The organism is Candidatus Streptomyces philanthi, from assembly GCF_059553635.1.
On the sequence record NZ_JCANQV010000004.1, the window covers coordinates 1 to 57,671 of the forward strand.

General features: G+C 72.9%; 49 protein-coding genes, 2 tRNA genes and 1 pseudogene (1 of these 52 running past the window's edge). 42 read left to right on the forward strand and 10 right to left on the reverse strand.

Annotated elements, in window-relative coordinates; genetic code table 11:
• The 4 genes from AC51EU_RS01350 to obgE form a co-directional block, all read left to right on the forward strand.
• Positions 1–332 (forward strand): histone H1-like repetitive region-containing protein (locus tag AC51EU_RS01350; RefSeq protein WP_496264717.1); only part of this gene is annotated, 332 nt, incomplete at its 5' end.
• A gap of 245 nt (positions 333–577) precedes the next feature.
• Positions 578–898, forward strand: a complete 321-nt coding sequence (gene rplU / locus AC51EU_RS01355) for a 50S ribosomal protein L21 (protein WP_490853581.1) — start codon at positions 578–580, stop codon at positions 896–898.
• Positions 899–912: 14 nt separating this feature from the next.
• Positions 913–1,167: a 50S ribosomal protein L27 gene (gene rpmA / locus AC51EU_RS01360; protein WP_496264718.1), complete on the forward strand. Its 255-nt coding sequence runs from the start codon at positions 913–915 to the stop codon at positions 1,165–1,167.
• A 164-nt stretch (positions 1,168–1,331) separates the two neighbouring features.
• Positions 1,332–2,768: a GTPase ObgE gene (gene obgE, locus AC51EU_RS01365; RefSeq protein ID WP_496264719.1), complete on the forward strand. Its 1,437-nt coding sequence runs from the start codon at positions 1,332–1,334 to the stop codon at positions 2,766–2,768.
• Positions 2,769–2,846: 78 nt separating this feature from the next.
• Here the strand turns inward: obgE and AC51EU_RS01370 are convergent, their stop codons facing one another.
• Positions 2,847–4,931: a hypothetical protein gene (locus AC51EU_RS01370; protein WP_496264720.1), complete on the reverse strand. Its 2,085-nt coding sequence runs from the start codon at positions 4,929–4,931 to the stop codon at positions 2,847–2,849.
• A 405-nt stretch (positions 4,932–5,336) separates the two neighbouring features.
• Between AC51EU_RS01370 and proB the strand changes: the two genes are divergently transcribed.
• From proB to AC51EU_RS01395, 5 genes are all read left to right on the forward strand, one after another.
• Positions 5,337–6,443 carry a glutamate 5-kinase gene (gene proB, locus AC51EU_RS01375; protein WP_496264766.1) on the forward strand — a complete coding sequence of 369 codons (1,107 nt, stop codon included), beginning with the start codon at positions 5,337–5,339 and terminating at the stop codon, positions 6,441–6,443.
• A gap of 243 nt (positions 6,444–6,686) precedes the next feature.
• Positions 6,687–7,184, forward strand: coding sequence for a DUF8830 family protein (locus AC51EU_RS01380; RefSeq protein WP_496264721.1), 498 nt, complete (start codon positions 6,687–6,689; stop codon positions 7,182–7,184).
• Positions 7,185–7,270: 86 nt separating this feature from the next.
• Positions 7,271–8,539, forward strand: coding sequence for a glutamate-5-semialdehyde dehydrogenase (locus AC51EU_RS01385; protein WP_496264722.1), 1,269 nt, complete (start codon positions 7,271–7,273; stop codon positions 8,537–8,539).
• Positions 8,540–8,600: 61 nt separating this feature from the next.
• On the forward strand, positions 8,601–9,179 hold the full coding sequence (locus AC51EU_RS01390; protein WP_496264723.1) for an SCO2584 family spore wall biosynthesis protein: 579 nt from the start codon (positions 8,601–8,603) through the stop codon (positions 9,177–9,179).
• A gap of 81 nt (positions 9,180–9,260) precedes the next feature.
• Positions 9,261–10,382 carry an SCO2583 family membrane protein gene (locus AC51EU_RS01395; protein ID WP_496264724.1) on the forward strand — a complete coding sequence of 374 codons (1,122 nt, stop codon included), beginning with the start codon at positions 9,261–9,263 and terminating at the stop codon, positions 10,380–10,382.
• On the opposite strand, the gene AC51EU_RS01400 is transcribed toward AC51EU_RS01395, so the two are convergent.
• The gene (locus AC51EU_RS01400) at positions 10,345–11,418 is read right to left on the reverse strand and encodes a M48 family metallopeptidase (RefSeq protein WP_496264725.1); all 1,074 of its coding nucleotides are present in this window, start codon (positions 11,416–11,418) and stop codon (positions 10,345–10,347) included. The genes AC51EU_RS01395 and AC51EU_RS01400 overlap by 38 nt on opposite strands.
• A 126-nt stretch (positions 11,419–11,544) precedes the next feature.
• Between AC51EU_RS01400 and AC51EU_RS01405 the strand changes: the two genes are divergently transcribed.
• The 8 genes from AC51EU_RS01405 (at position 11,545) to AC51EU_RS01440 (ending at position 16,610) form a co-directional block, all read left to right on the forward strand.
• Positions 11,545–11,685, forward strand: a complete 141-nt coding sequence (locus tag AC51EU_RS01405) for a hypothetical protein (protein WP_496264726.1) — start codon at positions 11,545–11,547, stop codon at positions 11,683–11,685.
• A gap of 105 nt (positions 11,686–11,790) precedes the next feature.
• Positions 11,791–11,949: a hypothetical protein gene (locus AC51EU_RS01410; RefSeq protein ID WP_496264727.1), complete on the forward strand. Its 159-nt coding sequence runs from the start codon at positions 11,791–11,793 to the stop codon at positions 11,947–11,949.
• Positions 11,950–11,999: 50 nt separating this feature from the next.
• Positions 12,000–12,611 (forward strand): nicotinate-nucleotide adenylyltransferase, encoded by a 612-nt coding sequence (nadD, locus tag AC51EU_RS01415; RefSeq protein ID WP_496264728.1) that lies wholly within the window; start codon positions 12,000–12,002, stop codon positions 12,609–12,611.
• A 24-nt stretch (positions 12,612–12,635) separates the two neighbouring features.
• A complete protein-coding gene (locus AC51EU_RS01420) occupies positions 12,636–14,516 on the forward strand; it encodes an LCP family protein (RefSeq protein ID WP_496264729.1) in 1,881 nt (626 codons plus the stop codon).
• 182 nt (positions 14,517–14,698) lie between these two features.
• A complete protein-coding gene (gene rsfS / locus AC51EU_RS01425) occupies positions 14,699–15,133 on the forward strand; it encodes a ribosome silencing factor (protein WP_496264730.1) in 435 nt (144 codons plus the stop codon).
• Entirely contained in the window at positions 15,130–15,783 is a 654-nt protein-coding gene (locus tag AC51EU_RS01430) for a histidine phosphatase family protein (protein WP_496264767.1), read from the forward strand. Before rsfS ends, AC51EU_RS01430 begins: the two co-directional genes overlap by 4 nt.
• A gap of 116 nt (positions 15,784–15,899) precedes the next feature.
• Positions 15,900–15,972 (forward strand) — tRNA-Ala (locus tag AC51EU_RS01435).
• Positions 15,973–16,376: 404 nt separating this feature from the next.
• Positions 16,377–16,610, forward strand: a complete 234-nt coding sequence (locus tag AC51EU_RS01440; RefSeq protein ID WP_496264731.1) for a hypothetical protein — start codon at positions 16,377–16,379, stop codon at positions 16,608–16,610.
• Positions 16,611–16,655: 45 nt separating this feature from the next.
• Here the strand turns inward: AC51EU_RS01440 and AC51EU_RS01445 are convergent, their stop codons facing one another.
• Positions 16,656–18,002 carry a glycosyltransferase 87 family protein gene (locus AC51EU_RS01445; protein ID WP_496264732.1) on the reverse strand — a complete coding sequence of 449 codons (1,347 nt, stop codon included), beginning with the start codon at positions 18,000–18,002 and terminating at the stop codon, positions 16,656–16,658.
• A gap of 152 nt (positions 18,003–18,154) precedes the next feature.
• Between AC51EU_RS01445 and AC51EU_RS01450 the strand changes: the two genes are divergently transcribed.
• The 7 genes and pseudogenes from AC51EU_RS01450 to AC51EU_RS01480 form a co-directional block, all read left to right on the forward strand.
• Positions 18,155–18,227 (forward strand) — tRNA-Ala (locus AC51EU_RS01450).
• A gap of 342 nt (positions 18,228–18,569) precedes the next feature.
• Positions 18,570–20,528 (forward strand): S53 family peptidase, encoded by a 1,959-nt coding sequence (locus tag AC51EU_RS01455; protein WP_496264733.1) that lies wholly within the window; start codon positions 18,570–18,572, stop codon positions 20,526–20,528.
• A 320-nt stretch (positions 20,529–20,848) separates the two neighbouring features.
• Positions 20,849–23,728, forward strand: a complete 2,880-nt coding sequence (gene leuS / locus AC51EU_RS01460) for a leucine--tRNA ligase (RefSeq protein WP_496264734.1) — start codon at positions 20,849–20,851, stop codon at positions 23,726–23,728.
• Positions 23,729–24,040: 312 nt separating this feature from the next.
• Positions 24,041–24,748: a hypothetical protein gene (locus tag AC51EU_RS01465; protein WP_496264735.1), complete on the forward strand. Its 708-nt coding sequence runs from the start codon at positions 24,041–24,043 to the stop codon at positions 24,746–24,748.
• Positions 24,749–24,862: 114 nt separating this feature from the next.
• Positions 24,863–25,711, forward strand: coding sequence for a DegV family protein (locus AC51EU_RS01470; RefSeq protein ID WP_496264736.1), 849 nt, complete (start codon positions 24,863–24,865; stop codon positions 25,709–25,711).
• A gap of 751 nt (positions 25,712–26,462) precedes the next feature.
• Entirely contained in the window at positions 26,463–27,182 is a 720-nt protein-coding gene (locus tag AC51EU_RS01475; protein WP_496264737.1) for a ComEA family DNA-binding protein, read from the forward strand.
• A pseudogene (locus AC51EU_RS01480) lies at positions 27,179–29,839 on the forward strand (ComEC/Rec2 family competence protein); the annotation flags it as partial. The gene AC51EU_RS01475 and the pseudogene AC51EU_RS01480, both read left to right, overlap by 4 nt.
• A gap of 304 nt (positions 29,840–30,143) precedes the next feature.
• Here the strand turns inward: AC51EU_RS01480 and AC51EU_RS01485 are convergent.
• A complete protein-coding gene (locus AC51EU_RS01485) occupies positions 30,144–30,377 on the reverse strand; it encodes a hypothetical protein (protein WP_496264768.1) in 234 nt (77 codons plus the stop codon).
• A gap of 350 nt (positions 30,378–30,727) precedes the next feature.
• On the opposite strand from AC51EU_RS01485, the gene AC51EU_RS01490 reads away from it, so the two are divergent.
• Complete coding sequence (locus AC51EU_RS01490; protein ID WP_496264738.1) at positions 30,728–31,231, forward strand: DUF3515 family protein; 504 nt, start codon at positions 30,728–30,730, stop codon at positions 31,229–31,231.
• A 173-nt stretch (positions 31,232–31,404) separates the two neighbouring features.
• Positions 31,405–32,388, forward strand: coding sequence for a DNA polymerase III subunit delta (holA, locus tag AC51EU_RS01495; RefSeq protein WP_496264739.1), 984 nt, complete (start codon positions 31,405–31,407; stop codon positions 32,386–32,388).
• 508 nt (positions 32,389–32,896) lie between these two features.
• Here holA and rpsT read toward each other — a convergent pair.
• On the reverse strand, positions 32,897–33,163 hold the full coding sequence (gene rpsT, locus AC51EU_RS01500) for a 30S ribosomal protein S20 (RefSeq protein WP_496264740.1): 267 nt from the start codon (positions 33,161–33,163) through the stop codon (positions 32,897–32,899).
• A 275-nt stretch (positions 33,164–33,438) separates the two neighbouring features.
• On the opposite strand from rpsT, the gene lepA reads away from it, so the two are divergent.
• The 5 genes from lepA (at position 33,439) to AC51EU_RS01525 (ending at position 41,764) form a co-directional block, all read left to right on the forward strand.
• The gene (gene lepA / locus AC51EU_RS01505) at positions 33,439–35,286 is read left to right on the forward strand and encodes a translation elongation factor 4 (RefSeq protein ID WP_496264769.1); all 1,848 of its coding nucleotides are present in this window, start codon (positions 33,439–33,441) and stop codon (positions 35,284–35,286) included.
• Between the two features lie 251 nt (positions 35,287–35,537).
• Entirely contained in the window at positions 35,538–37,427 is a 1,890-nt protein-coding gene (locus AC51EU_RS01510; RefSeq protein ID WP_496264741.1) for an AMP-dependent synthetase/ligase, read from the forward strand.
• 277 nt (positions 37,428–37,704) lie between these two features.
• On the forward strand, positions 37,705–39,708 hold the full coding sequence (locus tag AC51EU_RS01515; protein ID WP_496264742.1) for a SpoIIE family protein phosphatase: 2,004 nt from the start codon (positions 37,705–37,707) through the stop codon (positions 39,706–39,708).
• 79 nt (positions 39,709–39,787) lie between these two features.
• Positions 39,788–41,020: a radical SAM family heme chaperone HemW gene (gene hemW, locus AC51EU_RS01520; RefSeq protein ID WP_496264743.1), complete on the forward strand. Its 1,233-nt coding sequence runs from the start codon at positions 39,788–39,790 to the stop codon at positions 41,018–41,020.
• Between the two features lie 156 nt (positions 41,021–41,176).
• Entirely contained in the window at positions 41,177–41,764 is a 588-nt protein-coding gene (locus AC51EU_RS01525) for a Uma2 family endonuclease (RefSeq protein WP_496264744.1), read from the forward strand.
• On the opposite strand, the gene AC51EU_RS01530 is transcribed toward AC51EU_RS01525, so the two are convergent.
• Together AC51EU_RS01530 and AC51EU_RS01535 are read right to left on the reverse strand one after the other, a co-directional pair.
• The gene (locus tag AC51EU_RS01530; protein ID WP_496264745.1) at positions 41,742–42,575 is read right to left on the reverse strand and encodes a DUF3097 domain-containing protein; all 834 of its coding nucleotides are present in this window, start codon (positions 42,573–42,575) and stop codon (positions 41,742–41,744) included. The genes AC51EU_RS01525 and AC51EU_RS01530 overlap by 23 nt on opposite strands.
• Before the next feature lie 85 nt (positions 42,576–42,660).
• Positions 42,661–43,395: an MBL fold metallo-hydrolase gene (locus AC51EU_RS01535; RefSeq protein ID WP_496264746.1), complete on the reverse strand. Its 735-nt coding sequence runs from the start codon at positions 43,393–43,395 to the stop codon at positions 42,661–42,663.
• Between the two features lie 214 nt (positions 43,396–43,609).
• Here AC51EU_RS01535 and hrcA point away from each other — a divergent pair, with 214 nt between their 5' ends.
• From hrcA to AC51EU_RS01555, 4 genes are all read left to right on the forward strand, one after another.
• The gene (gene hrcA / locus AC51EU_RS01540) at positions 43,610–44,626 is read left to right on the forward strand and encodes a heat-inducible transcriptional repressor HrcA (protein ID WP_496264770.1); all 1,017 of its coding nucleotides are present in this window, start codon (positions 43,610–43,612) and stop codon (positions 44,624–44,626) included.
• Complete coding sequence (gene dnaJ / locus AC51EU_RS01545; RefSeq protein WP_496264747.1) at positions 44,627–45,763, forward strand: molecular chaperone DnaJ; 1,137 nt, start codon at positions 44,627–44,629, stop codon at positions 45,761–45,763. It begins immediately after the preceding gene.
• 106 nt (positions 45,764–45,869) lie between these two features.
• Positions 45,870–46,961, forward strand: a complete 1,092-nt coding sequence (locus AC51EU_RS01550; RefSeq protein ID WP_496264748.1) for a nitronate monooxygenase — start codon at positions 45,870–45,872, stop codon at positions 46,959–46,961.
• Complete coding sequence (locus tag AC51EU_RS01555; RefSeq protein WP_496264749.1) at positions 46,958–47,701, forward strand: 16S rRNA (uracil(1498)-N(3))-methyltransferase; 744 nt, start codon at positions 46,958–46,960, stop codon at positions 47,699–47,701. The genes AC51EU_RS01550 and AC51EU_RS01555 overlap by 4 nt, the downstream gene beginning before the upstream one ends.
• A 63-nt stretch (positions 47,702–47,764) precedes the next feature.
• Here AC51EU_RS01555 and AC51EU_RS01560 read toward each other — a convergent pair whose 3' ends face one another.
• Positions 47,765–48,193: an OsmC family protein gene (locus AC51EU_RS01560; RefSeq protein ID WP_496264750.1), complete on the reverse strand. Its 429-nt coding sequence runs from the start codon at positions 48,191–48,193 to the stop codon at positions 47,765–47,767.
• A 270-nt stretch (positions 48,194–48,463) separates the two neighbouring features.
• Between AC51EU_RS01560 and AC51EU_RS01565 the strand changes: the two genes are divergently transcribed.
• The 4 genes from AC51EU_RS01565 to AC51EU_RS01580 all read left to right on the forward strand — a co-directional run bounded on the left by AC51EU_RS01565 (position 48,464) and on the right by AC51EU_RS01580 (position 52,726).
• On the forward strand, positions 48,464–48,820 hold the full coding sequence (locus AC51EU_RS01565) for a histidine triad nucleotide-binding protein (protein WP_496264751.1): 357 nt from the start codon (positions 48,464–48,466) through the stop codon (positions 48,818–48,820).
• A gap of 4 nt (positions 48,821–48,824) precedes the next feature.
• Positions 48,825–49,730, forward strand: a complete 906-nt coding sequence (locus tag AC51EU_RS01570) for a ribonuclease Z (RefSeq protein ID WP_496264752.1) — start codon at positions 48,825–48,827, stop codon at positions 49,728–49,730.
• A gap of 85 nt (positions 49,731–49,815) precedes the next feature.
• Entirely contained in the window at positions 49,816–51,534 is a 1,719-nt protein-coding gene (locus AC51EU_RS01575; protein ID WP_496264753.1) for a serine/threonine-protein kinase, read from the forward strand.
• Positions 51,535–51,562: 28 nt separating this feature from the next.
• Entirely contained in the window at positions 51,563–52,726 is a 1,164-nt protein-coding gene (locus tag AC51EU_RS01580; RefSeq protein ID WP_496264754.1) for an FHA domain-containing protein, read from the forward strand.
• Between the two features lie 30 nt (positions 52,727–52,756).
• Here AC51EU_RS01580 and AC51EU_RS01585 read toward each other — a convergent pair whose 3' ends face one another.
• Positions 52,757–53,575 (reverse strand): HAD family acid phosphatase, encoded by an 819-nt coding sequence (locus tag AC51EU_RS01585; RefSeq protein ID WP_496264755.1) that lies wholly within the window; start codon positions 53,573–53,575, stop codon positions 52,757–52,759.
• Positions 53,576–53,820: 245 nt separating this feature from the next.
• Here AC51EU_RS01585 and AC51EU_RS01590 point away from each other — a divergent pair, with 245 nt between their 5' ends.
• From AC51EU_RS01590 to AC51EU_RS01600, 3 genes are all read left to right on the forward strand, one after another.
• Complete coding sequence (locus AC51EU_RS01590; protein WP_496264756.1) at positions 53,821–55,143, forward strand: glucarate dehydratase family protein; 1,323 nt, start codon at positions 53,821–53,823, stop codon at positions 55,141–55,143.
• Between the two features lie 105 nt (positions 55,144–55,248).
• Positions 55,249–56,334, forward strand: coding sequence for an S-(hydroxymethyl)mycothiol dehydrogenase (locus tag AC51EU_RS01595; protein WP_496264757.1), 1,086 nt, complete (start codon positions 55,249–55,251; stop codon positions 56,332–56,334).
• Entirely contained in the window at positions 56,334–56,963 is a 630-nt protein-coding gene (locus tag AC51EU_RS01600) for an MBL fold metallo-hydrolase (RefSeq protein ID WP_496264758.1), read from the forward strand. Before AC51EU_RS01595 ends, AC51EU_RS01600 begins: the two co-directional genes overlap by 1 nt.
• An 11-nt stretch (positions 56,964–56,974) precedes the next feature.
• Here the strand turns inward: AC51EU_RS01600 and AC51EU_RS01605 are convergent, their stop codons facing one another.
• A protein-coding gene (locus tag AC51EU_RS01605; protein WP_496264759.1) for a 6-phospho-beta-glucosidase crosses the window boundary here: on the reverse strand, positions 56,975–57,671 show its 3' portion. 644 nt of this gene lie beyond the right edge of the window; the window shows 697 of its 1,341 coding nt (coding positions 645–1,341); the start codon falls outside the window, past its right edge; it ends in the stop codon at positions 56,975–56,977.

Genomic DNA, 57,671 nt, shown 5'->3' on the forward strand with positions numbered 1-57,671 from the left:
CGTCCGAGGAGGTCACCGCCCCCGAGAGCACCGAGGCCGCCCCCGAGGCGGAGCAGGCGCCCGAGGAGGCGGCGGCACCCGCCAAGAAGACGGTGAAGAAGGCGGCCGCGAAGAAGACCACGGCCAAGAAGACCGCCGCCAAGAAGACGACGGCGAAGAAGACCGCCGCGAAGAAGACGGCGGCCAAGACGGCCACGGCCAAGAAGACGGCGGCGAAGAAGACCACCGCCAAGAAGACCGTGGCCAAGAAGACCACCGCGAAGAAGACGACGGCGAAGAAGGCGGCGGCCAAGAAGACCGCGGCCGCCGCGCCCGCCCCCGCGGAGGACTGAGCACCGGCCGTGCCCCGGACCGCCGCAGGTCCGGGGCACGGCCCCGCTTTTCGGTCGGTTTGACCCTCCGGTCAAGGCCCCGTAACCTTGACCGTCGGTGTCTGTGATGACGCCGAACCTCCTGAGCACACACCTCTCGGTACGCCGAGGGAGGCCGCTCGTCCCCCGGGATTCCACGGACCGCCTCACGGCCCGTGTGGGCGGCTGGCATCGGAGGATCCGTTTCCAGAGAAAGAGAGTTCCGCGTGTACGCGATCGTGCGCACCGGCGGCCGCCAGCAGAAGGTTGCTGTCGGCGACGTCATCGAGGTTGACCGCATTTCCACCAGCAAGGTCGGCGACACCGTCGAACTCTCCACGCTGCTGGTCGTCGACGGTGACTCGGTCACCAGCGACCCGTGGGTCCTGGCCGGGGTCAAGGTGCAGGCCGAGGTCGTCGACCACCACAAGGGCGACAAGATCCGGATCCAGAAGTACAAGAACAAGACCGGTTACAAGAAGCGGATCGGCCACCGCCAGCTCCACACGGCGCTGAAGATCACCGGCATCGACGCTCCGGCGAAGTAAGGGACTGAGGAGACATGGCACACAAGAAGGGCGCATCGTCCACTCGGAACGGTCGCGATTCCAACGCTCAGCGGCTCGGTGTGAAGCGCTTCGGCGGTCAGACCGTCAACGCCGGTGAGATCCTGGTCCGCCAGCGCGGCACCCACTTCCACCCGGGCACGGGCGTCGGCCGCGGCGGCGACGACACCCTGTTCGCCCTGGAGGCCGGCGCGGTGCAGTTCGGCACCTTCCGCGGCCGCAAGGTCGTGAACATCGTTCCGGTCGCCTGACCTTTCGGGCAGCCGGAGAACGGTTCTTCGCAGGGGCGGACCTTCTTCCTTCACGGGAAGCGGGTCCGCCCTTCGCGTGTTACCGAAGAGACATCCCCGTACGCGGCCACCGAGGCCCGTACCCCACGTAGTACCTCGTCGTACAGCTTTCTGGAGGCACACCCATGACCACCTTCGTGGACCGCGTCGAACTGCACGTCGCCGCGGGTAACGGAGGCCACGGCTGCGCCTCCGTCCTCCGGGAGAAGTTCAAGCCGCTCGGCGGGCCCGACGGCGGCAACGGCGGCCGGGGCGGCGATGTGATCCTCGTCGTCGACCAGGACGTCACCACCCTCCTGGACTACCACCACCACCCCCACCGCAAGGCCACCAACGGCCAGCCGGGCGCGGGCGACAACCGCGAGGGCAAGAACGGCAAGGACCTCGTCCTGCCCGTCCCGGACGGCACCGTCGTCCTTGACCGCGACGGCGAGGTGCTGGCCGACATGGTGGGCCAGGGCACCACCTTCGTCGCCGGGCAGGGCGGCCGCGGCGGCCTCGGCAACGCCGCGCTGGCCTCCGCCCGCCGCAAGGCCCCCGGCTTCGCCCTCCTGGGCGAGCCCGGCGAGGCCCGCGACATCGTCCTGGAGCTGAAGACCGTCGCGGACGTGGCGCTGGTCGGCTACCCGAGCGCCGGCAAGTCGTCGCTGATCTCGGTGCTGTCGGCGGCCAAGCCGAAGATCGCGGACTACCCCTTCACCACGCTGGTCCCCAACCTCGGCGTGGTCACGGCCGGCTCGACCGTCTACACCATCGCCGACGTCCCGGGTCTGATCCCCGGCGCCAGCAAGGGCAAGGGCCTGGGCCTGGAGTTCCTGCGGCACGTCGAGCGCTGCGAGGTGCTCGTCCACGTCCTGGACACCGCGACGCTGGAGTCCCACCGCGACCCGGTCTCCGACCTCGACGTCATCGAGGCCGAGCTGGCCGAGTACGGCGGCCTGGAGGACCGGCCCCGCGTGGTCGTCCTGAACAAGGTCGACATCCCGGACGGCAAGGACCTCGCCGACATGATCCGGCCCGACCTGGAGGCGCGCGGCTACCGCGTCTTCGAGGTCTCCGCCGTCGCGCACCAGGGCCTCAAGGAGCTGTCCTACGCGCTCGCCGGCATCGTCGCCGAGGCACGCGCCGCCAAGCCGGTCCAGGAGGCCACCCGCATCGTCATCCGTCCCAAGGCGGTGGACGAGGCGGGCTTCACGGTCACGGAGGAGGGCGAGAACTTCTTCCGGGTCCGCGGCGACAAGCCCGAGCGCTGGGTGCGCCAGACCGACTTCAACAACGACGAGGCCGTCGGCTACCTCGCCGACCGGCTCAACCGCCTCGGCGTCGAGGACGCGCTGCTCAAGGCGGGCGCGCGGGCCGGCGACGGCGTCGCGATCGGCTCCGACGACAACGCCGTGGTCTTCGACTGGGAGCCCACCATGGCGGCCGGCGCGGAGATGCTCGGCCGCCGCGGCGAGGACCACCGCATGGACCAGCTGCGTCCGGCCGTCCAGCGCCGCCGCGAGCGCGAGGCGATCCGGGACGAGGCTGACCAGGAGTACGAGGGCTTCCGCCCGTTCTAGGCTCCGCCGCACGGCGTCGCCCGACGGGAAGGGCCGGGGAGGAAAACGTTCCTCCCCGGCCCTTCCCCGTGCCGTGGCTCACACGGTCGTCGCCGTGCCGGGCGCTCCGCCCGGCGCCCGTCCCGCCTCCCGGGCGTCCGCGTCCGCCTGCGACCGCTGCCCGGGGATGCCGGCCAGCCGGCGCTCCATCCGGGCGCGGCGGGCGTCCGCCTCGGCGCACAGCGCCTGGGCCGCCTCGTTGAAGCGGACCGAGGACGGCGGGTCGGAGGGGCCCAGCAGATGCTCCTTGAGCTGCGTGCGTGCGGCGGCGAGGGTGTCGCGCGCGGGGTCGCGGACCGCGGCGAGCAGCTCCGCCACGCCGTCGGCGTCAGGGGTGAGGACGGTCGCCGCCCGTACCGTCGGGAAGGCGTCGCGGAACTCCGCCTCGCTCATCCCGGAGGTGTTGGCGACCGCGTACGGCTTCTCGCTGGTGAGGTAGTCGGAGACGACGCTGGAGACATCGCTGATCAGCACGTCGGCCTGGTTGAAGCAGGAGAAGACACCGGGGCGCGCGGTGGTGACGACGCGGTGCTCGCCCTCCGGGGCGGCCGCCCAGTACGCCTCCTCCCAGGCGGCCAGCGCGGCGTCCACGGCGGCGGCGCGGCCCTCGGCCGGGGCGCCCTGCAACCGCATCCGCTCCAGCTCGTCCGCGCTCGCGCGGAAGGAGGTGGTGGTGAGGCGGTCCAGTTCCGCGGCGCGCCGTTCCAGCTCGGCGGCGGCGCCGGGGGCCGGGCAGGTGTCGCCGCGCCGCCCGTTGGCCTCGGTGATCATCGCCCGGATGCGGGCGTCGGCCGCGCCGGCCGCCGGGTCGACGGAGCCGGTCATCGGGTGCGGCTTGTACAGCACGCGGACGTCCGGGTCGGCGAGCAGCGCCCGGACGATGTTCTCTCCGGCGAGGACCACGGAGGTGTTGCCCGGGTTGCCGTCCCAGCCCTCCCAGGTCGGGGCGTAGAGCACGGTCGTCGGACGGCCGGAGGGCGGCCCCGCGTACGGCTGGATCGGGGCGAGCTGGGGGCGGCCGACCTCGACGACGTCCTTGTCGTCGACGCCGATGTCGGCGAGCTGGTAGCGGTCGCGGGCGGCCGGGCCCGCCACCCACACCTCGTCGTACGCCTTCGCGTACGGGTTGCAGGACGACAGCTTGTCGCTCTCGCCGTGGTTGATGAAGGCGTGCTTGAGGGAGGGGATGCGCAGGATCTGGGAGGTCTTCCCGGAGTTCGCGGGGTGCAGCAGCATCTTGAGGGTGCTGTGTTCCAGGCGCATCAGATGGGCGACCTTGGGGATGCAGAGGATCGGGATGTCCGTCGCGTCGATCTTCTGCACCATGAAGCGCTCGCGGAGCACGATGAGGGGCCTGCCGTCCAGGCCGGCGAGCGTGCCCAGCCACATGTTGGCCTGGTACGCGGAGGTGGCGCCGCCGGAGAAGTACATGCCGAGCGTCGGCCGGTACTCCGCGAGCCAGCCGTCCAGCCACGCGAGGGCCTCCTGCTCACCGGGCACCCGCTTGCGGGGCAGCAGCCAGGTGCCCAGGTGGACGGTGCCGCCGACGGACAGGAGGAGGGAGGCGGCCATCCCGATACCGGCCCACAGGGCGTCCGCGGTGAGCGCGGTGACCATCATGCCGACGGTGGAGGGCACCGAGAAACGCAGCAGCCGCCGGCCCGTCTGACGGGAGAGCAGCCGGGGCGGGGCGTCGCACAGACCGAGCGCGGAGGCGTCGATGTTGCGGGTGACGAACGGCAGCGACCGCTTCCTGCGGACGAGGACGGCGACGGCCTGGCACGCGAAGTGCGTGCTGTAGAAGAACAGCAGAATGATGGTCAGCGGGGCCTGCTCGACGAGCGGGTTGATGCCGTCGATGTGCAGCAGGCCGACCAGTATCAGCATGTCACGCAGCAGCTGACGCACCGTCACGTCGAAGCGTACCCGGCCCAGCACGGACAGCAGACCGGGCTGCCGGTGCTGGAGGACGAGGTCGAGGCCGAGATTGGCCAGGGACGCGACGATGAACAGCGGGATGACGGGCAGCAACGCGCCGACGAGCTGGGCGGCGAACGCCAGCAGCAGCGCGGCAAGCGCCGCGAGTTGCACGGCTCGGCGTGGGGCGGTTCCGGCAGAAAGCACGGGGGAGGGCTCCTGGCAGCAACGAAAGGGAGGGGGAGGCCGAGGGGGCGGCCGGGTCCCGCGCTGCGACGCCGCCGGAGCGACCGAACGGGACCGATCGACTCCCGACCGTATGACCATGGCGGCCCTGGTGACAATCCGCTGTGGCTCTCATCACCGTGAATACGGACCAATCGCACGCAACCCAAGTCGCATGAACACCGTCTTATGGAAAATCGCACACTCTTCGCCTTCCGCGCCGGGAACTCCCCGGTCCGTGGCCTCCCGCACCGTCCGTCACGCGATACCCGTGCGCGCCACAGGCCCCCGCTGCCGTAGATTGCGGCCGTAGGACCGTACGGACCGGTCCGTACGGCGGACACACCGGCGAGCACAGGGGTAAAGGTGGCAGGCGCAAGAGCGGACGTGAGGGACGCCCGCAGGATCGTGGTGAAGGTCGGCTCCTCCTCGCTGACCACGGCCTCCGGAGGGCTGGACGCGGACCGCGTCGACGCCCTGGTGGACGTACTCGCCACGCACCAGCACAAGGCGGACAAGGAGATCGTGCTGGTCTCCTCCGGCTCCATCGCGGCCGGCCTCGCGCCCCTGGGACTCGGCAGCCGCCCCCGCGACCTCGCCCGGCAGCAGGCCGCGGCCAGCGTCGGCCAGGGCCTCCTCGTCGCCCGGTACACCGCGTCCTTCGCGCGCTACGGGCGCCGCGTCGGCCAGGTCCTGCTGACCGGCAACGACACCAGCCGCCGCGTCAACTACCGCAACGCCTGCCGCACCCTCGACCAGCTCCTGGCCATGGGCGTCGTACCGATCGTCAACGAGAACGACACCGTCGCCACCGACGAGATCCGCTTCGGCGACAACGACCGGCTGGCCGCGCTCGTCGCCCATCTCGTCCGCGCCGACCTGCTGGTCCTCCTCTCCGACGTGGACGGCCTCTACGACGGCGACCCCGCCACCCCCGGCACCTCCCGGATAGCGCTCGTCCGCGGCCCCGAGGACCTGGAGGGCATCTCCATCGGCAGCGCCGGACGCTCGGGCGTGGGCACCGGCGGCATGGTCACCAAGGTCGAGGCCGCCCGGATCGCCGCGGCGGCCGGCGTCCCCGTCGTCCTCACCTCCGCCGCGCGGGCCGCCGACGCGCTCGCCGGCGGCCTCACCGGCACCCACTTCCTGCCCACCGGCCGGCGCTCCGCCGACCGGCTGCTGTGGCTCGCCCACGCCTCCGCGCCGCGCGGGGCGCTCGTGCTGGACGACGGCGCGGTGCGGGCCGTCACCGAACGGCACTCCTCGCTGCTCCCGGCCGGCATCGCCTCGGTCGAGGGGGAGTTCTCGGCGGGGGACCCGGTGGAGCTGCGGGACGGCAGCGGGCACGCCGTCGCCCGCGGCGTCGTCAACTTCGACGCCCGCGAGATCCCCCGGCTGATCGGCCGCTCCACCCGCGAACTCGCCCGCGAACTCGGACCGGAGTACGAGCGCGAGATCGTCCACCGCGACGATCTGGTGCTGCTGGACCGCTGATCCCGCGCGGTCCCCGAAGCGCACGGCGCACGCCCCGGCGGCCGGGGCCCAGGTCCGTACCTGCGCCCCGGCGGCGGCCCCGCGCGCCCCTCTTCCGTGAGACCTTCGGCAAAACGCCCCCGCGACGGCCCGCGGACTGGTCAACTTTGGGGAGGTGCCGCAAGGGCGCCGCACGCCGAAGAACGACCGGACCATCGCGCCGCCCCGCGACCGCGACGCGATGCGCATCACAGGAGGCCGCCGGTGAGACGAGGGCGCCCAGGGGCATCGCCCCGAGGAACGGCGGAGCGCGCACTGACCAGCGTCGGGCCGGGCCGGGAGGCCCCCGGTCCCGGGGACGGCGACCGGCCGCCGTGCCCCGGCACGGACCGGCAGCCGGCCCCCGCCGCGCCACACGAACCGTCCCGGCTGTGGCACATCACCCTCAGCCTCTCCGGGGCCGAGGCCCCCCTCGCGGACGTCCGGCGCGCGCTCGAACAGCTCGCCCACGACCACCCGTTCCTGCTGACCAGCCGCTACGCCGACGATCACGCCGAGATCCGCTACTGGGAGGAGGCACGGGACCTGCACGACGCCGCCGCGGTCGCCCTGCGCCTGTGGGGCGAGCACCGCGCCTCGGCCAACCTCCCGCCCTGGGAGATCGTCGGCCTGGAGGTCATCGACCGCGAGACGTACCACCAGCGCCTCGCCGAGGGCTACGGCCCGCCGCCCGCGACACCGGTGGGGGTCCACCCGTACTGACGCCGCCGCCCGCCGGCCGGGGCCCCGCCCGTCCGCACTGTGAACCACCGCCCGGGGCCCGCCGGCCGTCGGGCTAGGCTGCCGTCATGACCAGCAGCGCTTCGTCCCCCTCGCCCGTCGTCGAGACCGCCCGCCGCGCGCAGGAGGCGGCCGCCGTCCTCGCCCCGCTGCCGCGCACGGCCCGTGACGGCGCGCTGCTCGCCATCGCCGACGCCCTGGTCGCGCACACGGACACGATCCTCGCGGCCAACGCCGAGGACACCGCCAAGGCGCGGGCCGCGGGCACCCCCGAATCCGTCGTCGACCGGCTCACCCTCACCCCCGAGCGGATCGCCGCCATCGCCGCCGACGTCCGCCATGTGGTGGCGCTGCCCGACCCGGTCGGCGAGGTCGTCCGCGGCTCGACCCTGCCCAACGGCCTCGACCTGCGCCAGGTCCGCGTCCCCCTCGGCGTGATCGGCATCATCTACGAGGCCCGGCCCAATGTGACCGTGGACGCCGCCGCGCTCTGCCTCAAGTCCGGCAACGCCGTGCTGCTGCGCGGCTCCTCCTCCGCGTACGCCTCCAACAGTGCCCTGGTCGACGTCCTGCGCCGGGCCGTCGAGGGCGCCGGGCTGCCCGCCGACGCCGTCCAGCTGGTGCCCGGCGAGAGCCGCGCATCGGTCCGCGAGCTGATGCGCGCCCGCGGCCTGGTGGACGTACTGATCCCGCGCGGCGGCGCCTCGCTGATCCGCACGGTCGTCGAGGAGTCCACCGTCCCGGTGATCGAGACCGGCACCGGCAACTGCCATGTCTACGTCGACGAGGCCGCCGACCTCGACATGGCCGTGGACATCCTCGTCAACTCCAAGGCCCAGCGTCCCAGCGTCTGCAACGCCGCCGAGACGGTGCTGGTGCACGCCGGCATCGCCGACCGGTTCCTGCCGCGCGCCCTGGAGGCGCTCACCCAGGCCGGTGTGGTGGTCCACGGGGACGCGGCCTGGCAGCAGGCGGGCCCCGGCCTGGTCGCGCCCGCCACCGACGAGGACTGGGCGACGGAGTACCTGTCGTACGACATCGCCGCCGCCGTGGTGCCCGACCTGGACGCCGCCGTCGCGCACATCCGCCGCTGGTCCTCCGGCCACACCGAGGCCATCGTCACCACCTCGCAGGCCGCCGCCCGCCGCTTCACCCGGTTGGTGGACAGCACCACCGTCGCCGTCAACGCCTCCACCCGCTTCACCGACGGCGGCCAGTTCGGCTTCGGCGCCGAGATCGGGATCTCCACCCAGAAGCTGCACGCCCGCGGCCCCATGGGCCTGCCCGAACTGACCTCGACGAAGTACATCGTCACCGGCGACGGCCACACCCGCTGACCGGCCGCGGGAATCCCCCCGCTCCCTGCACAGAACGACGCCCCCCGGCTAGTCTGGACGCGTGCCGGACAAGGTGGGGGGCACGCCGTTCCCGGACGGCGAACAGCCCGACGAGCACGACCACGGGAGCCACGGAGCGGCGGACGAGGAATTCGCCTCCGTGGTGTTCGACGAGTCCTTCGTCCGCGGCGCGCTGATCCACGAGCCGTCCGCCGTCGAGCGGATGCTGGCGGCCGCCGAGGCACGCGCCCGCGCCGAGGCCGACACCACCGGCCCCACGGGCCCCGCCCCCGACGGCAGGGGCCTGTCGGGAGCGCACGGCCCCGACGACGGGTACGGCGACTCCTTCGGCCCGTACGGCCTCTACGGCGGGGCGCTGCGCCCCTACCGCGGCAGCACCCGCTGGCACCGCCCGGTGGCCTGGGTCCTCGCCGTCCTCATGGGGATCGGCCTGGTCGCGCTGGCCTTCGCCGCCGTCTACCGGGGCGCCGCCGGCCGGCCCCAGACGCCCGCACCGCCGCCCGCTTCCAGTGGCACGGACGGCACGGCGGGCGTCCACGCACGGGAGCGGACCGCCGCGCCCCTGCCGTCCGCGCCCGGCGCGCGGCCCGCCGTGTCCGCGCTGCCCCCGGCGCACTGACGCCACCGGGCGCCCGCACGGCGGCCGAAACCGCCGTGCTCAGGGCGTTTGGCGGACGCCTTCGCGACCTACCCTGGTGATATGACCGGGCGTGGAGATCCGCCCGAGGGGACGCCGGACGGCGCCCCCGGTGGCGGTGAGGACGAATACCGATCCGTTGTCTTCGACGAGTCGTTCGTACGCGCTGCGCGGCTCCAGGAATTCTCCGCCGACGAGCGGCTGGGCGAGCACCACACCCCGGCCGTCCGGCCCCGGCACGCCTGGATGCGGCTGGGCGGCTCCCGGCAGGCCCTGCTGCTGGTCCTGCTGATCGTGCTGGCCTTCGGCACCGCGATCTACATGGGCATACGCCACCCGTACAAGGCGGCCGTGCCCGAGCGGGCCGAGCCGCTGCGGTCCTCCGTCGTCCCGCTCGCCCCGACGGGACGGGTGCCCGGCGCGACCCCCGCCGATCTCTTCGCACACAGTCCCGCGGCGCACTTCCAAGTCGGTGCCGCGGGCGTCAATCTGCCCGCCGTCCAGCGCACCGAGCACTTCTCCGACAGCCAGATCGTCGACGCGCTGACCCTCGCGAAGGACTATCTCGTACGGTCCTCGGTGGACCCCGCCACCCTCACCGGCGGGTCCGTACGGCCCGTGCGGCAGCTGGTGGACACCGGTCAGCTCGACCAGTTCGACCGCAGCCTCGCGCACCCCGTGGACGACGGCGGGCACGCCGTCACCGGCTGGCTGGTCCGCTTCGACCCCCACCGCACCGTGCTCGCCGACCGCGGGGTACGGGTGAACGGCACCCTCGCCGCCACGGAGACCGGCCCCGACACCCTCCAGATCACCGCCGACTACACCTTCGTGTACGCCGTACGGGCGGGCCCGGAGGCCGGGCAGCGGGCCGGGCAGGGCACCGGGCGGCCCACGCCGGGCGCCGCCTCGCTGTTCACCGTCCGGCGCGAGCTGCGGTTCCGCGTGGACCGCGGCGACCTCAACGACCACCGGCTGGTGGTCGTCCAGAGCAGCACCCAGGCCGGGCCGATGGCCTGCGGGGCGGGGCGCGGCGACACCCTCATCCCGCTGCTCGCCGGGCAGCAGGCCGGGAACACCCGCCCGGTGGGCACCGATCCCTATGCCCACCAGCGGGCGAACCCGTCGGCCTGCGGAGTGCTGTCGCCTACTTCCCGGCCGACCCCTGCTCACCCGATCCGTTAGGGCCGCCGGGACGGCGGAAGACCGTGTCGCGCAGCTTGCCGCCGAGGTCGCCGGCGCCGCCCGCGATGTCGCGCACCAGGCCCATCAGCGGGTCCTTGCTGGTGCGCACCGACTCGGTGTAGTGCGCGGCGGACTCGCGGAAGGAGTCGGTGACCGAGGTGTCCTTGTCCTCGTCGCGCCGCGGGTAGTGGCCGTCCATGATCCGCTGGTGGTCGCGGCTCTCCGCCCACTTCTTCAGCTCGGCGGCGCGCACCGTGGTGAAGGGGTGGCTGCGCGGCAGCACATTGAGGATCTTCAGCACCGAGTCGCGCAGGTCACCGCCCGACTCGTACTGCTCGGCCTGCTCCAGGAACGCGTCGACGTTCATCTCGTGCAGGTGGTTGCCGCCGGCCAGCTTCATCAGACCGCGCATGGACGCCTGGAGGTCCTGCCCGACCAGCAGACCCGCCCGGTCGGCCGACAGCTCCGACTTGCGGAACCACTCGCGCAGCGCCGTGACGATCGCGGTGATCGCGACATTGCCCAGCGGGATCCAGGCGACCTTCAGTGCGAGGTTCGTCAGGAACAGCAGCACCGTGCGGTACACGGAGTGCCCGGAGAGCGCGTGGCCGACCTCGTGGCCGATGACCGCCCGCATCTCCTCCTCGTCCAGCAGCTCGACGAGGCCGGTGGTCACCACGATGATCGGCTCGTCCAGGCCGATGCACATGGCGTTGGGCTGCGGGTCCTGGTTGACGTACATCGGGGGGACCTTCTCCAGGTCCAGGATGTAGCAGGCGTCGCGCAGCATGTCGTTGAGGTGCGCGAACTGGCGGTCGCTGACCCGCACGGAGTCGGACAGGAACAGCAGCCGCATGCTGCGCTCCGGCAGCAGGCCGCTCAGTGTCCGGAAGACCGTGTCGAAACCGCTGAGCTTGCGCAGCGCCACCAGCGCGGAGCGGTCCGCCGGATGTTCGTACGCGCGGGAGGAGATGCCGGGGAACCGCTTGCGGTCCCTGCTCGGCACCCGCTCGCCGTCGTTCGGGCTCTCCGTCATTGGGGCCTCCCCCTGTTCGACTGCGTGTTTTCAGACTAGAGGACGCCACTGACAGCGGAATGGATGCCCGGGCGTACGCTGGCGCCGACGGACCCGAACCGCCTGCACACTTCGAGGGAGCGCACCATGCTGAACGAGAGCGTGCTGCTCGCCGCCGCCAACCACGACGGCCCCGGCTGGATCCTGCGGACCACGATCATCGTCGGGGTGGTGGGCGCGGTCTTCCTGGCGTGGTTCCTGCTGCGCGGCTACGGCGGTCAGGACTGACCGTCCGGCACGTCCGGGAGGAGTCGCCGTGATCCCGCGCACGGCGGCCGCTTACGATGTGGCGGAAGTCTCTGCCCGTCCCGAGCCCGGATTGGTCCTCCGACGATGATCCTGCACAGCACCGCACAGTCCCTGGTCACCCTCGCCGAAGCAGGGCACGGGGGCAACCACGAGAGCCTCAACCCGATGGTCACCGGTGGCGGTGCCCTGATCGTCCTGCTGCTCCTGCTCTGGATCACCACCCGCTTCAACCGGGACCGCTGAGCCGGTACCGGAACCCCGGCGTCGCGCGTCGCCCAGTAGGGTCTGCACGCATGGGAGAGCACACAGGGCCCGTGAAGCGGCGACTCGGAGTGATGGGCGGCACGTTCGACCCGATCCATCACGGACACCTGGTCGCCGCCAGCGAGGTGGCCAGCCAGTTCCACCTCGACGAGGTCGTCTTCGTGCCCACGGGGCAACCGTGGCAGAAGAGCCACAAACGGGTGTCACCCGCCGAGGACCGCTATCTGATGACGGTCATCGCGACCGCGTCCAACCCGCAGTTCTCCGTCAGCCGTATCGACATCGACCGCGGCGGCAAGACGTACACCATCGACACGCTGCGTGACCTGCGGGCGCTCCACCGCGACGCGGACCTGTTCTTCATCACCGGCGCCGACGCGCTCGGCCAGATCCTCACCTGGCACGACGCCGAGGAACTGGTCGCGCTCGCCCACTTCATCGGCGTGACCCGCCCCGGCCACGTCCTCGCCGACCCCGGACTCCCGGACGGCGCGGTGTCCCTCGTCGAGGTGCCGGCCCTCGCCATCTCCTCGACCGACTGCCGCGCACGGGTCAGCCAGGGCGAGCCCGTCTGGTATCTGGTACCCGACGGCGTGGTCCGCTACATCGACAAGAAGCAGCTGTACCGCGACGACCGCTGACGGGGCAGACGGAAAGAGGCACGGGTGAGCGACCGACAGGATTCCCACGGGCCGCAGGACCCGTACCCTCACGGGTCCCCCTACGCCCAGGAGCCGTACGGGCAGCACGGGCAGCCCGGATACACCCACGACGCCTACGGGCAGCCGGTGTACCACGATCCGTCGCAGCAGCCCTACCCGCAGCACCAGACGCAGTACGACCCCTACGGGCAGCAGGTCGCGACCGGCTACGACCCCTACGCCGCACAGCAGGGCCAGGGCTATGACCCGTACGGCCACCACGCCGGCGGGCAGCAGGACCACCCCGGCCCGTACTACCAGGAACCCGCGCCCGGGACCCAGCAGCAGGAGTGGATCCCCCAGCAGGCGACGCATCCCCCGTACGAGCAGCCTTCCTACGGGGACGGCTACGGGCAGCAGGTGGCCTACGGGGGCGGACCGGAGGCGTACGCCGCGCCGCAGGAGACCTACGGGCAGCCGCCAGGGCCTTACGAGGAGCCGTCACGGCGTTATGAGGAGCCGGAGGGGCCGTACACGGAGCCGGAGCGGCCCTACGAGGAGCAGCGGGACGCCACGACCGCCCCGGACACCACCACGGGACCCTCCGGCACGGCGTCCCCCTCCGCCTCGTCCGCCTCCCCGTCCTCCGCCGCGGACCCCGGCCACGGCACCGAGCAGTTCTCGTTCGTCGAGGAGCCGGACGAGGAGTCCGAGGACGTCATCGACTGGCTGAAGTTCACCGAGAGCCGCACCGAGCGGCGCGAGGAGGCCAAACGCCGGGGCCGCAGCCGCGTCGTCGTCCTCGCGGTGGTGCTGGCCCTCCTGGTGGCGGGCGGCGTCGGCTGGCTCTGGTTCTCGGGCACCCTGGGCGGCCCGGACGACGCGGCGGACGAGGCGGTCGGCGGGCAGAAACGTGACGTCCTCGTCGTCCACCTGCGGAACACCAAGACCGGCGACAGCTCCACCGCGCTCCTGGTGGACAACGAGACCACCCACAAGGGCACCACCCTCCTCCTGCCCAACAACCTCATCGTCGCCAAGGAGGACGGCACCACCAGCACCCTCGGCAAGTCCGTCAAGGACGAGGGCACCGAGCCCACCAGGGACGCCCTCAACACCCTCCTCGGCGCCGACCTCAAGGCCAGCTGGCGCCTGGACACCCCCTACCTGGAGAACCTCGTCGAGACCGTCGGCGGGATCACCCTCGACGCCGACGCCACCGTCCCGGGCGCCAAGCAGGGCGACTCCCCGCTCGTCAAGCAGGGCAGCGGCCGGACCCTCAACGGCCAGGCCGCCGTCGGCTACGCCACCTACCGCGGGCCCGACGAGAACGAGGAGAAGCAGCTGCGGCGGTTCGGCCAGGTGATGGAGGCCACGCTGCGGAAGGTCTCCAGCGACCCCAGTGGCGCCACCGCCACGGTCAAGGCCCTGCTCCAGGTGCTGGACCCGCCGCTCACCGAGGGCCAGCTGGGCAGCTCGCTCGCCCAGCGGGCGAAGCTGGTGAAGGCCGGCTCCTACGGGACGTCCGTCCTGCCCGTCCAGGCGGACGGCACGCTCAGCCGGTCCGCGGCGAGCGCCGTCGTCGAGGACGTACTCGGCGGCACGGTCAAGAAGACCGCCCCGGGTGCCACCTCACGGGTCGCGGTGCACAACGCGACCGGTACCGCGAGCGCGGCAGGAAAGGCACAGGCCGCGCTGGTCAACAGCGGTTACACGGTCGTCAACGCCGGCACCTCCCCGGAGACCACGGCCACCTCCTCGGTGACCTACGCGAACGCCGCCGCCAAGGCGAAGGCCGTCGAGGTCGCCAAGACGCTGGACCTCCCGGAGGGCGCGGTCCGGCAGGGCCAGGGCGTCTCGAACGCCGATCTGACCGTGGTGCTGGGCAAGGACTACAAGGGCTGACCGGCACACGCCCGTACCCGGGCCCCGCGGCGGGCCCGGGTACGGCGGAATTCCCGCCGGGGGTGTCGGTGGTCCGTGAGACCCTTGAGGGGTGTAAAAGCCGATCCGGCCGCACCGCAGGCGGCACGCCGCGGGCAGTGCGCCCAGGCCGGACGGCGTGTCCCCGAACCGGAAAGCCGCTTGTGACCGCCACGGACCGCTCCATCGAGCTCATCAACGCCGCCGCCCAGGCGGCCGCCGACAAGCTCGCCCACGACATCATCGCTTACGACGTCAGCGACGTCCTCTCGATCACCGACGCCTTCCTGCTGGCCTCGGCCCCCAACGACCGGCAGGTCAAGTCGATCGTCGACGAGATCGAGGAGCGCCTCAACAAGGAGCTCGGCGCCAAGCCGGTGCGCCGCGAGGGCGACCGCGAGGCCCGCTGGGTGCTGCTCGACTACGTCGACATCGTCGTCCACGTCCAGCACAGCGAGGAGCGCGTCTTCTACGCCCTCGAACGCCTGTGGAAGGACTGCCCCGAGATAGACCTGCCCGAGGACGCGCGCAAGACCAGGGGCAAGGCCGCCGAGTACGCCGCGGCCACGGCCGCCGGGCAGGACGGAGAGCTGCGCTGAACGGCACCAAGGGCGGCCGGGGCCGCCGCGTCGTCCTGTGGCGTCACGGCCAGACGTCCTGGAACCTGGAGCGCCGCTTCCAGGGCTCGACGGACATCGACCTGACGGAGACGGGCCTCGCCCAGGCGCGCCGCGCCGCCCGGCTGCTCGCGGCCCTCGCACCGGACGCGATCATCGCCTCCGACCTGCGGCGGGCGGTGGCGACGGCGGCGGAGCTCTCCGTCCTCACCCGCCTCGACGTCACCCATGACGCGGGCCTGCGCGAGACGTACGCGGGCTCCTGGCAGGGCCTGACGCACGACGAGATCGTCGGCCGGTACGGCGACGAGTACGCCGCCTGGAAGCGCGGTGAGCCGGTGCGCCGCGGCGGCGGGGAGCTGGAGACCGAGGTCGCCGACCGGGCGGCCCCGGTGGTGCTCGCACACGCCGACAAGCTGCCCGACGGCGGCACCCTCGTCGTCGTCAGCCACGGCGGCACCATCCGCACCACCATCGGACGGCTGCTCGGCCTGGAGGCCCACCACTGGGAGGGCCTGGGCGGTCTGTCGAACTGCTGCTGGTCCGTCCTGGGCGAGGGCGCGCGCGGCTGGCGCCTGCTGGAGCACAACGCCGGCACCCTGCCGGAGCCGGTGCTCGGCGACGACACCTGAGCCCCCACGAGAGGGGGGCCGGGGGACCGGATTTCACATTCGGGCTGGTCGCAGGCTAAAGTTCTTCTTGTTCGCGGCGCCGCCGGGGAAAACCCCGGAGGAGCGGAACAAGACCCGGGGCTATAGCTCAGTTGGTAGAGCGCCTGCATGGCATGCAGGAGGTCAGGAGTTCAATTCTCCTTAGCTCCACAACCCGGATGATCCCGCCTCTCGCGGTCCCAGTGCCCGGCACTGGTGAGCGAGACGGCGGGATCATTGCTGTGTGCGGACCCGTGCGAGGAGGTCCGCGACGCGCCCGCTCCCCGGTCTGCCGCCGAGAGCCCGGCCCCGTGTGACGGCCTTTCAGGCCGAAGCCCCGTCCGGCACTTCGCTTTCCGGGACACTCTTCCTGAAACGGCTGGTCACAGATGGTTCGGCCCCGGCGGTCCATGGCAGAATCGGACGGCGCCGGCAGGGGAGGAGAGGACGCGATGCCCACGAGCATCCTGGGGGACCCGCGCGACGGGCGTACCGCGGCGCGGTGGCCCTTGTGGGGTGCGCTTCCCGCCCCGTGGATGCCCGGCGGCCGGCCGTTCCGGAACGGGGGCTGAGCGATGGGCGCCCACAGCAGGAAGTGCGACTGGTGCACCAGCGGCACGCCGATCGTCCGCGACATGGAACCGCTCAACACCGACTACCAGTACTGGTGCGAGGAATGCGCCCGCGCCCTGGTCATCAAGGGCGACCCCATCGAGACCTACCGCGAGCTCGACGGGGAGCCGATCTACGGGCGGCTGCTCGACGAGCACTGCACGCTGAAGCGTTTCTACTCCTTCGCCACGGCCTGACCGCTGCGGTCCGGCCGCCACGGCCCGGCCGCACGGGCCCGCGGCTCAGCGGGCCGCCCGGACCTCCGTCGCGTCGTCCTCGTCCGCCGTACGGGCCAGGGGCGGGCGCCGCTTCCCGGTCCCGCGCAGACGTACCGCGGCCAGCGCCAGGAGTGTCAGGCCGATGAGCGGATAGACGTCGGACAGCAGCAGTTGGACGGCGTTCTGGCGCAGTTCCTCGTGCCGGTGCCAGCGGTGCGGCACCCACCACAGCGCGAAGCTGGCGAACAGCAGGCCCGTGGCCCCGGTCAGCAGCCACCAGCGGCGGGCCGCGTCCCCGGTGCGCCGCAGCGCCTCATGGCCCAGCAGGACCAGCACCGGGACGCACCACACCCAGTGGTGCGACCAGGAGACCGGGCTGACCAGCAGGGCGGTCACGGCGGCGGTGACGGCCGACCAGGCGCGGTCGCCGCGCAGCAGCGCCCGTACGGCGAGCGTCAGCCCGGCCAGGGCGGTCAGGCCCGCCACGACGGCCCAGGCGGCGCCGGGGTCATGGGTGTGCAGCAGCCGGGCGAGGGCGCCGCGCAGCGACTGGTTCGCGGTGATCTCCACCTCGCCGACCCGGTCGGCGGCGAAGACGATCTCGGTCCAGAAGCGGTGCGAGTCCCGGGGCAGGACGAGGGCGGAGAGCACGACGGTGCCCAGGAAGGTGCCGGTGGCGGTCACGGCCTGCCGCAGCCACGGGTTCCAGGCGGCGCGCGGCCCGCCGCCCGCCCGCAGCGCCCGTCCCGCGGCCACCAGCCCGGCCAGGGCCAGGACGACGGCGAACAGCGCGGGGGTGAGCTTGATCCCGGCCGCGATCCCGATGCCGACGCCGGCCCAGCGGCTGTCCCTGCGGCGGGTGAGGTCCGTGAGGACGAGTACGGCGAGCAGCAGGTTTATCTGCCCGTAGCGCAGGGTGGTCCACACCGGCTCGCACCACACCAGCAGCGCGGACAGGGCGAGCGTCGCCGCGGGCGCCGGGACGCGCCGGGGCCTGCCGACCAGGCGCAGGGAGAGGTGGACGACGGCCGTCAGCAGCAGGAGGTTCCCGGCGGTGGCCAGGGTGCGCATCGTCGGCACGTCGACCAGCGTCAGCGGCGTGAACAGCAGGGAAGCGAAGGGCGGGTAGGTGTTGGGCAGATGGGCCGAGGTCGCCACCATGTCGTAGAGGCTGGCGCCGTTGCGCGCGGTCCAGCCCTCCGCGCGGTAGACCATCAGGTCGATCATCGTCACGCGGGCGAGCCGCTGCGCGGTCCAGAAGGCCGCGAAGGACAGCAGGCACGCCACCGCCGCGCAGAGCACCGGCCGCCGGCCGAGGAGTCCCCGGCCGGGCCGGCGGCCGCCGGGTTCGGTCGACTGTTCGGCGGTCACGGCGTACGGCTCCCCAGGGACGAATCGGGCATGGCGTGCCGACAGTACCGCGCGTCACGCGGAGGGGGTCCGGGGAGCGATTTGGCAGAAGGCGGGGAGGGCCGTGTAATGTAGTCGATGTCGCCGAGGGAAACCGGAGCGAAACACCGCAAGGGGCTATAGCTCAGTTGGTAGAGCGCCTGCATGGCATGCAGGAGGTCAGGAGTTCAATTCTCCTTAGCTCCACAGGATACAGAGAGGCCGTCCGATCAGGGCGGCCTCTCTGGTGTGTACGCGGCGGTGATAGGTCGCGTCAGCGGCGTTGTTCCGGTTCTGTCCTGATGTGACCTCAGGAGCGCGTCGTACGCGACAGGTTGCGGAGCATTCCGAGGGCCATTCCTGACCCATTCATGGACCTCCTTGGTCTTTTCTTGGTGATCGCATGCCCCTGACATGAGCAGATCACCGAAAGAGTGGCGCAGCGCATGAGTGCGACATCCCACTCATTCAGCGCCCGCGAGGCGGCCCGCACCCGGATCGGCGCACCCCGCCGCCTCGCGCCACCGCATCGCCACAGCAGGGGGTCACATGAGAGCAAGGCGTACCGGAACACCGCGCACACGCGCCGGTCTGGCCTGGGTGGCGACGCTGCCCCTGGTCGCCGGCGCGCTCGCGTTCGGCGCACCCGCCGCGGACGCCGCCGGGCACGACGGAGGGCGCCACGCGCTGCGGGGCACCAAGCCGGCCTGGGCCACCAGCAGCGCCGACCAGGGAGCCACCGCCGGGTCCACCGGCGTCACCGCCCGCGTCTACCTGGCCGGCCGCGACGCCAAGGGGCTGGCCGATCACGCGAGGGCCGTGTCCGACCCGCACTCCGCCGCGTACGGAAAGTACCTGAGCGCCGCCCAGGTCAAGGCCCGCTACGGCGCCACGCGCGAGCAGATAGCCAAGGTGACCGAGTGGCTCACCACGTCCGGTCTGAAGGTCACCGCGACCACCGACCGCTATCTGACGGTCCGCGGCCACGCGTCCGCCGCCGAGCGCGCCTTCGCCACCGACCTGCACAATTACCGCAGGAACGGCCGCACTTACCACGCCCCCTCGACCACCGCCTCCGCGCCCGCCCGCCTGGCCGGCGCGGTGCTGACGGTCACCGGCCTGGACAACGCGCCGCGGTACGCCAAGCACCACACCACCGAGCTCCCGCCGCCCTCCCAGGTCTTCCGCAACGCCGGCCCGTTCTCCACGTACTACGGCTCCCGGACCGACAAGCGGCTGCCCTCCGCCTACGGGACCAAGGCGCCCTACGCGATCAAGGGCTACACCGGCAAGCAACTGCGCGCCGCCTACGGGGCGAAGAAGTGGACCGGCAAGGGCGTCACCATCGCGATCACCGACGCCTACGCCTCCCCGACCATCGCCCAGGACGCCCGGCGCTACGCCTCCCGCAACGGCGACAAGCGCTACCGCGCCGGCCAGCTCTCGCAGGTGCTGCCCGACGGCTACACGCACCTGGAGGAGTGCGGTGCGGCCGGCTGGTACGGCGAGGAGACCCTCGACGTCGAGGCCGCGCACGCCGTCGCCCCGGACGCCGACCTCGTCTACGTCGGCGCGTCCTCCTGCTACGACGACGACCTGATCGACTCCCTCGGCAAGATCGTCGACGGCCATCTCGCCGACATCGTCTCCAACTCCTGGGGCGACATCGAGGCCAACGAGACGCCCGACGTGGCCGCCGCCTACGACCAGATCTTCCAGCAGGGCGCCGTCCAGGGCATCGGCTTCTACTTCTCCTCCGGGGACGACGGCGACGAGGCCGCCAACAGCGGCACCAAGCAGGTCGGCACCCCCGCGAACTCCGCGTGGGTGACCGCGGTCGGCGGCACCTCCCTCGCCGTCGGCAAGCACGACACGTACCAGTGGGAGACCGGCTGGGGCACCCTGAACGCGCCGCTCTCGGCCGACGGCACCAGCTGGACCGGTTTCCCCGGCACCTTCGGCAGCGGCGCCGGCGGCGGCACCAGCAAGACCGTCGCCCAGCCCTTCTACCAGCGCGGCATCGTCCCTGACCGCCTCTCCAAGGCCGGCGGCAGGGCCCCGATGCGCACCGTCCCGGACATCGCGGCCGTCGCCGACCCCAACACCGGCTTCCTCGTCGGCCAGACCCAGACCCGGCCCGACGGCTCCCTCGCCTACGACGAGTACCGCACCGGCGGCACCTCGCTCGCCGCGCCGGTGATCGCCGGCGTCCAGGCGCTGGCCCAGCAGGCCCGGCACGGCGTCCCCATCGGCTTCGCGAACCCCGCCCTCTACCAGCGCTACGGCACCCCCGCCCTCCACGACGTCACCGACCACCCGCTGGGCGCCGGCCGCGGCCTCGCGGTCGTCCGCGTCGACTACGTGAACGGCGTCGACGCCAGCGAGGGGACGAAGACCACGCTGCGCACCCTGGGCAAGGACACCTCCCTGCACGCGGTCGTCGGCTACGACGACGTCACCGGCGTGGGCACCCCCGCCGACGGCTACGTCAGCTCGTACCGCCCCTGACACACGCCACGCCGGGCCGCCCGTGCCGCCCCTCCGGTGCCCCCGGGGACGGCGCGTACGGGGCGGCCCGGGACGGACCGGGGCCCTCGTCGTGGAATCCACGGCGCGGGCCCCGTACGCCCTGCGGTACCCTGGCGCCATGCGTGCCGTACGCCTTCTGCTTAGCGGGCCGCGCTGACCAGTACCGACCGGGCCATCCGAGGTGGCCGACCAGGGTCGGCATCGGCGCGGCGTCCCCTCCTGTGCGAGGGGCATTTTTGTTTCCGCGGACAACGGGTTCGCAGCCGCGGGCAGAGACCATCGATGGAGCTTTGAGGACGATGAGCGAGACGACCACCGCTGCCGAGGTGGCAGCGCCGCACCGCTATACGGCCGCGTTGGCCGCCGACATCGAGGCACGCTGGCAGGACTTCTGGGAGAAGGAGGGCACCTACGAGGCCCCCAACCCGACCGGTGACCTCGCCGGGGACGGGGAGGCGGCGGCCCGCCCCAAGAAGTTCATCATGGACATGTTCCCGTACCCGTCGGGCGCGGGACTGCACGTCGGCCACCCGCTCGGCTTCATCGCCACCGACGTCTACGCCCGCCACCTGCGCATGACGGGCCACAATGTGCTGCACACCCTGGGCTTCGACGCCTTCGGCCTGCCCGCCGAGCAGTACGCCGTCCAGACCGGCACCCACCCCCGCGTCTCCACCGAGGCCAATATCGTCAACATGCGGCGCCAGCTGCGCCGCCTGGGCCTGGGCCACGACCAGCGCCGCTCCGTCGAGACGATCGACCCCGGCTACTACAAGTGGACCCAGTGGATCTTCCTCCAGATCTTCAACTCCTGGTACGACCCGGAGGCCGGCGCCGCCCGGCCCATCGACACCCTGGTCGCCCAGTTCGAGACCGGCACCCGGCAGACCCCCGACGGCCGCCCCTGGGGTGAGCTGACCGCCACCGAGCGGGCCGACGTCCTGGGCGAGTACCGCCTGGCGTACGCCTCCGACGCGCCCGTCAACTGGTGCCCCGGCCTCGGCACCGTCCTGGCGAACGAGGAGGTCACTGCCGAGGGCCGCTCCGAGCGCGGCAACTACCCGGTCTTCAAGTCCAAGCTGCGCCAGTGGAACATGCGCATCACCGCCTACGCGGACCGCCTGCTGGACGACCTGGACGACCTGGACTGGCCCGAGGCGATCAAGCTCCAGCAGCGCAACTGGATCGGCCGCTCCGAGGGCGCCCGCGTCGACTTCCCGGTCGGCGACCACAAGATCACCGTCTTCACCACCCGCCAGGACACCCTGTTCGGCGCGACGTACATGGTGCTGGCCCCCGAGCACGAGCTGGTCTCGGGCGCCGACGGCATCGTCCCCGCCGCCTGGCCCGAGGGCACCCACGACGCGTGGACCGGCGGCCACGCGACCCCGGGCGAGGCCGTCGCCGCCTACCGCAAGCAGGCCGCCGCCAAGTCCGACGTCGAGCGGCAGGCCGAGGCCAAGGACAAGACCGGCGTCTTCACCGGCGCGTACGCCACCAACCCGGTCAGCGGCGAGCAGGTCCCCGTCTTCATCGCCGACTACGTCCTGATGGGCTACGGCACCGGCGCGATCATGGCCGTGCCCGCCCACGACAGCCGCGACTTCGCCTTCGCCCGCGCCTTCGACCTGCCGATGCGCTGCGTCGTGCAGCCGTCCGACGGCCGCGGCACCGACCCGGCGACCTGGGACGACGCCTTCGACTCCCACGAGGCCACGCTCGTCAACTCGTCCGCCGGCACCCTCACCCTGGACGGCCTGGGCGTGACGGACGCCAAGGCGCGGATGACCGACTGGCTGACCGAGCAGGGCATCGGCGAGGGCACCGTCAACTACCGGCTGCGCGACTGGCTGTTCAGCCGCCAGCGCTACTGGGGCGAGCCCTTCCCGATCGTCTACGACGAGGACGGCATCGCCCACGGCCTGCCCGCCTCGATGCTCCCGCTGGAGCTGCCCGAGGTCGAGGACTACGCCCCGCGCACCTTCGACCCCGACGACGCCGACACCCGGCCCGAGACCCCGCTGTCCCGCAATGAGGACTGGGTCAACGTGGAGCTGGACCTCGGCGACGGCGCGGGTGTCCGGCGCTATCGCCGCGAGACCAACACCATGCCCAACTGGGCCGGCTCGTGCTGGTACGAGATGCGCTACCTGGACCCGCACAACACCGAGGCGATGGTCGACCCCGCCGTCGAGCAGTACTGGATGGGGCCGCGCGAGGGGCAGCCCGCAGGCGGCGTCGACCTGTACGTCGGCGGCGCCGAGCACGCCGTGCTGCACCTGCTGTACGCCCGCTTCTGGAGCAAGGTGCTCCACGACCTGGGGCACGTCTCGTCCCGCGAGCCGTTCCACAAGCTGTACAACCAGGGCATGATCCAGGCGTTCGTCTACCGCGACCGCCGCGGCATCGCCGTCCCGGCCGCCGAGGTCGAGGAGCGCGACGGCACGTACTACTACCAGGACGAGAAGGTCAGCCGCGTCCTGGGCAAGATGGGCAAGTCCCTCAAGAACGCCGTCACCCCGGACGAGATCTGCGCCGAGTACGGCGCGGACACCCTCCGCCTGTACGAGATGGCGATGGGCCCCCTGGACGTGTCCCGCCCCTGGGACACCCGGGCCGTCGTCGGCCAGTACCGCCTGCTCCAGCGGCTGTGGCGCAACATCGTCGACGAGGCGACCGGCGAGGTCACCGTCGCCGACACCGAGCCGGACGAGGCCACCCTGCGCGTCCTGCACAAGACCATCGACGGCGTCACCCAGGACATGGCGAACCTGCGCTTCAACACCGCCATCGCCAAGGTGACCGAGCTGAACAACCACCTGACCAAGGCGGGCGGCGCCCTTCCGCGCCCGGTCGCCGAGAAGCTGGTGCTGCTGATCGCTCCGCTGGCGCCGCACATCGCCGAGGAACTGTGGCGCAAGCTGGGCCACACCACCTCGGTCGTGCACGCCGACTTCCCGGTCGCCGACCCCGCCTACGTGGTGGACGAGACCGTGACCTGCGTCGTCCAGATCAAGGGCAAGGTCAGGGCCCGCCTGGAGGTCGCGCCGTCGATCTCCGGCGCGGACCTGGAGGCGGCCGCGCTGGCCGAGCCCGCGGTGATCGCGGCGCTGGGCGGCGCGGACATCCGCAAGGTGATCGTCCGGGAGCCGAAGCTGGTCAACATCGTCCCGGCCTGACGCCGGACCCGGGCGGCGGACGGCACGGACGCCGCCGCCCGGGTGACCCGCGGTACCCGCCCTCCGGCACACGACCGGACACGGCGGGCACCGCGGGGCAGGGCCGGACCGGTGAGGTGATGACGCAGGTCACGGCCCTGCCGACGGGGCCGGACGGTCGTTTCGCGCGTCCGTCCGGCGCGGTATGGGGGCTTTCCCCTACGGGCAGGTTGGGGGTTCCAGGGGAACCACCGGCCTGCCCCTTCCGTTTACGGTGGAAGAAGCAGGGCGCGGGTGCGGGAACCGGCGCCGCCGATCTCTCTGGGGGAGCGCATGGAAGCCGTGATCGCCGTCCTCGGGGTGCTCTTCGTCCTCTTCGTCGTGGCCGGGGTGTATCTCACGGTCAAGGCCGTACAGGCCGCCAAGCGCGGTGTGGACCGCACCGTCGCCCAGGCCCGCAGGACCGTCGAGGACACCGGTCTGAGGGCCCGGCAGTTCACCCAGCCCGGGGTGGCGGGCGAGCTGGCACAGCTGCGACTCTCCCTGCGCACCTCGATGCGCGCCACCCAGGACGTCCTGCACACCGACAGCGCCCAGGACGCCTCGCTCCGTGAATCGCTCAGCCTCTTCGAACGGCTCAGCGTCCATGGCCATGAGCTGGACGACGAACTCAAGCGGCTGGAACGCGAGCCCGACCGCGCCACCATCGCGGCCCGCCTGCCGGAGCTGCGGGAACGCACGGAGCGCATCACCCACTCCGCGGAGTCGCTGCGCTGGGCGGCGCGCGACCGGGCGCGGAAGTTCGCCGACGACGATCTCGCGGCGCTGGGTGACGAGATCGACATGGAGGCCGGAGCGCTGCGGCACTGGACGCGGGAACCCATGGAAGGCGGGACGCCGGGGACGGCGCCGGCGGCCGCCGGGGCGGGTGCCGCGAGGCCGTCCGGGAGCGCGGAGGCGTCGGCGATAACCGCCGGAAATCCGCAGGGGCGGCCCACCTATCCGTGGCAGAAGGCGGCGCGTGCGGAACACATGAACTGACGGCCCCGTTCCGCGGGGGCGCGTGCGAGGCGAGGCGGGGCCCGTGGCCGAAGAGGAAGGGGCCGCACGGGACCGCGCTGACGGGCGTGACGTTCCCCGGATAATCTCCCACTCATGTCCCGCCATGTCGCCATCGTCACCGATTCCACGGCCTACCTGCCGCGGGTGGCACAGGAGCGCCACCACATCACGGCCGTACCGCTGACCGTCGTCCTGGGGGACCAGGCCCTGGAAGAGGGCACCGAGATCTCCGCGAGATCCGTCGCCCAGGCCCTCCGCAAGCGCAGCCCCGTGACCACCTCACGCCCCGGCCCCGGCACCTTCGCCGACACCTACCGCGCGGTCGCCGCCGCGGGCGCGAGCTCCATCGTCTCGCTTCACCTCTCCTCCGAACTGTCCGGCACCTACGACGCGGCGGCGCTCGCCGCCAAGGACGCCCCCGTCCCGGTACGCGTCGTGGACACCGGGACGGTCGCGATGGCTCTCGGCTTCTGCGCCCTCGCGGCGGCCGAGACGGTGGCGGCCGGCGGGGACGCGGACGACGCGGTCGCCGCCGCGGAGAAACGCGCCTCGGCGACCTCCGCCTACTTCTACGTCGACACCCTCGACTACCTGCGACGCGGCGGCCGGATCGGCACCGCCCAGGCCCTGCTCGGCTCGGCACTCGCCGTCAAGCCCCTCCTCCAGCTCACCGACGGCCGCATCGAACCCCTCGAAAAGGTCCGCACCGCCTCCCGGGCCATCGCCCGCCTGGAGGAGATCGCCGTGGAACGGGCGGGCGAGGGCGAGGCCGACATCGCCGTGCACCATCTCGCCGCCGCCGAGCGCGCGAACGCCCTCGCCGACCGGCTCCGCGAACGGGTACCCGGCCTCCGCGAACTGCATGTGAGCGAGGTGGGAGCGGTGATCGGGGCACATACCGGGCCCGGGTTGCTGGGGGTTGTCGTCTCGCCGCCGATGTGAGGTTCGGCGGGGCTCGGCGTCACTCTTCGCTGTTGGTGGTCACTCCTTCGAGGGGCGGGGTTATCCACAACTCGCGGGTTATCCACTGAAGTTGGGGGTGATCGGCGGGATCTGCTCGACGGGGCTAGCGTCTTGTGGCATGACGAATTCATCACTCTCTGTAGCTGCTGGTTCTGGTTCTGGTTCGTCGCTCGCTCTCGGTGGCCGCCCTCGCGGCTCGGGCGTCGGCGCCGCGTCGGACGAGGTCGTCTCTCCGCGCGATTCCCCTTCCCCGCGTGGGGCTGCCCGGCATCGTCGTCGCGAGCGACCGCGTCGGGTACGGCTCGGGGCGCGCCTGGCTGCCGAGACGCACGCCGTGTCCGCCGATGCGGTACGAGCACGTGCTGCCGCGCTTTTCGCGGGTGCGAGTGCGGGTGCTGGTGAGGCGCAGGGTGGCGGGGGAGTGGCATCGGGAGTCGGCGCGGCCGGGCGTACGAGTGCGGGGGTGTGGCCGGATGAGGGCGGTGCGACGGCGGCGCTGAGAGGTGTGGGGGCGCCTGAGCGTGACGGCACGGCGGTGCGTTCCCGTCCACCCCGGGTGCCGGATGCTCCGCATCGGCACCATGATCCACCGCCTGACGGGTCGTCGCCCGTCGAGCGGGCCCCGCGTGAGCAATCGTCCTTCGAGTCGCCGTCCTGCGAGTCACGGTCTGCCGAGGAGCGGCGATCCGGGGGCGTGCGGTCCGGGGTGTGGCAGCGGACATGGTCCGGCGTGCGCGAACGGTTGCCGCTGTGGGTCCAGACGCGCTGTGGGACGGAGCCGAAGGCGCTCGTCGCGCTGGGCGTGGTCCTGGTGGTGGCGGTGGTCTTCGCCGTGCAGCACTTCTGGGCGGCGTCCCCCGAGCCGGTGCGTGCGCCGGTGGCGGAACGGCCGGTGGCGGCCCCGGCCTCCGCTCCCCGCACGTCCCCGTCCGGGCCCGCGCCGGTACCCCCGGCGGCGGGAGGAGGCGGTGCGAGTGGTCGTCCGCTGGTCGTCGATGTGGCGGGCAAAGTGCGCCACCCCGGTGTCCGCAGGCTGCCGCCCGGGTCGCGGGTGGGCGATGCCTTGCAAGCGGCCGGTGGCGTCCTGCCCGGGGCGAGCACCACCGGGCTGAACAGAGCGCGTCTGCTGACTGACGGAGAACTGATCGCCGTAGGGGCGACGGGAGCGACCGCGACAGCCGGGGGACAGAACGGCTCCGCCAACAGCCCATCAGGAACGGGAACAACGGGCGGGACCGGAGCCCCCGGCGTCCCGGCACAGCCCCTCAGCCTCAACTCGGCCACGGAGCAGCAACTCGACACCCTTCCGGGAGTGGGCCCGGTCCTGGCACGTCACATCGTCGAGTTCCGCACCCAGCACGGTGGGTTCACGTCCGTGGGCCAACTCCGCGAAGTCACCGGCATCGGCGAACACCGTTTCGCCGACCTGCGCCCGCTGGTCCAGCCATGACGGCGCACCACACCGCGACGGACACACGAAGCCCGGCACCCCCCGATGCCTCCGACAACCGCCGCGACCGATCGTCCGATCTGCGTCTCGTCGCCCCGGCCCTGGCCGCCTGGGCAGCGGCCGCACTCGCTCTGGACGCACCGGGCGAGGCCGTGGCGGTGGCCTCCGCGACCGCCGTCACCCTCGCCGCGTGGGCCTTACGAACGGCCGCGAGACGACGGAAGGAGAACGAGGGAGGAGACGTCCCGGCCGGAACGGGCGTCACTCCTGGCCCGTCGGCCAACCCGCCCCGCCCGGCCGCTCCCGCCACTCCCTCCGCCCCCTCGCACCCGCCTCCACCATCTGCCGTCGCTCCCCTACGTCGCCGCCTCGCTCCACGTTTCTGGTCGGCCGGAGCGTTGGTGGCAGCGGCCGCGGTGCTGCTGTGCGCGGCGGCCGGGGCGGTCTCCGCCGCCTTACGCGCGGCGGAGGTGCATCGCGGCCCCTTGTCCGCCTTGGCGCAGCGCTCCGCGCGCCTCACCGTCGAACTGGAGGTGACCGGTGACCCTCGGCTGACCCGTCCGAAGGTGCGCGGGTCCGGGCACACGCCCCCGTCTGTGGTGTTCAGGGCCGATGCCGTGCGCCTCACCGCACCGGACGGCTCGACGACCGCCGTGCGCACCCCCACCCTCGTGGTCGTCCAGCAACACGGTGCCGAGGACACCGACAGCTCCCGTTCCCGGGCGTCTCCCACCCCCTTCGCCGCTTGGCGTGCGCTTCTGCCCTCGGCGCGTATCCGGGTCACGGCCCGGGCCGTTCCACCGATGTCGGAGGACGACCGGATCGCCGCGGTACTGCGGGTCTCGGACCCGGAGCCCCGGCAGATCGCCCCGCCGTCCACGGTGCAGCGGATGGCCGGGAGCCTGCGCGCCGGGCTCCGCGAGGCCACCGACGGTCTGCGCCCCGACGCCCGCGCACTGCTGCCGGGCCTGGTCGTCGGGGACACCTCACGCGTACCGCCCGATCTCGACGACGCCTTCCGGGACACCGATCTCACGCACCTTTTGGCGGTTTCCGGAAGCAATCTGACGATTGTGCTCGCCCTGCTGATCGGCCCGCCGTATCTCGCGACCCGCGCGGAACGCCGCGGCCTGGCACCGCGCCTGGGCCTGTCACTGCGCGGTACCGCGTTCGTCGGCGGGGGCCTCGCCCTGGCCTTCGTCGTGGTGTGCCGCCCCGACCCCAGTGTGCTGCGGGCCGCGGCCTGCGGGCTGATCACCCTCCTCGCGATCGGCACCGGCCGCCGCCGTTCCCTGCTCCCGGCGCTGGCCGCCGCCGTACTGCTGCTGGTCCTCTACGACCCGTGGCTGGCGCACAGTTACGGCTTCCTGCTCTCCGTTCTGGCCACCGGCGCTCTGCTGCTGATCGCCCCGCGCTGGAGCGCCGCCCTCCAGCGGCGCCGGGTGCCGCCGAGGCTCGCCGAGATCATCGCTGCCGCGGCCGCGGCCCAGGCGGTCTGCGCGCCCGTCGTCGCGGTACTGGCCGCTCGGGTCGGCCTCGTCGCCATCCCCTGCAACCTCCTGGCCGAACCGGCCGTCGCCCCCGCGACGATCCTCGGCTTCGCCGCTCTCGCCCTCGCCCCGCTCGTCCCTCCCGCTGCCCAGGCACTTGCCTGGTGCGCCGGCTGGCCCGCCACATGGATCGCCACCGTGGCCCGCACGGGGGCGTCACTGCCGGGCGCCCAGATCGCCTGGCCGGGCGGCTGGACCGGCGGGCTGCTCCTGGCGGCGGCCACCCTCGTCCTCGTACCGCTCACCCGCCGCCTGCTGCGCAGACCCTGGTTGTCCCTCCTGTGTGTCCTGGCGCTGATCCTCGCGGTGTGGCGACCGGCACCGTTCACCCGCGTCCTGACGGGCTGGCCGCCGCCGGGCTGGCGCGCCATGGCCTGCGACGTCGGCCAGGGCGACGGACTGGTGCTGGCGGCCGGCGAGGGCACCGCCCTGGTCGTGGACACCGGTCCCGAACCGCGGGCCATCGACCGCTGCTTGAGCGACCTCGGCATCCACCGCATCCCGCTTCTCGTTCTCACCCATTTCCACGCCGATCACGTGGACGGCCTTCCCGGCGCCCTGCGCGGCCGCTCCGTCGGGGCGATCGAGACCACGACGCTGCCGGAACCACCGGGACAGGCCGCGTTCGTCCGGCGCACCGCGACAGCCGCCCAGGTGCCCGTGCTCCACGCGGCCGCCGGCGAACACCGGACGCTGGGCCCGCTCTCCTGGGACGTACTGTGGCCGCCCCCGGGGCGTTCCACGGCGGAGGGCCCCAACGACTCCAGCGTGACACTCCTCGTTCGTACCGCCGGACTGACCCTGCTGCTCCTCGGGGACCTGGAACCACCCGCCCAGCAGGCCCTGCTGACGGCCCACCCGGAACTGGGACCCGTCGACGTCCTCAAGGTGGCCCACCACGGTTCCGCCTACCAGGACCCGGCTCTCCTCCACCGCCTGGCACCCCGCCTGGCCCTCATCTCCGCGGGCACCGGCAACCCCTACGGACACCCGGCGCCCCGCACCATCGGAGCCCTGCAACACCTGGGAACGACGGTGCTGCGCACCGACCGCGACGGCAGCATCGCCGTACTCGGCACCTGGACCGCCCTCTCCACGACGACCAGAGAACGACGCCGTACCCGCCACCCCCGCACCGCCGTCCGCCGCGGCCCCCGCAACGGCCGCCCGGGGGAGGCACCCGGGCGGACGGCGGTCCGCCGCCGAAGACAGCCGACGGGGCGGCCCCGGTACTGGGCGGGACGTTTCCGGCACCGTGCGGGCCGTTCTCGAAATAGGGCGGGGTGTTCCCGGCGCCGGACGGGCCTTTCTCGACACCCGGTGGGGCGTTCCCGCTACCTGGCGGACCGTTTCCGACGTCCGGCGGGCGGGCCCGTGTGCAGCGGTGCGCGACGGCCGGCGCCGGGCGGGGTCACTGCGCCTCGCGCCACCCCTCGTACTCGGCCGCGAGGCCGTCCAGGAGGTGCGCGTCGTAGACACGGTCCGGGTCCTCGACCACCACCAGCCACTGTGCGTCCTCGGCGTCGTCCTCACCGGCCAGGGCGTCCCGGACGACCTGGGGCTCCTCGGCGACCCCGAACCGTTCGCCCAGGGCCTCGGCGACCTCCTCCGCGGCCTCACGGTCCGGCAGCACCAGGACATGCACCTGTTCGTCTCCGTGCGCACCGGAGGAGTCTTCCGTCCCCGCGGCCGCCCTCGCGTCCGTACCTGCTTCGGGGGCCCTGCCCGGGGCGCTGCCCGGTTCCGCGCCGGGAACAGCGTCGACGGGCCCTTGGTGGTGTACTTCGCTCACCCGACCATTGTCCGGCAGTGGGCAGTGGGCAGTGGGCAGTGGGCAGTGGGCAGTGGGCAGTGGGCAGTGGGCAGTGGGCAGTGGGCTGCGAGCTGCGAGCTGCGAGCTGCGAGCTGCGGGCAGGGGGCAGGGCGGCCCGGTATGTCCTCGCTGTCGTACCGTTTCTCTCGTCCCACCCGGTGAATCCAAGGAGATAGCACCTCATGCGCCGGCCGTCCCCTCGCACCTGGATCGTTCTTGGCGTCGGAGGTGGCGCGCTCGTCGTCGCAGGCTTGTTCGCCGCTCGCGAGATCACCTCGCCGACCTATGGTCTTGAGGCCGCCGAACACGCCGATGCTCCCGGGTGCGCCAAGCTCGACGGGCGTTACCCGCAGCGTCTCGCCGGGTTCGACCGCACGGCGAGCGATGTGCCCGGCACCGCCGTGTGGGGGGACGGAGACATCATCCTGCGCTGCGGCATCACGCCTCTGCGGCCGACCACCGATCCCTGTGTGACGGCCGACGGCGTGGACTGGGTGTTCAGGCAGCCCGAGTCCACCGGGGAACCGTCCACCGACGGCACACGAACCCTCGTCACCTACGGCCGTGAGCCGGCCGTCGAAGTGACCCTCGGCCGTGCCGTCACCGCCCCCGACGCCGTCATGGTCGACCTCGGCCGCGCCGTCAAGCCCATCCGCCAGACCCGCACCTGCCTCGCCTCCGGCTGACCTCCGTCCGCCGACCGACCCGCGGTGCCCTGCTGCCCGGCAATCGGCGGCCGAGCCGTGGGATACCCGTGACGCGCGCCAGGGCTTCCACAGCGGAGGGGCCAGCGTCCTGGCCAAGCCCAGGAACGCCCGCCCGGCGGTGCTGTCACCGGGGCGTGGGATGCTGGGACGCGATGGCCAGGAAGAGTGCAAACGACGACCCGCTCGCCCCCGTGACGCTCGCGGTGGGCCAGGAAGAGCTGCTGCTCGACCGTGCCGTGCAGCAGGTGGTGGCGGCGGCCCGCGCGTCCGATCCGGACACCGATGTGCGTGACCTCACCTCCGATCAGCTTCAGCCCGGCACCCTCGCCGAGCTGACCAGCCCCTCGCTCTTCGCGGAGCGCAAGGTCGTGGTGGTGCGCAACGCCCAGGACCTGTCGGCGGACTCCGTCAAGGACGTCAAGGGGTATCTCGGCGCCCCGGCCGAGGAGATCACCCTCGTACTGCTGCACGCCGGCGGCGCCAAGGGCAAGGGGCTGCTGGACGCCGCCCGCAAGGCCGGGGCACGCGAGGTCGCCTGCGCCAAGATGACGAAGCCGGCCGATCGGCTGGCCTTCGTACGGGGCGAGTTCCGGGCGGCGGGGCGTTCGGCGACGCCGGAGGCGTGCCAGGCACTGGTCGACGCGATCGGCAGCGATCTGCGGGAGCTGGCCTCCGCCTGCGCGCAGCTGACCGCCGACATCGAGGGCACGATCGACGACGCCGTCGTCGCCCGTTACTACACCGGCCGGGCCGAGGCGTCGAGTTTCACGGTCGCCGACCGGGCGGTCGAGGGCCGGGCGGCCGAGGCGCTGGAGGCGCTGCGCTGGGCGATGGCGACCGGCGTCGCCCCCGTCATGATCACCAGTGCGCTGGCCCAGGGCGTGCGCGCGATCGGCAAGCTGGCCTCCGCCCCGCGCGGTGCCCGCCCGGGCGACCTCGCCCGCGAGCTGGGCATGCCGCCGTGGAAGATCGACCGGGTACGGCAGCAGCTGCGCGGCTGGTCGGCGGACGGCGTGGCGACGGCGCTGCGTGCCGTGGCCGACGCGGACGCCGGGGTCAAGGGCGGCGGTGACGACCCCGAGTACGCCCTGGAGAAGGCGGTCGTGACGATCGCCCGCGCGGCCCGCTCCCGCTGATCCCGCGTTCCTCCACCGGCAGGTACAGGCAGACGAGCACGGCGGGCCCGCCCGCGCGGTGACGGACGGCGTGCGTGCGTACCGTACGAGGGCTCCTCGGCCACCACAGGTCCTCTGGCTCCAGAGTCCCGCGAGCGCTGCATACCAGCACGCCGCGCCGTACCGCAGGGCGGGCGTTCCGGCCGCGCACGGCCGTTCCCTGGGCGCCGAGTCCTTTGCCGTCGGGCTTCTGCTCGTCACGCCATCCGGACGGAGCCCCCATCACCCCCCCACAACAAAACCCCGCCCCACCCCCGAAAAGGAGGCGGAGACGGGGTCTCGTGTCACGTTGTGCACCCGGTCACCCAAGGGGTCCGGGCCGTGGTCCCGTCCGGCGTTGTGGCCGGTGGGACGGGTGCGCCGCACCCGCGTGGCGAACGCAGGCCGCGTGCGGCGCGGTGGTGCACCGTCCGGGGAGCGGAGAGAGGGGCCGCTGGGTCCCCGGAGGCAGAGGTACTGCGGGGAAGGGTCAGCCCTTGAGGCCGGCGACCTTCTTGGCCAGCGCCGACTTCTTGTTGGCGGCGGCGTTCTTGTGGATGACACCCTTGCTGGCGGCCTTGTCGAGCTTCTTGGCGGCCTCGGCCTGGGCGACGGTGGCCTTCTGCAGGTCACCGGCCTCGACGGCCTCGCGGGTGCGACGGATCGCGGTCTTCAGAGCGGACTTGACAGCCTTGTTGCGCTGACGAGCCTTCTCGTTGGTCTTGATCCGCTTCATCTGGGACTTGATGTTCGCCACGAAAGAGCCTTTTCAGGTTCGTTGGAGTTTCGAGTTGCGCCGCGCACGAGAGAGGGCACGAAGCGCAGTGGTCCAGGCTACCAGTAGCCCCCACAACGTCCGAATCGGGGCTTCCGGTGGCCCGTGCCCGGCCCCCGGCGTCCACCCCGGGCCGGTGGCGGCCCCGCCCGCACCGGACCGACCGCCCCGCTCATGGGACGATGGGGGAGACGTCATACCCGAGTCCCGCCTACCCGCGTTCACTGAATGGATCCTGCGTGCCGACCCCTACGAACGTGCCGGAGCCGAGCCGTACCGACCCGGCCCTCCTCCGTAACTTTTGCATCATCGCGCACATCGACCACGGCAAGTCGACGCTCGCCGACCGGATGCTTCAGCTGACCGGTGTCGTCGAGCAGCGGCAGATGCGCGCGCAGTACCTCGACCGCATGGACATCGAGCGCGAGCGCGGCATCACGATCAAGTCCCAGGCGGTCCGGCTGCCCTGGACGCCCGGGGAGGACGTGGAGGGTGCCGGCACCACCCACATCCTCAACATGATCGACACGCCGGGCCACGTCGACTTCACCTACGAGGTCTCCCGCTCCCTCGCCGCGTGCGAGGGCTGCATCCTCCTGGTCGACGCGGCGCAGGGCATCGAGGCGCAGACCCTCGCCAACCTCTACCTGGCGATGGAGAACGACCTCACGATCATCCCCGTCCTCAACAAGATCGACCTGCCCGCCGCGCAGCCCGAGAAGTTCGCCGCCGAGCTGGCCAACCTCGTCGGCTGCGAGCCGGAGGACGTGCTGAAGGTCTCCGCCAAGACCGGCGACGGCGTGCCCGAGCTGCTGGACCGGGTGGTCCGCGACGTCCCGGCGCCGGTCGGCGTCAAGGACGCCCCGGCCCGCGCGATGATCTTCGATTCGGTGTACGACGCCTACCGCGGCGTGGTGACGTACGTGAAGGTCGTCGACGGCACGCTGCGCAAGCGCGAGCGCATCCGGATGATGTCCACCGGCGCCGCCCACGAGCTGCTGGAGATCGGCACCAACTCGCCGGAGATGACGCCGGCCGACGGCCTGTCCGTCGGCGAGGTCGGCTATCTGATCACCGGTGTGAAGGACGTCCGCCAGTCCAAGGTGGGTGACACGATCACCCAGCTCAACAACGGCGCCCAGGAGGCGCTGGGCGGCTACAAGGACCCCAAGCCGATGGTGTTCTCGGGCCTGTACCCGCTGGACGGCTCGGACTACCCGGAGCTGCGCGAGGCACTGGACAAGCTCCAGCTCAACGACGCCGCCCTGGTCTACGAGCCGGAGACCTCCGCGGCCCTCGGCTTCGGTTTCCGCGTCGGCTTCCTGGGCCTGCTGCACCTGGAGGTGATCCGTGAGCGGCTGGAGCGCGAGTTCGGCCTCGACCTGATCGCCACCGCGCCCAACGTGATCTACCGCGTGGACATGGAGGACGGCAGCGAGCACACCGTCACCAACCCGAGCGAGTTCCCCACCGGCAAGATCGACCAGGTGCACGAGCCGGTCGTCCGCGCCACGATCCTGGCGCCCAGCGAGTTCATCGGCGCGATCATGGAGCTGTGCCAGAACCGCCGCGGCGCGCTGCTCGGCATGGACTACCTCTCCGAGGACCGCGTCGAGATCCGCTACACCCTGCCGCTCGCCGAGGTGGTCTTCGACTTCTTCGACCAGCTCAAGTCCAAGACCCGCGGCTACGCCTCGCTGGACTACGAGCCCACCGGCGAGCAGACCGCCGACCTGGTCAAGGTCGACATCCTGCTGCACGGCGACAAGGTCGACGCGTTCTCCGCGATCTGCCACAAGGACAAGGCGTACGCGTACGGCGTGCGGCTGGTGTCCAAGCTGCGCGAGCTGATCCCGCGGCAGAACTTCGAGGTGCCGATCCAGGCGGCCATCGGCAGCCGGGTGATCGCCCGTGAGACGGTCCGCGCCATCCGCAAGGACGTCCTCGCCAAGTGCTACGGCGGTGACATCTCCCGTAAGCGGAAGCTGCTGGAGAAGCAGAAGGAGGGCAAGAAGCGGATGAAGATGGTGGGCAACGTCGAGGTCCCGCAGGAAGCCTTCATCGCGGTGCTGTCCTCCGACGACGGGGACAAGTCGAAGAAGTGAGGCCGTGAGCAGGCCCGGGGCAGGGCGCCGTTCCCGCGAGGGACGGCGCCCCGCCCGTTTCCCGGGCCGTGCCCGGGGAGCGCGGCTCACGCCCCCGACAGCCCCCGGCCGCGCCCTTGCTCCGCGTGCGCGAGGCGCCGCCAACCTCTCGGGCACAGACCCTTACGCGGCGGCGTCACGGGCCGTACCCTGATCACTGCTCAAAGGTTACTCGCGAGTCACCAGCAACGAAGCGGGCCCCGGAGGATGCCGTGACGGACACCCACACGTTGATCGAGAACCGGCCGCCCTCGGTGGCGCACCTCTTCCTGGAGCGGGTCTCGGCCACCCCGGATGCCGAGGCCTACCGCTTCCCCGTCCCCGGCGCCGCCGGCCGGGGCCCGGACGACTGGAAGACGCTGACCTGGGACGGCGCCGCGCGGCGGGTGTACGCCATCGCCGCCGGGCTGATCGCCCTGGGCGTCGGCCCCGAGGAGCGGGTGGCGCTCGCCTCCGCGACCCGCGTCGAGTGGATCCTCGCCGACCTCGGTGTGCTGTGTTCCGGCGCCGCCACCACCACGGTCTACCCCAGCACCAACGCCGACGAGACCGCGTTCATCCTCGCCGACTCCGGCAGCCGGGTGCTGATCGCCGAGAACGCCGCCCAGGTCGCCAAGGCCCGGGAGAAGCGCGCCGAGCTGCCCGGCCTCGCGCATGTCGTCGTCATCGACGAGGAGGACGCGCGGCCCGCCGAGGGCGACCCGGAGGGCTGGCTGCTCTCCCTCGCCGACCTGGAGAAACGGGGTGCCGCCGAACTGGAGCGGCACCCCGACTGCGTCACCGGGCGCATCGGTGACCTGCGCGCCGACCAGCTCGCGACCCTGATCTACACCTCCGGCACCACCGGCCGGCCCAAGGGCGTCCGGCTGCCGCACGACTGCTGGGCGTACATGGCGAGCGCGATCAAGGCGACCGGGCTGGTCACCCCGGAGGACGTGCAGTACCTGTGGCTGCCGCTGGCCCATGTCTTCGGCAAGGTGCTCACCGCGGGGCAGATCTCGGTCGGCCATGTGATCGCCGTCGACGGCCGGGTCGACAAGATCGTCGAGAATCTGCCCGTCGTACGGCCCACCTACATGGCGGCCGTACCGCGGATCTTCGAGAAGGTCTACAACGGCGTCGCCGCCAAGGCCCGGGAGGGCGGCCCCGCCAAGTACAAGATCTTCCGCTGGGCGGCGGACGTGGCCCGCGAGTACGCCAAGGTCTCCCAGAACAACTTCCGGCACACCGGCAACGCCTCCGTCCCCTTCACCCTCGCCGCACAGCACAAGCTCGCCGACGCGCTCGTCTACGCCAAGATCCGGGAGGCGTTCGGCGGCCGGCTGCGCGCCGCGGTCTCCGGATCGGCCGCCCTCGCCCCCGAGATCGGCTACTTCTTCTCCGGCGCCGGCATCCACATCCTGGAGGGCTACGGGCTGACCGAGTCCAGCGCCGCCAGCTTCGTCAACCCCGGCGCCGCCTACCGGACCGGAACGGTCGGCAAGCCGCTGCCCGGCACCGAGGTACGGATCGCCGAGGACGGCGAGGTCCTGCTGCGCGGCCCCGGCATCATGCAGGGTTACCACGGGCTGCCCGACAAGACCGCCGAAGTGCTGGAGCCCGACGGCTGGTTCCACACCGGCGACATCGGCGAACTGTCGGCGGACGGCTATCTGCGGATCACCGACCGCAAGAAGGACCTGATCAAGACCTCCGGCGGCAAGTACATCGCGCCCGCCGAGGTGGAGGGCCGCTTCAAGGCGCTCTGCCCGTTCGTCTCCCATGTGCTGGTGCACGGCGCCAACCGCAACTTCTGCACCGCGCTGATCTCGCTCGACGAGCCGACGATCATGGGCTGGGCCAAGGAACACGGCCTCGCCCAGAAGACCTACGCCGAGGTCACCGCCTCCCCCCGGGTCCAAGACCTCATCGACGGCTATGTCGAGCGGGTCAACGAGGGCCTCCAGCGCTGGCAGCAGATCCGCAAGTTCCGCGTACTGCCGCGCGACCTGGACACCGAGCACGGCGAGGTCACCCCCAGCCTCAAGGTCAAGCGGCCGGCGGTGGAGCGGTCGTTCAAGAACCTGCTGGACGAGATGTACGAGGGGGCGCGGGAGGACTGAGGGGCGCGGGGGGCGGGCGCGCCGCAGTGCGCGCCGTCCCCGCACGCTCCGCGCCGCGCGGTCGCGACGCGCATCAGGATGTCGGAAACCCTCGCCCCGGCCCCCTCCGCGCCGCGTACGCGCAGCTCTGGTTGACGACACAACTACCGTCGGCGTGTCGCCGGACACCCGTCCCTGACCACCCACTTCCGTAACTCGACGCTTATGAGCGCGTCCGGTCTGTCACTCTGTCGGTGGTGCGTTCCGCGCGATAGCGAAGCTGCTCGGGAGTTGCTGAATGAGGACGACGACCGCCGCCCCGTACGGTCCGATGACGACCGGCCCCGCGGTGCTGCGCCCGGTGGTGCGCACCCCGGCCTGCGACGCGGGACCCCACGGCCCCGCCACCCGGAGCATCACCCTGCCCGGCACCCCGCGGGCCGCCGCGTCCGCCCGCGACTTCGTCCGCGCCGCGCTCGCCGGCTGGGCGGCGCGGGGACTGCTCGGCCCCGAGGGCACCCCGGCGGCGCTCTCCCGGCTGGCGGACGAGGCGGTGCTGCTCGTCAGCGAACTGGTCACCAACGCCGTGGTGCACGCGGGCACCGACGTCGGCGTGTGCTGCCGGATCGAACCGCCCGCACCCCGCGAACGGTGCGCCCCGCACGACCCCGACGGCCGCGCCGCGGTCCACGTCGAGGTACGCGACCACCACCCCACCCGGCCCGTCCACGCCCGCCCCGACGCCCTCCCGTCCGGCACCACCGGCCGCGGACTCCACCTGGTGGCCGCCGTCGCCGAGTCCTGGGGCATCAGCTACCGCCGCGCCACCAAGAGCGTCTGGTTCCGCCTCGTCACCGGGGAGGCCGCCCGCCCCGCCCTGGAACCGGCCGCCGACGTCCCCGGCCCCCGGCGCCTGGGCGAACCGCAGCCGCCCGCCTGCCCCGACCCGCTCGACGACGTCCGCTCCGACTGGCTCACCCACGGCGCGCCGACCTTCCTCGCCGAGGCGTCCGACCTCCTCTCCGGCCAGCTCGACGCGGACCGGATCACCTCGCTCGCCGCCCAGCTCACCGTGCCCCGCCTCGCCGACTGGTGTGCCGTATGGCTCCACGACGGGGACACCGGCGACCGCGCGGACACGGGCACGCCCCGCCTCTGCCACGTCTGGCACTCCAGCGAGAACCGCGCCGACGCCCTGCGTCACGTCCTGGAGCAGGATCTGCCGCCCCTCTCCGGAAGCGGCACCGCGGGCTCCGCCGTCCCCTGGCCCTGGCCGTACGAGCCCAGCGGCTACGGGCCCGGCGGCGCCGCCCTGGCCTGCCCCCTGATCAGCGGCGGCCGCCGGCTCGGCACGGTCCTGCTCGGCCGGGCCGGGCTGATGCGGTTCCCCGACGAGGTCACCGGCCTGATCGAGGACCTGTGCCGCCGCGTCGCCAGCGCCCTCGCCACCGCCCGTGCCTACAGCCGGCAGGAACGCATCAGCAGGGTCCTCCAGCGCCGGCTGCTGCCCCGGGGCCGCGCCGAGGTCCCCGGCGTCACCTCCGCGGTGGTCTACGAACCCCGCGAGGGCGCCTGGGCGGGCGGCGACTTCTGGGACCTCTTCGAGGCCGGCGAGGGCCGCTGGTGCTTCGCCCTCGGCGACGTCTGCGGCAGCGGCCCCGAGGCCGCGGCGGTCACCGGCCTCGCCCGGCCCGTCCTGCGGCTGCTGGCCCGCGAGGGCTACGGCGTCGGCGACGTCCTCGACCGGCTGAACCGGACCATGGCGCGGGAGGCCGCCGACTCCATCGCCGCCGTCGCCGCCGTCATGGCCGCCGGAACCGGCCCCGACCCCGCGGCCGAGCCCCGCGACGACGCCGAACAGGTCCGCTTCCTCTCCCTCCTCTACGGCGAGATCGTCCCCCACCCCGGCGGCAACGGCGGCGCCCGCTGCACCCTCGCCAGCGCCGGGCACCCCCTGCCCCTGGTACTCGGCACGGACGGCACGGTCCGCGTCGCCGCCGCCCCGCAGATGCTGCTCGGCGTCGTCGGCGACGCCACGTACGAAAGCGAATCGTTCGACCTGCTGCCGGGCGAGACCCTGCTGTGCGTCACGGACGGCGTCACCGAGCGGCGCGCCGGGGACCGCCAGTTCGACGACGAGGACGGCCTGGCCACCGCGTTCGCCGCCTGCGCGGGCCTGACCGCCTCCGGGACCGCCGAACGCCTCCGCCGCACCGTCCACGGCTTCTCCCCGACCCCGCCCGACGACGACCTGGCCCTCCTCGTCCTCCAGGCCGTGCCGAGGGAGACCGGCGTGCCGTAACGACCCGGGGAACAGGCCCCTGCCGCGGGCCCGGCGACGGCCGCCCCGGAGTCCTCTCCGATGGCGGACAATGGACCCCATGCCTTCCGCACTGCCCGACGGTGAGCCGATGCCCGACGACGGGGCGCTGCCCGCGCACGCGCTGACCGGCGCCGCCGACCGGCCCCTCGGCTTCTACCTGCACGTCCCGTACTGCGCGACCCGCTGCGGCTACTGCGACTTCAACACCTACACCGCGAGCGAACTGCGTGGCCCCGGCGGCGCCCTGGCCTCCCGCGACACCTACGCCGGCACCGTCGCCGAGGAGATCCGCCTGGCCCGCAAGGTGCTCGGCGACGACCCGCGCCCCGTGGCGACCGTCTTCGTCGGCGGCGGCACCCCCACTCTCCTGCCGGCCGCCGACCTCGGCCGGATGCTCGCCGCCGTCCGCGAGGAGTTCGGCCTCGCCCCGGACGCCGAGGTCACCACCGAGGCCAACCCGGAGTCCGTCGACCCCCGCTATCTCGCCGAGCTGCGCGAGGCCGGCTTCAACCGGATTTCCTTCGGCATGCAGAGCGCCCGCCGCCACGTCCTGAAGATCCTGGACCGCACCCACACCCCCGGCCGCCCCGAGGCATGCGTCGCCGAGGCGCGCGCGGCCGGCTTCGACCACGTCAACCTCGACCTGATCTACGGCACGCCCGGCGAGTCCGACGACGACTGGCGCGCCTCCCTCGACGCGGCCCTGGGTGCCGGACCCGACCACATCTCCGCCTACGCCCTGATCGTCGAGGAGGGCACCGGGCTCGCCCGCCGCATCCGGCGCGGCGAGATCCCCATGACCGACGACGATGTCCACGCCGACCGCTACCTGATCGCCGACGAACGTCTCGCCGCCGCCGGTTTCACCTGGTACGAGGTGTCCAACTGGGCCACCACCGAAGCCGCCCGCTGCCGCCACAACGAGCTGTACTGGACCGGCGCCGACTGGTGGGGCGCGGGCCCCGGGGCCCACAGCCACGTCGGCGGGGTGCGCTGGTGGAACGCCAAGCACCCCGGCGCCTACGCCCAGGCCCTGGCCGAGGGCCGCTCCCCGGGCGTCGGCCGCGAACTCCTCACGGACGAGGACCGCCGCGTCGAGCGCGTCCTGCTCGAACTCCGCCTCGCCGACGGCTGCCCCCTGGACCTCCTCACCCCGAAGGGCGCCCGCGCCGCCGCCCGCGCCCTCGACGGCGGCCTGCTGGAGGCGGAGCCGTACGCCCGGGGCCGGGCCGTCCTGACCCTGCGCGGACGGCTGCTGGCCGACGCGGTGGTACGGGACCTGGTGGACTGAACGGCCGGAGGCCGGGCCCGGCGCTACGGGCCGGCGCCGCTGAAACGCGGGGACGAATCCCGAAAGGGTGAATCACCCCGAACGCCCCCACCGCCTGCCTACGCTGTCCCTAGGCTGCCGCCAAAAGCAGGCGGCGGGATGTGGAGGGCCACGGAGATGACCGCTGTGGACGACCGACCGATGACCGACGTCACCGCGTTCTTCGAGAACCTTGAGGTTCCGGAGGGCTACAAGGCCGAACTCCTCAGGGGGGACATTGTGATGATGGCCGGACCCGACCGGGTCCACAATCGAATCGTGCGCTCCGTGGCACTGCAGATCCCGATGGACCGCTATGAGTGGCTCACCACTCAGGACATCGCCATCCCGGGCGAGACCAGCGAACCGCAGCCCGACCTCGTAGTCCATGAAGAGGGTGTGGAAAGCGGGCCCGGACGGCTCATCCCCGCACCGGCCGTCACCATGGTCGTGGAAGTCGTCTCCAAGACGAGCGTCGACCGGGACTACGGGGAGAAGCGTTCGATCTACGCGGCGGGCAGGGTGCCGATCTATTTGATCATCGATCCCATGGCGGCCCACTGCGTGATGCTCACCGAACCGACCGGCCGCGGGGACAACGCCGACTACCAGGTGCAACGCACTACGCAGTTCGGCACCCCGGTGTCCTTGGACAAACTGGGTATCAAGATCGACACCGATATGTTCCAGACCCTCCCCCCGCTCAAGCGTCACCGCCGACCGTGACGAAGTCGATCAGTTCCTCGACCCTGCCCAGCAGCGCGGGCTCCAGGTCCTTGTAGGAGCGGACGCGGGAGAGGATGTGCTGCCAGGCCGCGCCGGTGTTCTCCGGCCAGCCCAGCGCCCGGCAGACACCGGTCTTCCAGTCCTGGCCGCGCGGCACGACGGGCCAGGCGGGGATGCCGACGGACGACGGCTTCACCGCCTCCCACACATCGATGTACGGATGCCCGACGACCAGCACATTCGCGTCGGTGACCGACGCGGCGATCCGTGACTCCTTGGAGCCGGGGACGAGATGGTCGACGAGGACGCCGAGGCGGGCGTCCGGGCCGGGCGAGAAGGAGCGGACGATCTCCGGCAGGTCGTCGACGCCCTCCAGGTACTCCACCACGACGCCCTCGATCCGCAGGTCGTCGCCCCAGACCCGTTCGACCAGCTCGGCGTCGTGCCGCCCCTCCACGTAGATGCGCCCGGCGCGGGCGACCCGGGCGCGGGCGCCGGGCACCGCTATCGACCCGGACGCCGTACGGGCCGGGCCGGTGGCGGCGGGGCGCGCCGGGGGGCGGACGAGGGTGACGACCTTGCCCTCCAGGAGGAAGCCGCGCGGCTCCATGGGGAAGACACGGTGCTTGCCGAACCGGTCCTCCAGGGTGACGGTCGGGCCCTGCGCCGTCTTCTCGCAGCGGACCACCGCCCCGCAGAAGCCCGAGGTGATCTCCTCGACCACCAGATCCGGTTCCGCGGGCACCTCGGGGGCGGGCTGCTTCTTCTTCCACGGCGGGGTCAGATCGGGGCTGTAGCGCTTGCTCTGCACGGTGCGGGGACCTGTTCTGTGGACGGCACGGGAAGCCGGCGGGGACGGGCGGGACGGGGTGAGGGTAGAGGGGGCACGGCCCCCGTCAGGAGGGGGACACGCCGTGCCGGGCCGCGAGCGCGTCGCGCTGCGCGCGGACGAACCGGGCGTCCACGACGGCGCCGTGCCCCGGCACGTACCGCGCGTCCTCGCCGCCGAGGGCCAGCAGCCGGTCCAGGGCGGCGGGCCACAGCGCGGGCAGCGCGTCCGGTCCGGCGCTGGGCTCGCCGGACTCCTCGACCAGGTCGCCGCAGAAGACGACCGGGGGCCCGCCGTGCCGTCCCGGTACGAGGACGGCCAGGTCGTGGCCGGTGTGCCCGGGGCCGACGTTGGCCAGCAGCGCCCGCCGGCCGCCGAGGTCCACGGTCAGTTCGCCGTGCACCGGGTGGCCCGGTACGCGCATCCGGGCGGCCGCCTCGGCGGCGACCTCGGGATCGAGGCCGTGCCGTACCGCGTCGTCCCGCAGGGCGTCCCGTTCGCGTACCAGCAGCGCGTCCAGGCCGGCGGCGCCGAACACCTCCGCGTCGGGGAAGGCACCGCCGCCCAGGACGTGGTCGAAGTGGGGGTGGGTCAGCGCGAGATGCGTCACGTCGCGGCCGAGCACGCTCCGTACCGCCGCGGCCACCTGCTGCCCCTCGCCGGGCGTCGCGCCGGCGTCGACGAGCAGCACGCCGGTGTCCCCGGCGATCACGCCGATCGTCTCGTCCCACCCCGGCATGCGGCGCCGGGCGACGCCCTCGCCCAGCGATTCCCACCCGGCCTCTTCCCAAGAACTGCGCATGACCGAGACGCTAGCGGTATCGCGATAGCGTTGCCCGCCGGACGGGGGAGCGGCGGTGGAACACCCGGATCGGGGGTCCCGCCGGTACGGCCTCTCTTGCCCCGGTCGCGCTACCCGGCCGTACACTGGCTGTGTTTGGCACTCGGCCCGTGTGAGTGCCAGGTAGGACGAGATGACGATGAGACGGCGGACGGCCGGACTGGAGGTGCGCGGAATGCTCAGTGAGCGCAGGCTCGAGGTGTTGCGTGCCATCGTCCAGGACTACGTCGGCACGGAGGAGCCGGTCGGCTCCAAGGCGCTGACCGAGCGGCACAAGCTGGGGGTCTCCCCGGCGACGGTCCGCAACGACATGGCCGCCCTGGAGGACGAGGGGTTCATCGCCCAGCCGCACACCAGCGCGGGCCGTATCCCCACCGACAAGGGCTACCGACTCTTCGTCGACAAGCTGGCCGACGTCAAGCCGCTGTCCAAGCCGGAGCGGCGGGCGATCCAGAACTTCCTGGACGGCGCCGTCGACCTCGACGACGTGGTGGGCCGCACGGTCCGGCTGCTGGCGCAGCTGACCCGGCAGGTCGCGGTCGTGCAGTACCCGTCGCTGACCCGCTCGACGGTGCGGCACGTGGAACTGCTCGCGCTGGCCCCGGCCCGGCTGATGCTCGTCCTGATCACCGACACCGGACGCGTCGAGCAGCGGTTGGTCGACTGCCAGACCCCGTTCGGGGAGACGTCGCTGGCCGACCTGCGGGCGCGGCTCAACAGCCGTGTCGTGGGCCGCCGTTTCACGGATGTCCCGCAACTGGTGCAGGATCTTCCGGAGTCCTTCGAGCAGGAGGACCGCGGTACGGTCTCGACGGTGCTGTCGGTGCTGCTGGAGACGTTGGTGGAGGAGACCGAGGAGAGGCTGGTGATCGGCGGTACCGCCAATCTCACCCGCTTCGGTCATGATTTCCCGCTGACCATCCGGCCGGTGCTGGAGGCCCTGGAGGAGCATGTGGTGCTCCTCAAGCTGCTCGGGGAGGCCAAGGACCCGGGCATGACCGTACGTATCGGGCATGAGAATGCCCATGAGGGCCTGACCTCCACATCGGTCGTGGCGGTCGGCTACGGTTCGGGCGACGAGGCAGTCGCCAAACTCGGCGTGGTCGGACCGACCCGCATGGACTACCCCGGAACGATGGGAGCGGTACGCGCAGTGGCACGTTACGTCGGACAGATCCTCGCGGAGTCGTAAGTGGCCACGGATTACTACGCGGTCCTCGGTGTCAGCCGTGACGCCTCGCAGGACCAGATCAAGAAGGCATTCCGGCGCCTGGCCCGCGAACTCCACCCGGACGTGAACCCGGACCCGAAGACCCAGGAGCGGTTCAAGGAGATCAACGCCGCCTACGAGGTGCTGTCGGACCCGCAGAAGAAGCAGGTCTACGACCTCGGCGGCGACCCGCTCTCCCAGGCGGGCGGCGGCGCGGGGGCCGGCGGCTTCGGCGCGGGCTTCGGCAACTTCTCCGACATCATGGACGCCTTCTTCGGCACGGCCTCGCAGCGCGGCCCGCGCTCGCGCACCCGCCGGGGCCAGGACGCCATGATCCGCCTCGACGTCGAACTGGACGAGGCGGCGTTCGGCACGACCAAGGAGATCCAGGTCGACACCGCCGTGGTGTGCACCACGTGCAGCGGTGAGGGCGCGGCGCCGGGCACCTCGGCGCAGACCTGTGACATGTGCCGCGGCCGCGGTGAGGTCTCGCAGGTCACCCGGTCCTTCCTGGGCCAGGTCATGACGTCCCGGCCGTGCCCGCAGTGCCAGGGCTTCGGCACGGTCGTCCCGACCCCCTGCCCCGAGTGCGCGGGCGACGGGCGCATCCGCTCCCGCCGCACCCTCACCGTCAAGATCCCCGCGGGCGTCGACAACGGCACCCGCATCCAGCTCGCCGGGGAGGGCGAGGTAGGCCCCGGCGGCGGCCCCGCGGGCGACCTCTACGTGGAGATCCACGAGGCGCCGCACCCGGTGTTCCAGCGGCGCGGCGACGATCTGCACTGCACGGTCACCATCCCGATGACGGCGGCCGCGCTGGGCACCAAGTGCCCGCTGGAGACGCTGGACGGGATGGAGGAGGTCGACATCCGGCCCGGCACCCAGTCCGGCCAGTCGATCCCGCTGCACCAGCGCGGTGTGACGCATCTGCGCGGCGGCGGACGCGGCGACCTGATCGTCCATGTCGAGGTGCAGACACCGACCAAGCTCGACGCGGAGCAGGAGGAACTGCTGCGCCGCCTCGCCAAGCTGCGCGGCGAGGAGCGGCCCACCGGCCAGTTCCAGCCGGGCCAGCAGGGACTGTTCTCGCGTCTGAAAGATGCCTTCAACGGTCGTTAGACCCTGTCACGCGGGCGGGTCGGGAGCTTTGCGCTCCCGGCCCGCCCGCGGCGCTTTCCGTGCGCCCGCGCGGATCGGCGGCCACCCGGCGTGACACGATGTGCGCATGCCCACCGCGTTGACCGATTTCAGCCGCCTTCCGATCGTTCAGGCCCCGATGGCGGGCGGGGCCTCCCGGCCCGAGCTGGCCGCCGCCGTCGGCGAGGCCGGCGCCCTCGGATTCCTCGCCGCCGGCTACAAGACCGCTGACGGCATGTACCAGGAGATCACGCGGCTGCGCGCGATGACCGCGAAGCCGTTCGGCGTCAACCTCTTCATGCCGCAGCCCGAACTCGTCGGCACCGCGGCCGTCGACGTCTACCGGGAGCAGCTGGCCGGCGAGGCCGCCTGGTACGGGACCCCGCTCGACGACATCGATGTCGGCCGCGGCGCCGACGACGGTTTCGAGGCCAAGCTCGCGGTGCTGCGCGACGACCCGGTCCCGGTCGTCTCCTTCGTCTTCGGCTGCCCCTCGCGCGACGTCCTCGGCTCGCTCGCCGAGGTCGGCACGTACACCGTGGTGACCGTCACCACCGTCGCCGAGGCGCAGGCCGCGCAGTGGGCGGGCGCGGACGCCCTCTGCGTCCAGGGCATCGAGGCCGGCGGCCACCAGAGCACCCACCGCGACGACCCGGAGTCCGACGGCGTGTGCGCGGGCGTCGGGCTGCTGTCGCTGATCACCCAGGTCCGCGAGGCGGTGGACCTCCCGATCGTGGCCACCGGGGGGCTGATGCGCGGCGCGCAGATCGCCGCGGTCCTGGCCGCCGGGGCCACCATGGCGCAGCTCGGCACGGCTTTCCTCGCCACCCCCGAGTCCGGCGCCCACGCCCTGCACAAGCAGGCCCTGACCGACCCGCTGTTCACCCGCACCGAGCTGACCCGGGCGTTCACCGGACGTCCGGCCCGCGGCCTGGTCAACCGCTTCATGCGGGAGCACGGCCCGTACGCCCCCGCCGCCTACCCCGCCGTCCACCACCTCACCTCCGGCCTGCGCAAGGCCGCGGCCGCGGCGGGCGACCCCCAGGCCATGGCGCTGTGGGCCGGGCAGGGCCACCGGCTGGCGCGGGAGCTGCCCGCCGGGGAACTGGTGGCGCTGCTCGCGGAGGAACTGGACGCGGCGCGCGCCGCCTCCCGCCAGTGCGCGCGGGAGTCGGCATGACGGCGCCCGTCTTCCTGGTCGGATCGCTCGCCGGCATCCGGCCGGGCACGGAGCTGACACTGGACGGGCCGGAGGGCCGGCACGCCGTGTCGGTGCGCCGGCTGCGCGTCGGCGAGGAGATCGTCCTGACGGACGGTGAGGGCACGGGCGCCGAGGGCACGGTCGCCGCCGTCGAGGGCAAGGACCGGCTGACGGTCGCCGTCGCCGCGCTGCGCACCGAGCCGCTGCCGGCGCCGCGGATCACCGTCGTCCAGGCGCTGCCCAAGGGCGACCGCGGGGAGTTGGCCGTCGAGACGATGACCGAGACCGGGGTGGACGCCGTCGTGCCCTGGCCGGCGGCCCGCTGCATCACCCAGTGGAAGGGCGAGCGGGCGGCGAAGTCGCTGGCCAAGTGGCGTGCCACGGCCCGCGAGGCGGGCAAGCAGGCACGGCGGCTGACGTTCCCGGAGGTCACCGAGCCGCGGACGACGCGTCAGGTCGCCGAACTGCTCGCCACGGCCGACTTCGCGGCGGTGCTGCACGAGGAGGGCAGCACCCCCCTGGCCACCGCGCAGCTCCCCGCCGAGGGCACGATCGTGCTGGTCGTCGGCCCGGAGGGCGGGGTCTCCCCGGAGGAGCTGGCGCTGTTCGCCGAGGCCGGTGCCGCGCCCTACCGCCTCGGCCCGACCGTGCTGCGCACCTCCACCGCGGGCACCGCCGCCACCGCCCTGCTGCTGGGCCGCACGGGACGCTGGAGCTGACGTACGACGACGGGCCGGCCGCGCTCCCGGGGGAGTGCGGCCGGCCCGTTACGCCGTGGTCCGTCAGAGCAGTTCGGCGCTGAGCGTGATGTTCTTGACGCCCGCCAGCGCCTGGCTCACCGGGCAGTTGGCCTTGGCGTCCTCGGCCGCGGCCCGGAACTCCTCCTCGGACAGACCGGGGACCCGGGCCTTCACGGTCAGGGCGATCGCCGTGATGCCCTCACCCGGCTGGAAGGTGACCTCGGCGCGGGTGTCGAGCGCCTCGACGGTGTGGCCCTTGCCGGCCAGGCCGTGCGAGAAGGCCATGGAGTAGCAGGAGGAGTGGGCGGCGGCGATCAGCTCCTCGGGGCTGGTGACCCCGCCCGGCTGCTCGGCACGGGCCGGCCAGTTCACGTCGTACGTACCGATCTTGGACGACTCCAGGGCGACGGTGCCCTTGCCCTGGAGGAGATTGCCTTCCCAGTGGGTGGTGGCGGAGCGCGTGGTGGCCATGTGGATGTCTCCTGGTGGTGGGCGGAAGAGAGCTGCCGGATCAGCTTAGTGAGCCCGGCGCCCGGGAGCGGGCAGGAGCACGCTGTGGCAGTGCCCCGGCCGCTGCGTGGGCGTACGGGGGCGGCCCGGTAGCATCCCAAGGCGTACGCACGGTGCGTACGGCGCCTGCCGCCGACGCCGTGACGCGACCTGTGGGCGGCCGACGCGGCGTGCCGGGGGCGCCGTCCCGGTGCCGCCCGGGTGGCGCGACGACACGGGAGGAGACCACCGGTGGCGGGAGAACCGCAGGCCGACTGCCTGTTCTGCAAGATCATCGCGGGGGAGGTGCCGGCGACCATCGTCCGGGAGACCGAGACGACCCTCGCGTTCCGCGACATCAACCCCCAGGCCCCGACCCATGTCCTGGTGATCCCCAAGGTCCACTACGCCAACGCCCTGGAGCTCGCCGCCGCCGAACCGGCCGTCGCCGGTGAGGTGCTGCGCGAGGCGGGCCTGGTCGCCGCCGAGGAGAAGGTCGACGGGACCGGCTACCGCATCGTCTTCAACACCGGCCCCGGCGCGGGACAGACCGTCTTCCACGCCCATGCGCACGTCCTGGGCGGACGCGACCTCCAGCGGCTGGTCTGACGGCGTGTCCGTACGCGAACTGGTCGTCCTGGGCACGGCCAGCCAGGTCCCCACCCGGCACCGCAACCACAACGGTTATCTGCTGCGCTGGGACGGCCAGGGGCTGCTGTTCGACCCCGGGGAGGGCACCCAGCGGCAGATGCTGCGCGCCGGGGTCGCCGCGCACGACATCGACCGGATCTGCGTCACCCACTTCCACGGCGACCACTCCCTCGGCCTGGCCGGGGTGATCCAGCGGATCAACCTTGACGGCGTGCCGCACCCGGTGACCGCCCACTACCCGGCGTCGGGGGCGCACTTCTTCGAGCGGCTGCGCTACTCGACCGCGTACCGGGAGACGGTCCGCCTGGTGGAGCGGCCCGTCGCCACCGACGGCGAACTGGAGCGCTCGGAGGCGTACGTCCTCCAGGCGCGCCGGCTCTCCCACCCCGTCGAGGCGTTCGGTTACCGCCTCGACGAGCCCGACGGCCGGCGGATGCTCCCCGGCCTGCTCGCCGAACGCGGCATCAGTGGCCCCGACGTGGGGCGGTTGCGCAAGGAGGGGGAGCTGAACGGCGTCACCCTCGACGAGGTCAGCGAGGTACGGCGCGGGCAGCGGTTCGCCTTCGTGATGGACACCCGGCTGTGCCCGGCGGTCCACGAACTGGCCGAGGGCGTGGACCTGCTGGCCATCGAGTCGACGTTCCTGGACGAGGACGAGGCGCTCGCCACCGACCACGGTCATCTGACGGCCGGGCAGGCGGGCGCGGTGGCGGCCCGCGCCGGGGTGCGCCACCTGGTGCTGACGCACTTCTCGCAGCGCTACTCCGACCCACAGGAGTTCGCCCGGCAGGCACGCGCCGCCGGATTCACCGGCGAACTGACCGTCGCCGAGGACCTGATGCGGATTCCGGTTCCCAAGCGCCGCTGACGGAAGCGCACTTGGAAAACCGGAAGGAACGAAAAGTTCCGGCCGCCGTGTGCTGTGATGGGAAGCCCACCCGCACCCCGCGCACGTGCAGGAGGCCGCCATCGACAGCCGCTCCGGTACCCCCCTCGGCCCGCTCGCGCCCGACGACCCCCGCGAGATCTCCGGCTACCGGCTGCTCGCCCGGCTCGGCGAGGGCGGGATGGGCTCCGTCTACCTCTCCCGCACCCGCGGCGGGCAGCCGGTGGCGCTCAAGCTCATCCTGCGCCAGCACGCCCAGCACGACGGGTTCCGCCGCCGCTTCGCCCAGGAGGCGCGGGCCGCCCGCCGGGTGCAGGGCTACCACCTCGTCCCCGTCGTGGACTTCGACACCGACGGCGGACGGCCGTGGATCGCCTCGGAATACGTCCCCGGCGTCTCCCTCCATGACGCGCTCGACGCGCACCGGGCGCTGCCGCTGCCCGCCGTCCTCCAGCTGACGGGCTGTGTGGCGCGGGCGCTGTCGGCGATCCACGCCGCCGATGTGGTCCACCGGGACCTCAAGCCGAGCAACATCATGCTCACGGCCTCGGGCCCGTACGTCATCGACTTCGGCATCGCGCGGGCGGCCGACGCCTCCCCGATCACCGCCTCGGGCGGGCTGATGGGCACCCTCCAGTACATGTCCCCGGAGCACGCCCGGGGCGAGCCGGTGGGGCCCGCGAGCGACCTCTTCTCGCTCGGCCTGGTCGCGGCCGTCGCCGCCACCGGCCGGCACCCGTACGGTACGGGCGGCGGCGCGACCGTCGCCGTGAAGATCGCCAACACCGCGACGGAGCCCCCGGACCTGGCGGACTACCCGGAGGCGCTGCGCCCCCTGCTGTCCCGCTGCCTCACCGCGGACCCGTCCGCGCGGATCACCCCGGACGAGCTGGCGGCCCTCTGCGAGCGGGCCGCCGGCCGCTCACTGCGCTCCTTCGACGGCTGGCTCCCGCCCCGCCTCACCAAGGAGATCACCCGCCGGGTACGCGCCGTCGAGAACCTCCGCGCGCCCGAGGAAGCCACGGGCGCGCCCTCCTGGGAGACGGACGCGACCGTACCGCCCCCCACGGGCGCCCCCTCGGGCACGGCCTTCACGGGCACCTCGCCGGGCCCGTCCTTCACCGGCCGTCCGGCCCCCGCGACGGCCCCGCCCCCGGGCCTCCCGGACGCCGCCCGGCGCGGCAGGAGGGCCCTGACCGTGGCGACCGGCGTCGTGACACTCGCGCTGGGGGCCGTCGTGGTCAAGGGGATGCTGCCGGACGGAGGGGAACCGGACCCGGGGCCGACCGCCAGCCCCAGCGCGTCCCCGAGCGTGAGCCCCGGCCCGCACACCCCCTCCTCACCACCGCCGGACCCGGACGAGGCGGGCTACACCAAGGTCAAGGACGCCGAGCCCTTCGCCCTGCGCGCGCCCTCGGAGCCCGATGTCGTCGGCGTCGACCTCGACGAGCCACGGGTGAAGACGCCGCACGAGATCACGTCCTCCGACGACGAACTGGAGATGAGCGAGGTCTCGGGCGGAAGCTGGGAGTTCAAGGCCACCACGGGCCTCAGCGCGGGAACGAGCCTGGCGCAGTGCCGTCAGGGCTACCGGTCCAACGCCCTGCCCCAGAGGATCGACGCCAAGGACCTCAAGCGGCAGCGGACGATCCAAGTGGGCAGCATCCTGTGCCTGAGCACCAGCGAGGACAACGTCGTCATGCTGAAGATCACCAAGATCGTGCCCAGCGCCGCCAGCGATCTCCCCGACGTCTCCACGCGGATGACGCTCTGGCAGAAGTCCTGACCACCTCCCTCTCCTGGACGGTTCCGCCATGCCCCTCACACCCGGCCCGGCCGCACTGGAACGCCATCTGACCGGCACGCCCCAGGACGCCGACGCGCTGATCGACCTCTCCAACGTCGTCCGCAACGACCGGATCGGCGGCCCGCACCGGCGCTCCCTGGACCGGCTGCGCCTGGTCGTCGAGGCGCTGGCGCGGCGCACCCGCGACCGCGAGGTGCGCGTCCACGCCCTCGCCGACCGCAGCCTCAGGCACGCCGCGCACGAGTACCCCGACCGGAAGGAACCGAGGCTGCTGGCCGACTGGATCGACCGGGGACTGGTGGAGGAGGACGGCGACGCCGACGAACCGCTGCTGGCGCTGGCCGACGTCACCGGGCTGCCGGTCGTCTCCGACGACGACTTCGCGGACTTCCGGGAGCGGTACCCCTGGATCCAGGGCGACACCGAACGCTTCCTCGGCATGCGGCCGGCGCCGGACGGCGGGGTGGAGCTGCGGGAGCGGGAGATGGGGGTGCGGACGCCCGCGGAGATCTCGCGGAAGATCGAGGAGTCCGACCTCAAGGCGCACGGACTGCTGCGGGGCCGCGCCCGCCGCCCGGTCACGGAGGTGGTCAAGCGGGCCTGGCGCTGCCCGGAGCGCGGCTGCACCCTCTACGACACCGGCCGGGCCGGCGTCGTGCCGCTGCCGTACCTGAGGGGCGGGGTGCCGCTGTGCGGACAGCACCGCACGCCGCTGGTCGACGACGGGCCGCGCACCGGAATCGTCCAGCTCAAACTGCTGGTCGACGGGGCCTGCGTGCACCGCTTCACCCTTGACGCGGGCACCCGCGCCGCCCTCGGCAGGGCCCCGGGTGAGGGCGGTATCGCCCTCTTCGGGCTGCTGCCCGACCCGCTGCTGCGCCGCGTCAGCCGCCGGCACCTGGAGGTGCGGGTCGAGGAGGGCGACCTCCGGCTGCGCAACGTCAGCACCTACGGCACCCGGCTGCTGCGCCACGGGGCCCGCGCCTGGCGGAGGCTGGACGACGAGCGGTTCGTCCCGTTCCAGGTCAACGATGTCGCCGAGCTGACCGAAGGGGTGACCGTCACCCGCAGTGCCCGGCGGTATCCGGCCGAGATCGCCGCGGCCTGGCGGCGCGCCGCCCGCAGGGTCCCGTCGTCCGGCCCGGCGCACGAGGCGACCGAGGAGCGGTGAGGGCGGGGCGCGGCGCCCCGCCCCCGCGGGTCACGGCAGGTAGTACATCGGGTTCGGCAGCTTGAAGGCGCGGCCGGAGGCGCCGCCCCGCAGATCGCTGTACTGGTCCCCGAAGTTGGCGACGATGTCGTAGCCGAGGGACTCGATGTGCTTGCGGGTGCCGGACTTGTACTCGGTGGTCGAGCAGGTGGCGCCGCAGGGCAGGTACGCCGGGGGGTTCTGCTTGTTCCGCAGGTAGACGTGGGAGCGGTCCAGGGGGACCTTGTAGCCGACGTTCTTGAGGTTGCGCACGCTCCAGGCGCGCTGGGCCTCCTTGCGGCCGGTGAGGAAGAAGACCTCGGCGCCCTTGTCGTGCGCCCAGTTGACCAGGCGGTCCATGCCGAAGACCGGCTCCATGTCGGTGGAGGCGAGATAGGCGTCCTGGCTCTTCTCGGTGAAGTGGAAGCCGACCTGGAGCTCGTAGTTGTAGGTGAGCAGGGTGGTGTCGTCCATGTCGAGGACGATGGCGGGCTTGGCGTGCCGGCCCTTGTCCGTGCCGCCGGTGGCGGAGTGGTGGCGTGCCAGCGCCTTGGTCAGGTGGGCGCGGGCCTTGGCCTCGATGCCGCGGACCTGGCGGGCGTAGTTGCTGTCGGGGGAGGCGTAGTGCTCGCCGTCCGCCGTCACCCTGTCGCCGTAGTACGCCTTGATCTTGTCCTGCACCAGCGTGAGGTTGGGGATCTCCTTGTCGGTGCGGGGCACGGAGTGCTCGGCGGTGGCCTGGCCGACGCCGAACACCGCGGTGCCGGCCACCAGGGTGGCGACCGTCGCGGTGCCGATGCGGACACGGCGGGAGAGGGCGGGGAGGGGCATGCTGCGGCTCCTTCGGAGGTGGGTGAGGGAGGGGTGCCCCGGTGCCGCCGGGCCCGGGGATCCAGTAGGTGTCTAACAGAGCCTCAGCCCCGCCTCTACGCGCGAAGATTAAACGATGCGTAAAGATGACGGGGTGTCCCTACGCACGAGTGATGGCCGTGCGCCGTATTGACGGTGGGGCGCCCCCTCCCTAGCCTCCTTCTGCGTCCGTGGACACCGTTCACCCACGGAGACAGGAGGGCGCCGTGGACCGCCGCTCGGACCCGCCCGGCCGCCCCGGCGGCCTCACCGTCACCGAGGTCCGCCTCACCCCCGTCCTCATCGCCGACCCGCCCCTGCTCAACACCCAGGGCGTGCACCAGCCCTACACCCCCCGGACGGTCATCGAGGTGGTCACCGAGGGCGGCGCGACCGGGCTGGGGGAGACCTACGGCGACCCGGAGTACCTCGCACTCGCCCGGTCCCTGGCCGAGGCGCTGCCCGGCCGCGCGGTCACCGACCTCAACACCCTCCCGGAGCTGGCCGCCCGGGTCGGCGGCGCGCCGCCCGCCGACGGGCCCGACGGCGTGGACGCCGGGGGACTGCGCGGGGTGCGGACCGCCGCCAAGACACAGCTGTCCGTCCTGTCCGGTTTCGAGGTCGCCTGCCTGGACGCCTGGGGCCGCGCCGCCGGGCTGCCCGTCCACGCGCTGCTGGGCGGCAAGGTGCGCGACCGCGTCGAGTACAGCGCCTACCTCTTCTACCGGTGGGACCAGCACCCCGGCGGCCGCGGCGAGCGCGACGACTGGGGCGCCGCGCTCGACCCGGAGGGGATCGTCGCGCAGGCCCGCCGCTTCGCCGACCGCTACGGATTCACCTCGTTCAAGCTCAAGGGCGGCGTCTTCCCGCCCGAGGAGGAGATCGCGGCCGTCCGGGCGCTGGCCCGCGCGTTCCCCGGCCGCCCGCTGCGGCTCGACCCGAACGGCGCGTGGAGCGTGGCGACCTCCCTCACGGTGGCGCGGGAGCTGAGCGGGGTCCTGGAGTACCTGGAGGACCCGACGAGCGGGACGGACGGCATGGCACGGGTCGCGGCCGCCACGGACGTCCCGCTGGCCACCAACATGTGCGTCACCACCGTCGGCGAGATCGCCGGGGCCTTCACCCGGGGCGCCGTCCAGGTCGTCCTCGCCGACCACCACTACTGGGGCGGACCGCGGGCCACCCGCGAACTCGCCGCCGTCTGCCGCGCGTTCGGCGTGGGCGTGTCCATGCACTCCAACACCCATCTGGGCATCAGCCTCGCCGCGATGACCCAGGTGGCGGCGACCCTGCCCGGCCCCCTCCACGCCTGCGACACCCACTACCCCTGGCAGCGCGAGGACGTCCTCACCGAGCGGCCCGCCCTGCGCGACGGCGGGCTCGACGTCGGTGACGCGCCGGGCCTCGGCGTCGAACTGGACCGCGCGGCCCTGGCCGCCCTGCACCGCCGCTGGCTCGACGACGACGGGACGTACCGCTCCCGCGACGACGCCGCGGCCATGCGGGTGGCCGACCCCGGCTGGACGACGCCGGCCGTGCCGCGGTGGTGAGGCCGGGTGCTGCGCTGGGCGGCCCGGCCCGCGTACGGTGTGGCACGGCTGTGTGATGGTGCGCCACAGTGGTCCCGTACGTGATCTTTGAGAGGGGCTGTACCCATGGCTCAGGAAGTGCGCGGTGTGATCGCGCCCGGGAAGAACGAACCCGTCCGGCTGGAGACGATCCTGGTCCCCGACCCGGGACCGGGCGAGGCCGTGGTGAAGATCCAGGCGTGCGGGGTGTGCCACACCGACCTGCACTACAAGCAGGGCGGGATCAACGACGACTTCCCGTTCCTGCTCGGCCACGAGGCGTCCGGCATCGTCGAGGCCGTCGGCCCCGATGTGACCGATGTGGCGCCCGGTGACTTCGTCATCCTCAACTGGCGCGCGGTCTGCGGCCAGTGCCGGGCCTGTCTGCGCGGCCGCCCGCAGTACTGCTTCGACACCCACAACGCCCGGCAGAAGATGACCCTGACGGACGGCACGGAGCTGACCCCGGCCCTCGGCATCGGCGCCTTCGCCGACAAGACCCTGGTCGCCGCCGGGCAGTGCACCAAGGTCGACCCCGAGGTCTCCCCGGCCGTCGCCGGGCTGCTCGGCTGCGGCGTGATGGCCGGCATCGGCGCGGCCCTCAACACCGGCGCCGTCGGCCGCGGCGACACGGTCGCGGTGATCGGCTGCGGCGGCGTCGGCGACGCCGCGGTGGTCGGCGCCCGGCTGGCCGGGGCGCGCCGCATCATCGCGGTGGACATCGACGACCGGAAGCTGGAGACCGCCCGCTCGATGGGCGCCACCCACACCGTCAACTCCCGCACCGCCGACCCCGTCGAGGCGATCCGCGAGCTGACCGGCGGTTTCGGCGCCGATGTCGTCATCGACGCCGTCGGACGCCCCGAGACCTACCGGCAGGCGTTCTACGCCCGTGACCTCGCCGGGACCGTCGTCCTGGTGGGCGTCCCCACCCCCGAGATGACGCTGGAGCTGCCGCTGCTCGACGTCTTCGGCCGCGGCGGCGCCCTCAAGTCGTCCTGGTACGGCGACTGCCTGCCCTCCCGCGACTTCCCGATGCTCGTCGACCTGCACCAGCAGGGCCGCATCGACCTCGGCGCCTTCGTCACCGAGGAGATCGGCGTCGACGGTGTGGAGGCGGCCTTCGAGCGGATGCACGCCGGGGACGTCCTGCGTTCGGTGGTGATCCTCTGATGGCCGCCCGCGTCGACCATCTCGTCACCTCCGGCACCTTCTCGCTCGACGGCGGGACGTGGGAGGTCGACAACAACGTCTGGATCGTCGGTGACGACGACGAGGCGATCGTCATCGACGCCGCGCACGACGCCGACGCCATCGCCGAAGCCCTCGGCGGCCGGACGCTGCGCGCCATCGTCTGCACCCACGCCCACAACGACCACATCGACGCCGCCCCCGCGCTGGCGGCCCGTACCGGCGCGCTGATCCATCTGCACCCGGACGACCTGCCGCTGTGGCGCCAGACCCACCCCGGCACCCCGCCGGACCGGGAACTGGCCGACGGGCAGGTGCTGACCATCGCCGGTACGGACCTCACCGTGCTGCACACGCCGGGGCACGCGCCCGGCGCGGTCTGCCTGTACGCCCCGCAGCTCGGCACGGTGTTCACCGGGGACACCCTCTTCCAGGGCGGCCCCGGCGCCACCGGCCGGTCGTTCTCGGACTTCCCGACGATCATCGACTCGATCCGCGACCGGCTGCTGCCGCTGCCGCCGGGGACGGTGGTGCGCACCGGCCACGGCGGCAGCACCACCATCGGCGACGAGGCCCCGCACCTGGAGGAATGGATCGCGCGGGGCCACTGACCCCGCCGCTCCTACCCCTCCGCGGCCGCCCGCTCCAGGATGCGGGCGGCCACCGCGGGGGAGTCCACCAGCGGGTGCAGCGCCATCGCCCGCAGCGCCGCCCGCCGGTCGCCGCGCTCCGCCGCCTCCACGGTGTTGCGTTCCACGGCCTTCATCTGGAGCATCAGCCCCAACTGGTCCTCGCGCAGCGGGGCGCACGGCAGCGGGCGCGGGCCCTTGGCGTCCACCTCGCACACCGTCTCCACGATCGCGTCCGGCGCCAGCTGCGGCACCGTCGTCCCGTTGCGGACGTTGAGGATCTGCCGGGTGCGCCGGTCGCCCGCGACGGCCCGCATCAGCGCCAGCGCCACCCGGTCGTAGCCGCCGCCCTCCAGATCGTGGCTGTCGCGCTGCCAGCCGCCGCTGGCCTCGCGGCTCGCCGCCATGTACGTCACCTCGCGCTCGTTCCGCGTCCGCTCCCACAACTCGTGGACGGCGGCGGGCGAGCCGGCCGCGGCGGCGCGTTCGAAGAAGCCGCCCTGCTGCCGGTCGAGGAACGCGCCGCGGGTCTCGCCGGCGTCCTGTACGGAGCGCAGGCACTCACGGCGGAAGTAGTAGTAGTGCAGGTACTCGTTGGGCAGCGCGCCCAGCGCGCGCAGCCAGTCGGCGCCGAACAGCCGGCCCTCCTCGAAGGAGCCCAGCGCGTCCACGTCGTCCAGCAGTCCGGGC

Bases quoted from the DNA above. Each gene is read 5' to 3' on its own strand.
- rpmA (WP_496264718.1), top strand. From the start codon at position 913: ATGGCACACAAGAAGGGCGCATCGTCCACTCGGAACGGTCGCGATTCC.
- obgE (WP_496264719.1), top strand. From the start codon at position 1,332: ATGACCACCTTCGTGGACCGCGTCGAACTGCACGTCGCCGCGGGTAAC.
- AC51EU_RS01385 (WP_496264722.1), top strand. From the start codon at position 7,271: ATGACCAGCAGCGCTTCGTCCCCCTCGCCCGTCGTCGAGACCGCCCGC.
- AC51EU_RS01395 (WP_496264724.1), top strand. From the start codon at position 9,261: ATGACCGGGCGTGGAGATCCGCCCGAGGGGACGCCGGACGGCGCCCCC.
- AC51EU_RS01400 (WP_496264725.1), bottom strand. From the start codon at position 11,418: ATGACGGAGAGCCCGAACGACGGCGAGCGGGTGCCGAGCAGGGACCGC.
- AC51EU_RS01405 (WP_496264726.1), top strand. From the start codon at position 11,545: ATGCTGAACGAGAGCGTGCTGCTCGCCGCCGCCAACCACGACGGCCCC.
- AC51EU_RS01410 (WP_496264727.1), top strand. From the start codon at position 11,791: ATGATCCTGCACAGCACCGCACAGTCCCTGGTCACCCTCGCCGAAGCA.
- nadD (WP_496264728.1), top strand. From the start codon at position 12,000: ATGGGAGAGCACACAGGGCCCGTGAAGCGGCGACTCGGAGTGATGGGC.
- AC51EU_RS01440 (WP_496264731.1), top strand. From the start codon at position 16,377: ATGGGCGCCCACAGCAGGAAGTGCGACTGGTGCACCAGCGGCACGCCG.
- AC51EU_RS01455 (WP_496264733.1), top strand. From the start codon at position 18,570: ATGAGAGCAAGGCGTACCGGAACACCGCGCACACGCGCCGGTCTGGCC.
- leuS (WP_496264734.1), top strand. From the start codon at position 20,849: ATGAGCGAGACGACCACCGCTGCCGAGGTGGCAGCGCCGCACCGCTAT.
- AC51EU_RS01465 (WP_496264735.1), top strand. From the start codon at position 24,041: ATGGAAGCCGTGATCGCCGTCCTCGGGGTGCTCTTCGTCCTCTTCGTC.
- AC51EU_RS01470 (WP_496264736.1), top strand. From the start codon at position 24,863: ATGTCCCGCCATGTCGCCATCGTCACCGATTCCACGGCCTACCTGCCG.
- AC51EU_RS01490 (WP_496264738.1), top strand. From the start codon at position 30,728: ATGCGCCGGCCGTCCCCTCGCACCTGGATCGTTCTTGGCGTCGGAGGT.
- holA (WP_496264739.1), top strand. From the start codon at position 31,405: ATGGCCAGGAAGAGTGCAAACGACGACCCGCTCGCCCCCGTGACGCTC.
- AC51EU_RS01515 (WP_496264742.1), top strand. From the start codon at position 37,705: ATGAGGACGACGACCGCCGCCCCGTACGGTCCGATGACGACCGGCCCC.
- hemW (WP_496264743.1), top strand. From the start codon at position 39,788: ATGCCTTCCGCACTGCCCGACGGTGAGCCGATGCCCGACGACGGGGCG.
- AC51EU_RS01525 (WP_496264744.1), top strand. From the start codon at position 41,177: ATGACCGCTGTGGACGACCGACCGATGACCGACGTCACCGCGTTCTTC.
- AC51EU_RS01535 (WP_496264746.1), bottom strand. From the start codon at position 43,395: ATGCGCAGTTCTTGGGAAGAGGCCGGGTGGGAATCGCTGGGCGAGGGC.
- hrcA (WP_496264770.1), top strand. From the start codon at position 43,610: ATGCTCAGTGAGCGCAGGCTCGAGGTGTTGCGTGCCATCGTCCAGGAC.
- AC51EU_RS01550 (WP_496264748.1), top strand. From the start codon at position 45,870: ATGCCCACCGCGTTGACCGATTTCAGCCGCCTTCCGATCGTTCAGGCC.
- AC51EU_RS01555 (WP_496264749.1), top strand. From the start codon at position 46,958: ATGACGGCGCCCGTCTTCCTGGTCGGATCGCTCGCCGGCATCCGGCCG.
- AC51EU_RS01560 (WP_496264750.1), bottom strand. From the start codon at position 48,193: ATGGCCACCACGCGCTCCGCCACCACCCACTGGGAAGGCAATCTCCTC.
- AC51EU_RS01580 (WP_496264754.1), top strand. From the start codon at position 51,563: ATGCCCCTCACACCCGGCCCGGCCGCACTGGAACGCCATCTGACCGGC.
- AC51EU_RS01585 (WP_496264755.1), bottom strand. From the start codon at position 53,575: ATGCCCCTCCCCGCCCTCTCCCGCCGTGTCCGCATCGGCACCGCGACG.
- AC51EU_RS01595 (WP_496264757.1), top strand. From the start codon at position 55,249: ATGGCTCAGGAAGTGCGCGGTGTGATCGCGCCCGGGAAGAACGAACCC.
- AC51EU_RS01600 (WP_496264758.1), top strand. From the start codon at position 56,334: ATGGCCGCCCGCGTCGACCATCTCGTCACCTCCGGCACCTTCTCGCTC.